Annotated in this window: 32 protein-coding genes (2 of these 32 cut by a window edge); 5 read left to right on the forward strand and 27 right to left on the reverse strand. The window is 44.8% G+C overall.

What is annotated here, in order from left to right; translation table 11 throughout:
* Window positions 1–1,443, reverse strand: the beginning of a protein-coding gene (locus E0496_RS13845; RefSeq protein WP_161601416.1) for an AAA family ATPase. The gene continues 2,922 nt to the left of window position 1, outside the view; 1,443 of the gene's 4,365 nt are visible here — the first part of the coding sequence; the start codon lies at window positions 1,441–1,443; its stop codon lies beyond the left edge, outside the window.
* A 248-nt stretch (window positions 1,444–1,691) separates the two neighbouring features.
* Here E0496_RS13845 and E0496_RS13850 point away from each other — a divergent pair, with 248 nt between their 5' ends.
* The gene (locus E0496_RS13850; protein WP_141502344.1) at window positions 1,692–2,036 is read left to right on the forward strand and encodes a hypothetical protein; all 345 of its coding nucleotides are present in this window, start codon (window positions 1,692–1,694) and stop codon (window positions 2,034–2,036) included.
* Window positions 2,037–2,173: 137 nt separating this feature from the next.
* On the opposite strand, the gene E0496_RS13855 is transcribed toward E0496_RS13850, so the two are convergent.
* Entirely contained in the window at window positions 2,174–3,475 is a 1,302-nt protein-coding gene (locus E0496_RS13855) for an SGNH/GDSL hydrolase family protein (RefSeq protein ID WP_141502346.1), read from the reverse strand.
* A gap of 404 nt (window positions 3,476–3,879) precedes the next feature.
* Here E0496_RS13855 and E0496_RS13860 point away from each other — a divergent pair, with 404 nt between their 5' ends.
* A complete protein-coding gene (locus E0496_RS13860) occupies window positions 3,880–8,322 on the forward strand; it encodes an S-layer homology domain-containing protein (RefSeq protein WP_141502347.1) in 4,443 nt (1,480 codons plus the stop codon).
* Window positions 8,323–8,495: 173 nt separating this feature from the next.
* On the opposite strand, the gene E0496_RS13865 is transcribed toward E0496_RS13860, so the two are convergent.
* The 5 genes from E0496_RS13865 to E0496_RS13885 form a co-directional block, all read right to left on the reverse strand.
* Complete coding sequence (locus E0496_RS13865) at window positions 8,496–10,061, reverse strand: response regulator (protein WP_161601417.1); 1,566 nt, start codon at window positions 10,059–10,061, stop codon at window positions 8,496–8,498.
* 23 nt (window positions 10,062–10,084) lie between these two features.
* A complete protein-coding gene (locus tag E0496_RS13870; RefSeq protein ID WP_241674803.1) occupies window positions 10,085–11,953 on the reverse strand; it encodes a sensor histidine kinase in 1,869 nt (622 codons plus the stop codon).
* A gap of 79 nt (window positions 11,954–12,032) precedes the next feature.
* Window positions 12,033–13,697 carry an extracellular solute-binding protein gene (locus E0496_RS13875; protein WP_141502351.1) on the reverse strand — a complete coding sequence of 555 codons (1,665 nt, stop codon included), beginning with the start codon at window positions 13,695–13,697 and terminating at the stop codon, window positions 12,033–12,035.
* Window positions 13,698–13,764: 67 nt separating this feature from the next.
* Window positions 13,765–14,649, reverse strand: coding sequence for a carbohydrate ABC transporter permease (locus E0496_RS13880; RefSeq protein WP_141502353.1), 885 nt, complete (start codon window positions 14,647–14,649; stop codon window positions 13,765–13,767).
* A gap of 16 nt (window positions 14,650–14,665) precedes the next feature.
* Window positions 14,666–15,640, reverse strand: coding sequence for an ABC transporter permease (locus E0496_RS13885; protein WP_421923867.1), 975 nt, complete (start codon window positions 15,638–15,640; stop codon window positions 14,666–14,668).
* Between the two features lie 203 nt (window positions 15,641–15,843).
* Here E0496_RS13885 and E0496_RS13890 point away from each other — a divergent pair, with 203 nt between their 5' ends.
* Window positions 15,844–17,418 carry an alpha-L-rhamnosidase-related protein gene (locus E0496_RS13890; protein WP_241674804.1) on the forward strand — a complete coding sequence of 525 codons (1,575 nt, stop codon included), beginning with the start codon at window positions 15,844–15,846 and terminating at the stop codon, window positions 17,416–17,418.
* Window positions 17,419–17,473: 55 nt separating this feature from the next.
* Here E0496_RS13890 and E0496_RS13895 read toward each other — a convergent pair whose 3' ends face one another.
* From E0496_RS13895 to E0496_RS13985, 19 genes are all read right to left on the reverse strand, one after another.
* Window positions 17,474–18,694, reverse strand: a complete 1,221-nt coding sequence (locus E0496_RS13895) for an ABC transporter substrate-binding protein (RefSeq protein WP_206669772.1) — start codon at window positions 18,692–18,694, stop codon at window positions 17,474–17,476.
* Between the two features lie 98 nt (window positions 18,695–18,792).
* The gene (locus E0496_RS13900) at window positions 18,793–20,271 is read right to left on the reverse strand and encodes a response regulator transcription factor (RefSeq protein ID WP_141502356.1); all 1,479 of its coding nucleotides are present in this window, start codon (window positions 20,269–20,271) and stop codon (window positions 18,793–18,795) included.
* 3 nt (window positions 20,272–20,274) lie between these two features.
* On the reverse strand, window positions 20,275–22,047 hold the full coding sequence (locus E0496_RS13905) for a sensor histidine kinase (RefSeq protein ID WP_141502358.1): 1,773 nt from the start codon (window positions 22,045–22,047) through the stop codon (window positions 20,275–20,277).
* A 232-nt stretch (window positions 22,048–22,279) separates the two neighbouring features.
* A complete protein-coding gene (locus E0496_RS13910; protein ID WP_141502359.1) occupies window positions 22,280–23,323 on the reverse strand; it encodes an S-layer homology domain-containing protein in 1,044 nt (347 codons plus the stop codon).
* 79 nt (window positions 23,324–23,402) lie between these two features.
* Window positions 23,403–27,671 (reverse strand): glycoside hydrolase family 3 C-terminal domain-containing protein, encoded by a 4,269-nt coding sequence (locus E0496_RS13915; protein ID WP_141502361.1) that lies wholly within the window; start codon window positions 27,669–27,671, stop codon window positions 23,403–23,405.
* Window positions 27,672–28,280: 609 nt separating this feature from the next.
* Window positions 28,281–29,765 (reverse strand): M56 family metallopeptidase, encoded by a 1,485-nt coding sequence (locus tag E0496_RS13920; protein WP_141502363.1) that lies wholly within the window; start codon window positions 29,763–29,765, stop codon window positions 28,281–28,283.
* Complete coding sequence (locus E0496_RS13925) at window positions 29,765–30,154, reverse strand: BlaI/MecI/CopY family transcriptional regulator (protein WP_141502365.1); 390 nt, start codon at window positions 30,152–30,154, stop codon at window positions 29,765–29,767. The genes E0496_RS13920 and E0496_RS13925 overlap by 1 nt, the downstream gene beginning before the upstream one ends.
* Window positions 30,155–30,310: 156 nt before the next feature.
* Window positions 30,311–31,342 carry a DUF4179 domain-containing protein gene (locus E0496_RS13930; protein WP_141502367.1) on the reverse strand — a complete coding sequence of 344 codons (1,032 nt, stop codon included), beginning with the start codon at window positions 31,340–31,342 and terminating at the stop codon, window positions 30,311–30,313.
* A gap of 79 nt (window positions 31,343–31,421) precedes the next feature.
* The gene (locus E0496_RS13935) at window positions 31,422–31,667 is read right to left on the reverse strand and encodes a sigma factor (RefSeq protein ID WP_141502369.1); all 246 of its coding nucleotides are present in this window, start codon (window positions 31,665–31,667) and stop codon (window positions 31,422–31,424) included.
* A 353-nt stretch (window positions 31,668–32,020) separates the two neighbouring features.
* Window positions 32,021–36,322 carry an alpha/beta hydrolase-fold protein gene (locus E0496_RS13940; RefSeq protein WP_141502370.1) on the reverse strand — a complete coding sequence of 1,434 codons (4,302 nt, stop codon included), beginning with the start codon at window positions 36,320–36,322 and terminating at the stop codon, window positions 32,021–32,023.
* Between the two features lie 245 nt (window positions 36,323–36,567).
* Window positions 36,568–39,348, reverse strand: coding sequence for an alpha-L-rhamnosidase (locus E0496_RS13945; RefSeq protein ID WP_141502372.1), 2,781 nt, complete (start codon window positions 39,346–39,348; stop codon window positions 36,568–36,570).
* 26 nt (window positions 39,349–39,374) lie between these two features.
* Window positions 39,375–39,590 (reverse strand): hypothetical protein, encoded by a 216-nt coding sequence (locus E0496_RS13950; protein WP_141502374.1) that lies wholly within the window; start codon window positions 39,588–39,590, stop codon window positions 39,375–39,377.
* A gap of 84 nt (window positions 39,591–39,674) precedes the next feature.
* The gene (locus E0496_RS13955) at window positions 39,675–42,425 is read right to left on the reverse strand and encodes an alpha-L-rhamnosidase (RefSeq protein WP_141502376.1); all 2,751 of its coding nucleotides are present in this window, start codon (window positions 42,423–42,425) and stop codon (window positions 39,675–39,677) included.
* Window positions 42,426–42,608: 183 nt separating this feature from the next.
* Window positions 42,609–44,885: a beta-glucosidase gene (locus E0496_RS13960; protein ID WP_141502377.1), complete on the reverse strand. Its 2,277-nt coding sequence runs from the start codon at window positions 44,883–44,885 to the stop codon at window positions 42,609–42,611.
* 52 nt (window positions 44,886–44,937) lie between these two features.
* Window positions 44,938–46,296 carry an MFS transporter gene (locus E0496_RS13965; RefSeq protein WP_141502378.1) on the reverse strand — a complete coding sequence of 453 codons (1,359 nt, stop codon included), beginning with the start codon at window positions 46,294–46,296 and terminating at the stop codon, window positions 44,938–44,940.
* 194 nt (window positions 46,297–46,490) lie between these two features.
* Window positions 46,491–47,477 carry an alpha/beta hydrolase gene (locus tag E0496_RS13970; protein ID WP_141502380.1) on the reverse strand — a complete coding sequence of 329 codons (987 nt, stop codon included), beginning with the start codon at window positions 47,475–47,477 and terminating at the stop codon, window positions 46,491–46,493.
* Window positions 47,478–47,578: 101 nt separating this feature from the next.
* Complete coding sequence (locus E0496_RS13975; protein WP_141502381.1) at window positions 47,579–49,288, reverse strand: type 2 periplasmic-binding domain-containing protein; 1,710 nt, start codon at window positions 49,286–49,288, stop codon at window positions 47,579–47,581.
* 112 nt (window positions 49,289–49,400) lie between these two features.
* The gene (locus E0496_RS13980; protein ID WP_141502383.1) at window positions 49,401–50,276 is read right to left on the reverse strand and encodes a carbohydrate ABC transporter permease; all 876 of its coding nucleotides are present in this window, start codon (window positions 50,274–50,276) and stop codon (window positions 49,401–49,403) included.
* Window positions 50,277–50,287: 11 nt separating this feature from the next.
* Entirely contained in the window at window positions 50,288–51,214 is a 927-nt protein-coding gene (locus E0496_RS13985) for an ABC transporter permease (RefSeq protein WP_141502385.1), read from the reverse strand.
* Window positions 51,215–51,465: 251 nt separating this feature from the next.
* On the opposite strand from E0496_RS13985, the gene E0496_RS13990 reads away from it, so the two are divergent.
* Both E0496_RS13990 and E0496_RS13995 read left to right on the forward strand, forming a co-directional pair.
* Window positions 51,466–53,145 carry a sensor histidine kinase gene (locus E0496_RS13990; RefSeq protein ID WP_141502387.1) on the forward strand — a complete coding sequence of 560 codons (1,680 nt, stop codon included), beginning with the start codon at window positions 51,466–51,468 and terminating at the stop codon, window positions 53,143–53,145.
* Window positions 53,146–53,174: 29 nt separating this feature from the next.
* Entirely contained in the window at window positions 53,175–54,773 is a 1,599-nt protein-coding gene (locus E0496_RS13995; RefSeq protein WP_141502389.1) for a response regulator, read from the forward strand.
* Window positions 54,774–54,840: 67 nt separating this feature from the next.
* Here the strand turns inward: E0496_RS13995 and E0496_RS14000 are convergent, their stop codons facing one another.
* Window positions 54,841–57,671: the 3' portion of an alpha-L-rhamnosidase gene (locus E0496_RS14000; RefSeq protein WP_141502391.1), read on the reverse strand. The gene runs 7 nt beyond the window's last position; 2,831 of the gene's 2,838 nt are visible here — the last part of the coding sequence; its start codon lies beyond the right edge, outside the window — the gene reads right to left on this strand; its stop codon occupies window positions 54,841–54,843.

The raw sequence follows: 57,671 nt of genomic DNA on the forward strand, positions 1-57,671 counted from the left end.
CCTATATTGGCTGTCTAATAGATGGTGTAAATACAAGGGATTCCCACCTGTTCGATGGTAAAGCGACTCCGCAAGCAATCGAACCCTAGCCGAGTTTTCATTAACAATTTGCGATACAAATAGTCTCACATCAATATAGGTTAGTGGGGATATCGCGATATGATGGAACGCCATCGGAGTATCATCCATTTTTAAGGAAAGGGAGTGTTCCATCCAAAATGCTGCAGCAGTATGAGGCTCTCCGTTGCTTTTCTCTTCTGCCATAGCTTCCTCACGAAAAGCGCCTATGATGAGTAAACCGTGCAGCAGCTTATCATGTTCAACAGTACGGAGAACCTCCACGGTAGCGGGATCCGCCCATTGGAGATCATCTAGAAATAGAACAAGCGGATGTGCCTTGTCTACAAATGCTTTTATAAAAATAGGAAGTAGGCGGCGGAGTCGAATAGTTGCTTCAGCAGGTGGAAGTATTTCTAAAGTAGGAATTACACCAAGAAGCGTTTCTGCCTCTGGCAGGAGTGCTGCAATAACACCGGCTCCTTGCCCTAATACTTTCGCTAATCTAGTCTTCACCATGTCTACTCTCTCTGGTGCTTCGCTCAACGTTTGTTTAATCAACCTTCGAAGTGCCTGAAGAATTGGCGAAAACGGAATATCGCGATTCATCAATTCACATTTCCCCGCAATGAACTGAGCACCTTCCTTTGTAACTTGCACTTGAAATTGTTGGATGAGTGCAGTTTTACCATTCCCCGCCTGGCCGCTAACGAGCACAAACGCAGATTCGCCAGAACGAACCCGTTCGTAAACCTCACGAAGCTTCTCTTCTTCCATCTCACGCCCAAAGAGTGTCCGCGGCAGGCGAAAACGGCTTGCCTCATCTGCATGTGAAATGTCAAAAGATACGATATGACCGTCATCTAGCAATGAAGAAATACATCTCTTCAAATCCATTAGCAGCCCATAAGTGCTTTGATAACGCTCTTCTGGCGACTTCGACAGCAGCTTCATAATGATAGCTTCCAGTGATTCGGAGAGCTCCGGACGCAACTCTCTCAGCGCTGTTGGAACAATTGCTAGATGAGCATGTATCCACTCTTCCGTACTCTCAGCTTGAAACGGTACTTTTCCAGCAAGCAATTCGTAATAAATCATGCCCAGCACATATAAATCGCTTCGCTCATCAGGCGAGCGGTTAAGTCTTCCCGTTTGTTCTGGTGATAGATAGACGTAATCCGTTTCATACTGACCTTCGATTACAGCCAAATGGGTTTCCGAATCGATCACAATATGAGCTGGATTTAAATCACCTAATACAGTCCCACGCTTATGTGCCGTATGAACCTGTTCCGTAATGGATATAGCTATATTTAAAAAGGTCAGAACTTCTATCGGAGTCCCTTTTAGCCATTCCTTTAGCTTAATTCCCTCTGTATACGGCAACTTTCCCAATCCTCCATTGACCTTTCAAACTACTAAAAAATGAACAACTCTATGGTTCATCTTATTCTAACATTAACTATTAAAGTAAAAATACACATTTCGACAAGCAGAGTGAATCTTCTCTATTACTAAAAAATTCACTGTTTAGAGACTACGCTCATACATCATATAGCAATAAAATGGAAACTTATTCCTTGTTCCCACCGTCTATGATTTTGAATGAATTCAAAAAGGCGGGTGAGTTGTAAATGAATAAGATTTATATGCTAATAAGTTTCCTCATTAATTTTATTTTTGGTTTTATTTCGATGTATGCTTTCTTATGGTGGGCAATTACCTTTTATTCCGTTAATTGCTTAATCAATGGTTGTTCAGATATGGTAGGAGAAGAATGGTCCGGAATTATTGTGGGGTTGATTATAGCAGGAACGATAAGTATTGTTCTAGTTCCTCTAACGATTTTTACGAACTTAAAATTGTTACGGGTTATGGGGATACAAAAAAAATATTATCTTCTGTTTATTTTACCTGTATTAATAGTTGGTTGTGCTCTTAGCTATTACATAAGAACGCATAACATTGGTCCGTTTTAAGTGGATATATTTAGATTTCTGTAATGCCAGAACTTTTTAAACGTTCGGTTTGTTTGCGATTAACTGAGAAAAGAAAAACCACATGGAGTTGCTACACTCGCATGTGGTTTCGAACATTTTATTACATATTTTCAAGCTTAAGAATTGACGAATACCGTTCTAAGCTTCTCCAAATAGTGGACATCCAATCCAAATCCCTCTGCTATTGCCGCAAGCGGAACATACGTCTTATGTTCTTTGCCTACTTTATTCAAGAAAGCAGGCGTATCCAGGCTTATCGCTACCCCGTCTAAATAAATTTCGGAAGCGCCGATTTGAACCGTTAGACTGTGCTCACCGTAAGTAATAGCTGCTGTTTTGGACTTTGAATCCCATACGGTAACAGCTCCAAATGCCTGGACAATATCTTGAATAGAGATAAAGCTTCTGTTTTCTTTAAGTACTGGCTGATATGGCGTATTTAATTTCGCACCATTGACAATCACATTAATCGTTTGGCCGCTGGCTGCGGATAACGCTGTATGTGAACCCCAGATCGTTTCGGAAATTACCTTTGCAATGATTTCATAACCGGACTGATTTGGATGAAAATCCCGATCTGCAATCATATGTGTTAGTTGAGCTTCCTTGCCAATGAACTCGGAGGCCACATGTGCAACTTTAATTTTCACACCTTGAGCAGCAAGCGCACTGGCAAGCTTATCTACAGTAGCCGTAAAAGCTTTCGACACCTCTACCAGCTTAGGGTACAAAGCTGCGTCAGCTATTGCCGGCAGAGGCTGATACTGATCTGCAATAATAATTTCAGCATTAGGGTTTATTTTATATAAATTTTGAATGGCTTGGTTTACATTTTCACCGTAGGCAGTCAATAAAGCCGATACGCTTTCTGCAAGTTGTTGATCATTTAAAGTTGAACCGGCAATAAGCAATTGGGAGACATCATTTCCGCCAATAGTTAGAACAATTAGGTTAGAATCTGCAATACTCCCACGAATTTGCTCCGTATTTGCTCCGAGTTTTGCCGCATTAGGATCAATTAGATTAGGCTGTATCGCCTCCGCGTCCACCTTTGTGCCTGACTGAATAGCCTCGACAAAAGATTTTAATCCTCCCGTCTTCAGTCCGGAAATGCCATAGTTGTTGACCGTTGTACGTCCATGAAGAAGTCCTTGCTCATTTAGACGCTCCACATAGCCGTAAGGTAACGCTTTCAAATTAGGCTCATAACCTACTGTAATCGAATCTCCCAATGTGACAATCCGATATTTTGCAGCTACCTGTTTGTTCACCGTACTTTGAGCGGAATCAACAGCTTGGCTTGCAGCTGCTTCTACCTTTGACACAGGCAATCCCGCTGGGGATAGCAAAAAAGCACTTGCTAGCAAGGCGACCGACCATTTTTTTGTGTGCGTTTTCCAATTACCTAAATTTTTCATCGATTACTGACACTCCCTATCTATTCATATTTGCTTAATCAATCATCACCAAATATTGTAATATATTTAAACGGTAAATCCTAGTGCCTAGTGCAATTAATCTTGCATATTTAACATACCATCTATAGTCACGATCAAGATGCTAGCAGGTATAACAAACCGTTCTTAAAAAACAACACTACACCTTAAATATAGTACCTATATCAACAATTTGAAAGCGGATACAATAAAAAAGGTAAAGTCTTCTGCATGTGCTTTTGCAAATTTTCTAATGTTCAGCTCTCTGCTGAACTAGAAGGGAGTGATAGGTCTATTTCTTAAATTTCAGCAGCCCAATTCCGTATCCTGCAGTCGATTGGCAAGACAACATTTTATTGAATGCTAGTGTGAAGGGGGAATTTGTTTTGAAAAAGGGATTAGCATTAACGTTAGTGTTTTGCATGTGCTTATCAATACTGACAAGCATCGGCAGGCTAACAACCGTTTCGGCTGAGACGCAATACGAAGAGATCAATACCGTTACTGGGGATGTCTATTACGGAGATTTCGTCTGGGGTAGCTGGTATTTTGATTGGAACGAAAATATAGCTAAAAAGCTGGTCAATGGGAATTTACAATCTGAAGGCAACCATTCCTCACTTACGACAGGACAAGTGTATACACACGGAGACCTAGTTATGATTGGTCTTGATCAGGAGGTAACCTTTAAGAAAATACAACTAAAATCAACTAATAATGGAGAAATGCCTTATAGATTTAGGCTGGAATATGCCAATACGGCGTTGTCTTCCCCTCCTGATGTTCCTCAATCTAAGACTACGATCGGTGAGTATACAGACTATAGCATTTCAGGCGATACAATTACGATTGAACTAGAAGAATCTATAACCGCGCGCAGCATATGGCTTCAAGCCTTGACGATCGGGGCTGATCAAGAGCCCGGTGCAACACCATGGTCTGTTTCGGAAATACTTTTGTATAAGGAGAATTTTAATATAGTGCCCGATAAACCAATTCATTTAACAACGGCAGATAGTCAAGAACATTCCCTATCGTTCAAATGGTCGGCTCAAAACAATAATTACTCCAGTTTTGATATATACCGATCGGACGAAGAGAACGGTGAATATTTGAAAATAGGTTCGACTATGGATGCCACCCATTTCACAGATCATGAATTAATTCAAGACGTAACCTATTACTACAAAATCAAAGCAGTCAACCATATAGGCGAATCGGAGTTTAGTGACGTACTGACGATGAAAACCAAACTGGCTGTGGGCGACTTGATCATTAACGAAGCCGATGACATCATTACACTTTCATGGTCAGAAGCAGAGAATGCTTCCGGCTATGAGATTTATCGAGCGACAGGAAAATATAGCCATTATACGCTATTAGGGAATTCAGAGACCTCAGCTTTTACGGATTCTGTTGCCGGGGAAAAATATCGTTACTATTACAAGGTTCGCTTTGTCAAAGAAAATGGCGATAGATCGGATTTTTCCGAAGATGTCTCGTTGGAAGGGGAACTTTTTGGAAATTCGATGACCATCTATAGCCAGACAGACGATCATGCAATCATCAATCGCATGACAGCCGAAACAGCCAAGAAGATGAAACCGATGGCTCTGGCTGAATTTAGCACCGATCGATATGCTTACTTATTTAAGCCGGGGAACTACAACATCGATCCCATCGATGTCGGATATTATACGTCTGTTTATGGTCTAGGCGCTACCCCTCTTGAGACCATTGTTCCGAAGATTCAAGTAGCTGCTTCGGAATATAACTCATTGACGAATTTTTGGCGTTCCCTCGAGAACATCGGAATTAATGCTGGGGACCCTGCCAACGAAGTGATGTGGGCGGCATCACAGGCAGCGCCCGCTAGAAGGCTTTATGTGAACGGGAAATTGCAATTTGATGATAACCAAAAGTATGCTAGCGGCGGATTTTTGGCAGACAGCTTTATTACTGGCCAGACGGGCTCTTTTTCCCAGCAGCAATATTTCCTTCGAAACAATACGATGACCGAGAGCTGGTTCGGAGGGGTTTGGAATATGCTTTTTGTAGGCGTAGAAAATGCTCCTACCGAATCAACTGACTGGCATACAACTTCTTATGCGTCTTATACCGTTGAAGAACAAACGCCGATCGTAAGAGAAAAGCCTTTCCTCTACATGAACAGCAGCAGCGGTGAGTACGAAGTTTTCGTCCCAGGCATCCGGCAAAATTCAACTGGCGTATCTTGGTCAGAAGGCAATCCAGGCGTTGGTACATCGATATCCATCGATGATTTTCATGTGTTAAGAGCAGACATCGATACAGCAGATACGATTAACGCAGCGTTATCTCAAGGCAAACACTTGCTTCTAACGCCTGGGATATACAAGATCGATAAACCGTTGAAAGTAAACAAAGCTAATACGGTTGTTTTGGGAATAGGGATGGCGACAATCGTCCCTACAAGTGGAAACGATGCCCTACAGATTGCCGATGTAGATGGCGTTACCGTGGCAGGAATATTAATCGATGCAGGCGAAGCCGGCTCCGAGCATTTGCTTCAAGTTGGGCCAGAAGATGCATCAGCAGACCACAGCGCAAATCCAACGCTATTGGCGGATGTATTTACTCGTATTGGAGGAGCCGTTGACGGCAAAGCGGAGGTTTCCGTTGAAATCAACAGCAGTGACGTAATCGGCGACCACTTCTGGCTGTGGCGTGCCGATCATGGGTTGAATTCAGGCAGCACGGGGTGGACAAAAAATGTTGCAAAAAATGGCGTCATTGTGAACGGGGACGACGTGACGATCTACGGGCTGTTTGTAGAACACTTTCAGGAATACCAGACTCTGTGGAACGGCGAGAATGGAAAAACTTATTTCTATCAAAGCGAAATCCCTTATGATCCGCCATCTCAATTCGATTATATGAGCCATGAAGGCACAGTAAAAGGATATGCATCCTATAAGGTCTCTGACCATGTCAAATCACATTATGCGGTAGCTCTAGGAGTATATGATGTATTCGTAAAGAATCCGGAATGGGTTGAAGTTGAAAATGCGATCGAGGTACCCGATGGTTCAGCAGTGAAACATGCTGCTATTGTTTCTTTGGGAGCTAACGGTGGAACAAATCATATCATTAATGGTTTAGGGGAAGGCGTTCAGAAAGGAGAAGCAAAAAAGTCTGGCTTTAAACTATACTACATGGAACGTATTCCCGTCACCAGTAATGCTTCTTATGATGGTGCAGCAGGAGCATTGAAGCTTTCTGGAAAAAATTACGATGCAACTGAACTAAATTGGAGCAAAATTGCGATACAAGGAACGGATAGCACTCTTATTCTTGACTCCTCCATGCTTGAAGACGTGAGTATTGCATACGATAAGATTACAATTTTTCTCAATGACACAGCAAAGAAGCAATTAGCTCAACTCTTTCATTATGAAAATGGAATCAAACAAAATGGCATAGCTCTTACGGCTGATTATATGGTCGGTGCAACCGACACGAGTCTCGGTTTGGACGTTAGCGGAATAACGCCAGAAGTGCCTGGAAATTCCTCACTGCCCAACACAAATGCTCAGATGAAAGCTGCAACTATCCTCGTTAATGGAAACACGATTAACGCAGGAATTGCGACGACTGAAAATATCAACGGAAAACAAATAACGACAATCGTTTTAAATGAAGAAGTTCTTTCTGAAAGACTTAAGGCCGGAGAAAAAGGCATTACTGTCTCGATACCCGTTATATCTGACAGTGTTGTCATTGCAGGTCAGCTAAGTGCACAGCTCCTTAAACGGATGGAAGAAAAGCAGGTCATTTTAGAAATTAGAACCCCGCTTGCTGCATTGACCCTGCCAACAACGCATATCCGTATTGACGATGTTCTAGCTCGATTCAGCAGAGATACATCACCGCAAGACGTTAAGGTGAGGCTAGAGATCGCTGTTCCTTCAACGGACATGATTCATGTTGTTGAACAAGCAGCAATAGACGGTGCATTTAAGCTGCTTGTTCCTCCACTCGATTTCCATGTGTTCGCTTCGTACGGAGAGCATACAGAGGAAATCACAAAATTTAACCAATTTGTGGAACGATCAATCAACATTCCTGAAAAGACTGATCCAAGCCAAATTTCAACAGGGGTCGTTATTGAAACGAACGGTACGGTTAGTCATATCCCGACTAAGATCGTCTCCATGAACGGAAAGCACGTTGCTATCATGAATAGCTTAACCAATAGTACCTACGCTCTAGTTTCGAAGCCAATCGAGTTTGTTGATGTGGAGAATCACTGGGCAAAAGAATCCGTAAACAATATGGGTGCCCGAATGATTATTAATGGAGAAGGCAGCAGTAGGTATAACCCGAATCATAACATCACACGCGCGGAGTTTGTGGCACTGATGGTACGAGCACTGGGAATGAAGCCATCAAGTGGAGAAACCACCTTTACGGATGTGGACGTATCCGATTGGTTTAGCAGCACCGTTCAAACGGCTTATGAGTATAAATTGATTAACGGGTTTACAGACGGCTCCTTCCGACCGGGTGACCAAATGACTCGTGAACAAGCGATGCTGATGATTCGTAAGGCAATGACCTTAACAGGGCTGAAATCCGAAGCTTCGACTGGAACTTCCAACGATACGCTTCAGCCGTTTGTTGATCTGAATGAGATTTCTGCTTGGGCAATAAGCAGTATTGCTGACTGTTTGGAGTCTGGCATTATTTCGGGAAGAACTCCTATTCTTCTTGCTCCGAAAGGCATAATTACCCGTGCCGAGACGGCAGTTCTGATCGAACGTTTTCTTCAAAGTTCAAAATTGATTTAAGTCGACGGACCAGGCTGCATAGCAAGAACATGTTTACTCCTAACGTACATTATATGATTCATGCAAAAGATCCAATACCTTAAGAGGCATTGGATCTTTTTTTGAATTAAACAAAAATACTTATCAAGTCTTCAAACGCTCAAGTTTAATATTCATTATTTCATGCCTTTAACCTAATTACCCATTAATATTTTCTTCTGGTTTCGGTATTCCATAGGACTAATCCCTTCGATGTCCTTAAACACCCGATTAAAATTTTTAGTATTTTCGAAGCCAACTTTTGCAGCGATTTCATAAATTTTATCATTGGTTGTTTCGAGCAGTTGCTTTGCTTTACCAATCCGATATTTTTTTATGTAATTTACGAAGTTTTCTCCCGTATACTCCCGAAATGCTTGACTAAAATAATAGTAATTAAAAGAAACCATGTTCGATATGATCGTCATGCTAATGTTTTTGTTATAATTTTCATGAATATATTGCAGCGCTTCTTTTATTTCCTTATTATCAATTTTTGCCGATTTGAGTGTTTTGATATACTCATTAACCAACATGAGAAGGCCTTCCACTTCACGATAGTAATCTTGAAAATAGGCAAAATTATATAAATCCCCTACCGCTTTATAACGTTTCAAGATATCAACAGATTCTTTGCCATAAAGATGAAAGACATAATCAAATACAAATTCATTGAGATTTTTGCTAATCTCTTCGAGATAATGGATATCAAAGCTAACAATTTCATTGAGATCCAATACTTCATGCAGCAGCTTTATAAGTTCTTTCTCTCGGCCTGCGCCCAGCATATTTGCGATGATTTTTATTTTGCTGACCGGAACGTCAAAATCGCAATTTCTTTCCTTAATATCTTCAAACAGCTCCATCCCTGGGGTGGATCGAAGGAATGTATATTTCATTGCGCGGGTTGCTTCCTCATAGGCAGGATGAAGGCTTTCTATTCTTAAATGGAAGCTACTCACAGCTAGAACATAATTTAATTCAGATAATGTTATCCTATCCGTCAGGCTCTTAAATGATAGTTCGCCTTCTGTCAGGACGACCGCGCGGCCGCTGCGATCGAAAAAACGGGCCATTTGAAATCCCAGTGAAGGCTTTGCTTTCTCCAATAACCCGTCCACTTGCGCTTTGAATACATTGGTCCCTAGGGCCTGCAAATCTCCCGTATATTTGATAATGATGATCCGATAGCCGGAGTCAAGCCAATCAAGACCAAGTGGATACAGTTTTCCCCTTATTTCCTCCGATTCCAATAAAGGGTTCGTGGAAAAATAAAACAGCTGGCTTTCCTTGTATTCTTCCAATTGCTGCGTCGAAGAAGTTAACGCTACTGTTACTTCTTCCCTGCGCTGCAGCTCTTCTTCTATTCGTTTAATCGTACCGCTAAGTTCTTCCCGTAACACGGGCTTCAATAAATATTCTTTCACATCATAATGAATAGCTGCCTTTGCATATGAAAAATCGTCATAACCGCTAACAATGACGATAATAGGTTTCTTTGGGCATTCCTCGAGCAGCTTAATTAACTGAATTCCATCCATCTCCGGCATGCTGATATCGGTTAGCATAATATCAATCTCCATCGTTTGCACCATTTGAAGCGCTTCAAAGCCATCGGTTGCCAATAAAATCTCGTAACTGTCCTTATACTCTCGTTCAATCATGGCTTTTAAACCAACTCGAATGTTCTTTTCGTCATCAACAATAAGCAGTTTTCTCATGAAACCGTCCTCTCCTCCGTTCATCATAATGGCATCTTGATAATCACTTTGGTATATTTCCCCTGCTCGCTCACGATACGCAATCCATTTTCATATCCGTAATACATTTGAATCCGTTGATGTACATTTCGAAGCCCAATGCCGCTGCTTCCCTGTTCCATCGCCTTATCCTCTCGAATCTGCGCGGTAAATTTCACATCATCTGTGACCAGTCTTTCATGAAGCTTACGGAGTTTATCCTCCGATATCCCGATCCCGTTGTCGGATACTTCCACATAAAACGATTCTTCGAGAACGAATGCACGAATGTGTATGATGAGCATGCCTTTTTTCATAAGTTCCAAATATATGCCGTGCTTTAACGCGTTCTCGACGATGGGCTGCAACGACATTTTCAACAATTCATGATCCATATACGTATCCGGTATTTCCATCTCAAGCTGCAGTTTTCCGTCATAACGGATATTCATGATGGAGATATAATGCTCAATATGTTTAATTTCGTGCCTCATTTGAACACGGTCATTCGTCCATTTCAAGTTGTAGCGCATAATACTTCCAAGCGAGGTTAAGGCGTCGGATATCCTATATTGACTCTCGATCTCCGCGAGCATCTTCAAATTCTCCAGTGTGTTATACAAAAAATGGGCATCAATTTGGTTGCGTAACGACTGTAGCTCCGCTTCTTTTGTAGCAGCACCCCGGTCGACTGCCTCCACAATCAGCTCGTTGATCTTCTTCAGCATTTGTCTGAAATGATGGGCCAACTCACCGACTTCATCCCCGCCTTTGACCTGGATGTCTACATTGAAGTCGCCTTTACGCACCTTTTTCATGGAGTCGCGCAAAATATGAAGCTTCTTCAAAACCATTGACTGCATAAAGAACGTGGTAATCGCCAGAAGAATAAGCAGAACAACGACAACCAGTATGACCGTATTTCTCGTATGATCAATCTTCGAATAGGTCGCTTGCAAGGAAATGACATTAACAATATCAACATTCAGTTTGTCGATATGCCCGATCACATATAAAGAATCCGATTCTTCATTTGAGGATAAAAAGGAAGAGACTCCTTCTTTTTGTTGCGCTCTAACCTTTGCGATCCTATTGCTTTGCTCAAATTCGGATATCGCAGTCGTCATGTTGGTGTATAGGCGGTCTTGCTTGTCCAAAATAAAAAACCAGGATGGCCGGTCAGGAACATTAGTATACGCTCTATTGAAAAAATCCTCGATTTTCATATCTACTTTTACAATCCCCAAATAGCGGTTCGAAGGATAATTGATTTTCCTAATAAAAGAGAAATAGGAGTTTGACTGTTTGCTTTCCACAGGACTGCGATCCAACACGTCTTTTTCGTCAACTAATATTTCCCAAGTCACATCTTCCTGTTCCTCTAACGCAGCTTTGTACCAAGATCGTTCCGTTACCCGCGCCTCTTTATAAATCACAGGCCATATTTCATTGAGGAATTGATTTCTCACAAAAAAATGGATATTAGCAATGTCTGGGTTATTGAACAACACTCGTTGAAGATAAGAATAAGAAGTTGATTCGAACTCCATTAATTCAGGGGAAGGCAGCTCTCTTTGCACACTTGCATATTCGAGTAATTTGTCATCGGATATCGTTAGCTGAGCTGTTCTTTCCATGATATCCATCTTGTTCATAATCTCCTGTTTTTCACTTTCCATCACAAATTGGTTTTCTTTTATAATATCTTTAATCGTATTTTCATAAAATTCGTTAAATAAATAATTGGAGAGAATAATGACTGGAACAAGGATAATAAGGATATATGCTCCAATCAGCTTCATTTGAATGGATAGGCTATCAAATGCATGTTTTAGCCTATCGAATAGGGTAAAAAACCGCCACATGGTTCTCATTCACCTTCCGTCCGTCGAGTCGTTATCATAACATGAAGTAGCCGGAAACCTTTCGGTTTCCGGCACTCCCTGATCACACTTATTGATTCAATTCTTTCATTTTTTCTTTGTTTTTTTCCATTTGGGCATTTTGATAAGCTTCTACTTTAACGTATCCGGCATCCTTTCGGAAATCGATGTACTCAGCAAAGATCTTATCAAATTCAACGTCCGTTTTTGCAAACAGCAGCTTGGGCAGAGCCTTGCCCCACGCTTGGTTAACCTTATTTGCAATGATCCCCTCTTCGGAGGTGCCTGTCGGATTAATACCATCATAAAGGCTGAAGCTTACCGTTTTCCCTTTCGTCCAGTCCTCAACCTGTTTCCCCGGTTCTACAGCCGGCGGATCCCATTGCATTCTCATATTCGTGTCCATCAGCATCCAATATTGATAGCTGACGCCATATTTTTTCCCTGAAGCAGCACCATCTTTATTCATTAGCTCCACAACTTCAGGCTTCAATTGGTCTTTACCGTCAATCGAATCATAGGTTACTCCTTTCTCTCCTAAAGAAGCATCCTTTTGTCCTTCTTCGCTGATCATGTAAGACAAGAATTGCATAGCTCTTTCTTTATCTTTTACCTTTTTAGAAATCATCGTTAGCGTCCAACCGCCGATGCCCGGACCAGAGAGCGTAGGCTGATCCAGATTAAGGTTTGCCGGCCCGTCTACCGCAATATACACACTATTCGGGTCTTGCTGGTACAATGTTGCATTTTGCGCTGACATATCCGTCCGTTGGTAAAGCATCGCAAAATAGCGTCCTTGTGCAATTTTTTCTTCCATTTGGGGGCGTTTATCAATATAAATATCTTTGGACAAAAGGCCCAATTCGTTTGCTTTCCGGAAGGTTTTAAGCCATGTTACGTAATCAGGGTCGCTCGTACGGTCATACACTTTACCGTCTTTCTCTCTTGGCAGCGCCAAGAAGTTCATAAGATGATCACCCAATGCATTGTTTCCGATATCAGTAAACTCTTGGAGTCCCAGTGGAATGAGCGGTTGTCCGTTTACCTCGGGAAACTTCTCCTTTGCTGCTTTCAGCGCGTTCAGGAAGCCTTCCTGCGTTCTCATATCAGGGCTGCCGATTGCTTCATACATGTCTTTTTTGACAAGGAAAGTTTGGGCAGAAGTGAAGTTCTGGCCATATTTCTTGAAGTCTTCAGAAGAAGACGACGCATTCGGATAACCATATAGATTCCCGTCATCATGCTTCAGCCATGCCATCTTGGCTGGATCAGCAACGTTGTAGAAGTACGGATCATATTGATCAGCTAGCTGGTTAAGCGGGAGCACCAACTCTCCTTCAATCATTTTCTTGACTGCATCATTGGACACGTCAATCGTAATGAAGTCAGGCAAATCGCCTGAAGCAATCATCGTATTCAATTTTTCGTTTTCATTGCCTGGAGGCACGATGAAATTAACGCTTACTCCCGTTTTCTTCGTAATATATTGGCTTGTCAGGTCTTCGCCCCATTTAGCCCCGAACCATGAGAAATTAATGTACCAGTCAAACTTAATTGGATCGGTATTCCCTTTCCAACCGGGTTCATTCGGGTCTGCCTTTGAAGGATCCACCTTTCCATTGACGGCATCATTGCTGTTACTGTTGTTCTTGTTGTTGTTGGATGAACAAGCAACGATACTGAAACATAGCAGCAAAGTAAATGCGACGAATAAGTACTTTTGAGCTTTTCTCATCTTTCAATCCCCTTATCATTCGTAATTTATATATTACCATCTTGTCGTTAAACAAGAAATGTAACCGTTATCCTTTCACCGAACCAATCATCATGCCTTGCACAAAGTATTTTTGCAGAAACGGATATGCTGCTACGATGGGCATTGTGGTGATAACCATCGTAGCCAATTTTATAGATTGCGAAGTGACTGTTTTGTTCACAATTCCTGCATCGGCTGCCATTTGATTGGAGCTGGATTGCGCAATGATGCGATAAAGGTAGGTTTGAATAGGTTGCAAATCAGGGTTGTTAATAAAAATCATACCTGCGAAGTAATCGTTCCATTGAAACACACCTTGAAACAACGCAATGGTGGCGAGTACTGGCATCGATACTGGAAGAACAACTCTTATGAAGATGACAAAATCGTTCGCTCCATCAATCTTAGCCGCCTCTTCTAAGGCATCAGGAATTTCTCGAAAAAAAGTCATGAATATGATTAAGTTAAAGAAACTAAACATCGCTGGAATAATATAAACCCAAAAACTGTCGAAGAGGCCCAAGTCTCGGATCAAAAGAAAAGAAGGAATCAGCCCACCGCTGAAAAACAAGGTCATCGTGCCGATTAGCAGATAAACTCGACCGCCAATTAAGTCTCTTTGAGACAAGGCATAGGCAACCATAGCGGTAAATAATACGTGCGTAATCGTACCGAGCAGTGTCTTGGCTATCGTGACTCCCATGGCCGTCATAATACCCGAGTTATCGAATACCGCATGATAGTTGCCGAAGCTAAATATTCTTGGCCACCAGTAAATTCCCCCTCGCATCGCATCGGTCCCCTCATTCAAGGAATTGACCAGTACATACCAGATCGGATAAAGTGTCGCAAAACAAACAAAGAGCATTAGCAAGATATTGATATAATCGAATAGACGTTCACCATAGGTTTTTCGTTTTAATGAAAACATACCGCACTCTCCTGCTCTAGAATAAAGATGTATTGTTCAAGCGTTTGGATACAAAATTTGCTGTCAATAGCAAAATCAATGCATTAATGGATTTAATCAGGCCAACGGCTGTCGAATAGGAATAACGTGCTTGTTGAAGGCCAACTTGGTACACATACACATCGATCACATTGCTGGCAGACTCGTTAAGCTGATTTTTAAGTACCATGATTTGGTCAAAGTTCGAGTTCAGAACTCCACTGACTGCCAATATAAACAGAATGGATATGGTTCCTTTAATGGATGGCAGCGTAAGATAAAACATTTTTTGAAATCTTCCAGCTCCGTCTATCGTTGCCGCTTCATACAGTTCGGGTGAAATCCCAGCAATAGCCGCCAAATAGATAATCGCCGACCATCCCAGCTCCTTCCAAATATCCGAGAGGATGGCAAGGCCCCAAAAGTATGTAGGCTCGGCCAAAAAAACGATAGGCTCCTTAATGATATGAAGCCATATGAGCACATCGTTGATAATTCCCACGTCGGCTAGCCAAGTCGTCATGATGCCGCCTAAGATGACCCATGACAAAAAGTGAGGTAAATATGAAATCGTTTGAATGGATCGCTTGAAGCGTATGGATCGAATTTCATTTAGAAATAAGGCGAACAGTATGGGAAGCGGAAAACCAATCGCAAGTTTGAGGAAACTCATGCCCAATGTGTTCTTGATCACATATTTCAAATTGTCATCTTCCATAAAGGCTTTGAAATGCTCCATCCCGACCCATGGTGCCTCCGAGATCGGCTTAACAATATTGAATTCTTTAAACGCAATGATAATCCCATAAATAGGAATGTAATTGAATATAACCATCCAACCTACGCCAAGCAATGCCATTGCTTGCAAATAACGCTGGTTCACAAGCTTTTTCAGGAATTTGCTTTTTCTCTTTTTAGGAAAAGAGCTTGATACCGGAATACTTGCCTTTGAATCCATGTGCTGCGCCTTCATTGTGTTATTCCTCCAAACGGGTTAACTGAATGTCACTATTGTATTTCATCAACACCAATGACATAAGGCGCTAAATTGCAGCTATAGTTGCAGAATTTTAGATACGCTTTCTTTTCGGATCGGGCTGGTGCTAACATGAAAACAGAAAAACCACTCCTACCTGCATGTTATAGCGAGATCATTTTCTGAGAGGGGAACTATACGTGGCGAACATCCAAGTAATTAAGGATCATACCATTATTAGAAATGAAGATTTTATTGCAAAAGCGGAGCAGTTAAAGCCGGAGCTAATCCGTACGGAAGCACATCCGGTCCATCTTATAGATGTGGTATCTGATGCTTCTGTCGTACATGGATGGAGAGCGAACATCTTGGAGCCCGCCGAAGGGCTCAGCGATAAAAGCTTTGGCAAAGGCGATCAATTTATTCTGGATTTTGGAACACATCTTGTTGGATATTTGGACCACATCCACATCAGCCCAGTGGGAAGTCCGCCGGATGCGCCGCTTCATCTTAAAATCACCTTCGGCGAAATGCCAATAGAGATGGCAGAGCCCTTCGGTTCCTATGAAGGCTGGATTAGCAGCTCCTGGCTCCAAGAAGAAGTGTTCCACATCGATATACTGCCAGGGGTTTTATCCCTGCCTCGACGTTACAGTTTCCGTTATGTGAAGTTCGAAGTGCTCGCTGCTTCTCAGAAATATCGTGTCTCCTTCGACAAGTTCGCATGCCGTACCGTTACTTCCGCGGATATCAGCAAGGTCACGCCATTGGAGCACCCAGACGAGCTTATCAAGAAAATCGATGAGGTTAGCATCAAAACATTGCAGGACTGCATGCAGCTCGTGTTCGAGGATGGCCCTAAGCGCGATCGCCGTCTATGGTTAGGGGATCTTCGCCTCCAAGCCTTGGCTAACTACGAGACCTTCAAAAATTACGATCTAGTCAAACGAAACCTGTATTTGTTCGCCGCCGTTCCTAATGATAAAGGACAGATTACAGCCAATGTATTCACCTTTGCTGATCTGATCGCCGATGATACGTATCTTCTTGACTATTCCATTTTCTTTGTCACTACCTTATATGACTATTATGCAGCCACACAGGACCTGCAAACGTTGACAGAACTATGGCCATTAGCTCTCAGGCAGATCGAGATTGCCTTAGCTCATTTGGATGAGAACCATCTCATTCGCGATGCAAATTCATGGTATTCCTTTATCGATTGGAATCAGGAACTGAACAAGCAGGCACCAACGCAAGGCGTGCTAATTTACGCTCTTAGAAGAGCGATAAAAATAGCCGAAATTGTGAGCAGTGATGCCCTCGACATGCTAGAGCAGCAGCTTAATCACACTGTAATTTCGGCTAGAAAACATTTATGGGATCAGGATGCCGGCTTTTTCGTAAGCGGCGTGGACCTTCAAGTCTCATGGGCAAGCCAAATTTGGATGGTACTCGCCGAAGTATGGGAGCCGCAAAAAAATAAAGAGCTGCTTAATCGTTTATTGGAAAGGAATCCCGATGTCAGAGTAACGACTCCTTACCTGTACCATCATCTCGTTGAAGCTCTTATTCTTGTTGGTGAAACCGCCGTCGCTGTCAATCAAATGAAAGCTTATTGGGGTGAAATGATTAAGGACGGGGCCGATACGTTCTGGGAACTATACGACCCCAATCATAAATCCTTTTCTCCGTATGGTAATCCTATCATCAATAGTTATTGCCATGCATGGAGCTGCACGCCAACGTATTTGATTCGGAAATATAATTTGTAAATCAATTTGCTTGCAAATAAAAAGGACCTCGTGAGGTCCTTTTTCCTTGTTCATCTCATGAATGAGTTAATTCATTTTGCAGGGCTGTCATATAATCAAGCGGAGCGTAATCGTCGTTAGTGATGAGCAGTTGCGCATTGTTCCACGCCATCAGTTGTGCGTTCGTATCAAATCTGGCTTCGAACCACAGTGCCCCTTTTGTAACTTCGCCAATTTTTTGTTGAATCAGCTTCGTTAACAGAGGTAGATCATCAGGTGTAGTACTAACGTTAAATCCTGTCACGATGCCAAGCTCGTTCATCGCACGATTCCCATATCGCTCAAATACGTATCTAATCCATTGTCCGACCTCTGGGGTATACGCTGACTTGGAAAACGACGTCGTAAGCCCGGCATTAATTGGGTACTCATCCAGCGTTCCGATCCCATCACGAACAAGTGGGATGCTGAAAAATCCAATCTGGTCCGATCCGATTTGATTGCGTTCCTCGTCGTTAAAGGCCCGGAGCTGCCAGCTCCCCATATAGAACATTGCCGCTTTTCCTTGTAGAAACAAATCAACTGACGTACCCATATCGATCGTATTAACCCGTGGTCCAAAATACCCGCTTAATCCCATATTTTGAACTGTTCGGGCCGCTTCCACAAAACCAGGGCTCGTCAGCGATATTTCCCCTTTATCGACACGCTCCATAATATCGGTGCCATACATACGGATCGCGTATGCATTGATCAACCGCGTAATTGGCCATTTGTCCTTACCCGCCACAGAGAAAGGCTGTATTCCCTTTTCTTGCAATAAGGAAGCGATCTCCAGCATATCTTCCCATGTTTGCGGTTCGCTCAGTCCATACTCTCTAAAGATCTTCTTGTTATACCAGAAACCCTCGATATTAAACTCCAGAGGGATTGCATAGAGCCCCCCGTCCGCATAGGACTTGAGCAATTCAGTAGCGGCAGGATTCATGTATGACATAAGGCCAAGCTGAGTGAATGTCTCCTCTACATTTAACGCGGCATCACTATGAATCAGATCCTGCAGCGGTTTGCCTGATTGATAACTAAACATCGTCGGCAGATCATTGCTTGCCGCTAGCAGCTGTACACGTTGGTTTAAATCACTCTCCGCAACGTTCTCGAATTTGTAATTAACTTCGGGGTGCTTCTCTTCGTATTCTTGCGCTAGCTCACTGATGATGAGAGCGCTTCCCTCGTTCTCTTTATTAGAGCTTAAATATAGAATCGTCGTTGGCGTGGTTGTGTAACTACTCACCATTCCCACTTCTGATGCAGCCGCCCCTCTACAGCCAAAAAGGACACAGAGTGACATCATTACAATGACTAAGCGCCCACCGAAAAATAAGAGTTCACCCTTCATGTACCTATCCCCATAGAACGAAATTGACCAGGCGTCAGGCCAGTCTGCTTTTTGAATACCTCTGAGAAATGCCGAGCATGATAGTAGCCTACTCGCTCACTGATATCCTGAATCGATAACTCTTCGTTTAACATCGCCTTGGATTTTTCTATTCGAATTTTTGTCAGATGCTTAATGTAGGAAACGCCCATTTCCTCTTTAAACAAAAGGCTGAAGTAGGTCACGTTCATTCCAACATGATCGGCAACCTCCTGCTGAGTCAGATCACGTCCCAAGTGAGCATTCATGTAAATAGCAGCCTTCTCAACCGCCGCGTGCTTGGATCTCGTTCGAACATCGATGATCCAATGCATGATTCGCTCTATTTCCTCACGCAGCCAGAACATCATCTCTTCTAACGTTTGCATGCCAAGGAGCTTGCGCTCGGGCAGGTGCCCCGGAGGGTTTAGCCCTGCCAAGCTCTGTCCTGTTTCCTTCGCGACCTCGAGCGCGTGAAAAACCATTCTCATCAGCTCAATCCCGGCAACTTCAGGATCGGGCTTCATCTTGCGGAATTCATCCAGATAGTTATCCAATTTATGCATCAAAGCCTCTATGTCACCAATACGCATATCGAATAGCACTTCATCCTCGATTTTGGTCAGATGCAGATTAATAGACTCGGCTTCTCCAAGCTCCCCGAATTTAATCCAGCCCTTATCCTCTAGATAAGTTCCATACCGAAGCGCCCTTTGCGCTTCTTTGTAGCTTATAGAAGCAAGGCTTACTGAGGAATAGGTGTTGCCTGACCCAATCGTCGCCTGCGTGTAGTTCTCCAAACTCTCCGTCCAACAGGCGGATTGCAGATCGAAGTGAAAAACAACGACGAGATGCTCACCTCCGTTCTTAATAGGTACAAGCCGGTAATCTGGCCCATTAGGTAAATGCATGTGCTCGTCCGATAGTGCCAGGACAGTTATACCTTTCACTTTGCAAGCCTCGTGTCCAAATTGTTCTTCCCAGCCGCAAATTGCTTCTTCACCGCGGAGGAGAAGCTGAAGCGTGCTATGAATAAGAAGCTGCTGCTTGCTTTCACGTTTAAGCATGGACATCTCCGATTGCTCCTGAATTCTCACTACTGCCTTGCGGATTCCATCCTTAACTTTCTCCAACGTAATTGGCTTCTCCAAGTAGTCAATTACCCCCAGATTAATCGCCTTCTTCACATAATCGAATTCATTATACCCGCTGAAGACAATGCACATGGTATCAGGAGCCTCTGTTCGGATTTTCTCTATCAGCTCCAGTCCATCTAGACCAGGCATGCGTATATCCGTTATGACGATATCCGGCCGATGCTGCCTAAATATGCTTAGGGCTGACAAGCCGTCTTTAGCTGTTCCTACCAGCTCTACCCCGCATTCCAACCAATCGATCAATTTAATCAAGCCCTTCAGGACAATGAACTCGTCATCGAATAAAACGGCTTTCAGCATGAGCTATGCCTCCCTCGGAAAATGTCTTAATGGAAATCGCAGTTGCACCTTGGTTCCCTCTCCAACCCTGCTATCGATCGTAAAGGAACTAGTAGGTCCGTAGAACAAACTTAGTCTTTCCTTCACGTTTTGCATGCCATATCCCTGTTCCGTCTTAAACAAATCATCCATTCCTACACCGTCATCCTCAACGGTAAAGACAAGAAACTCCCCATCCTTACGTCCGGTTAGACGAATCATCCCTTCACCCACCTTAGGCTCCAAGCCGTGGTAAATAGCGTTTTCAACCAAAGGCTGAAGCAGGAGCTTCATAATCTCAAAGCTGTTGATTTCCTCTTCCAGTACCTCTTCGTATTGAAACCGGTTATCGTATCGCATATTTTGGATAATCATGTAGTGCCTGATATGCTGAATCTCTTTAAACACCGGTATGAGCTCTCTCCCTTTATTTAAACTGAGTTTGAAGCTCTCAGAAAGCGAAAGCGCCATCTGCGCGATATCCTCCTTCTCCTCCAGAAGCGCCATGAAATAGATCGAATCCAGCGTATTATAGAGAAAGTGAGGTTTGATTTGTGCTTGGAGCGAACGCAGCTCCGCCTCTCGTTCCTTAAGCTGAGATTGCAGCAAGCTTTCGCTCAACTGCTGATTAACGACCGCAAGTCGCCTGAAGGTCTGGCTTATCACACCCACTTCATCGGCTGAGAATGTTTCCTTCCCTTCGTTCGCTTGATTTCCCTTCGCCCAATCGACGATCATTTTTTTGAGCTGCAGCAATGGCTTTGTAATAGTGCCTGATACAAAATAGGAGACAAGCAGTGCAATACCTGCCATGAAAGCGGCAAGAAGCAGCGTAATGTCGCCGATCCGATCGGATTGTTTGAGCAGCGATTGGGTTTCGACGAAATAGATGAATATCCAGCCGCTCGTCGAATTATTGTAGACGCTGAAGATGTACCCGGCTTCCCTTAACTTGTCCAGCAAGTCTTCGTAACTGCCATCTAGGCCAATGTTTTCGGTTAATTCAGGCCGGTAATTGTAGACGACCTTAGGCTTCATCATCGATGTATCAAGCACGAGAAAACCACTCTCCCCACTTTCATTCAGAGTCTGCTCGAAGATCGATTTCTTAATGTTAATGACAAGGAGTCCAATCTGGCCTCCTGTTAATTGATTGGGATCACGTAATAATTTTACGCTCGAGAAGGAACTGCCTACCTTGTCTTCCAGTACGTTATAACCAAAGAAGACCTCTTTTCCTTTCGCAGATAGCGTCTTGATGTACCAATCCGTCAAAGGAATTTGCCTCCGGGTGTCATCCGTTCCGTACCTCCCTGCTTGCTCGGAGCGTCCGTAGCAGACGGATCGGTAATTGCGGTCAAAAATGCAGATGGATTCAATATAATGCGTATCGAATAGATTAGAGACAACGATGTTTTGCAGCTTGTTTGCCGTCCGTATATCAATGACCGACTGATCGTTACCATTGCTCCCCCCACTCAATACCAGTTCTTTGCGCAGCTCGTCGTTACTTAAAATGATCCGATTCATATTGATAATGTTGCGTAGGAGAAGATCAGCCACCTCGCTTGATGTTTTCAAGTAGCCTCTGTTCGTTTGCATATGATTTTCAATCAGAGTTTCCTTTGCAATATTGAAGGAAACGTAACCCAATACGAACAATGGAGGCAGCGATACTAAGATCATGGCTGCAAAAAACCTTCCTCTGATCCTTGGCTGGCGAAACAACTGCAATAAGTAGTGAATCCGTGATTTCATGATGATCTTCCTTTAACAAAAATAGTAGAATTAGTCCCGTAAACAAAAGATTCCCCGCCTGCGAGAGAAAAACCTCTATCGTCAGATCAGGGAATGAGTCGGCCTGTCAAAGACCACTTATATGAACATTATATCAGGGAGACCCTAGCTGCGCATGGGCGCATTTTCAGGTCAAGTCCGCATATATCAGGTTTTATTCGATCTGTCCCCCCTTGTTGTCCCTTCAATTTGTTTACCCCTTGGCTAAATAATCGACGATTCTCAAGACTAGCGTTACCGCCTCCGCCCGGCTTGTATAAGCAGCAGGAACGAATAAGTTTTTGCCACGTCCATTGACAAGCTCGGCATTAACCGCTGCCCAGACGTATGGCCTCGCCCAAGATGGGATGCTTGCCGCATCGTCAAAAGCAATCGTTCCAGATTCCGTCGTATTCAGCTTCAACAAGCGTGCCGCAATTGTCGTCATTTCTGCTCGGGTAATCGGCTGATTTGGCCGGAACGTATTGTCGTCAAAGCCCTTAATCCATCCCTCAGCAGCCGCTATCGACACAAAAGGTATCGCCCATTTGCCGATCTTATCGCTATCTTTGAAGAGTAGCTCTGAACTCGTAGAGTCCGATGCCACGTTTAAGCCGCGTGCCAGCATCGTTACGAATTCCGCGCGTGTGACATTGCGACTTGGTTTAAAGGTTCCATCTATATAACCTCTAATGATACCAAGTGCTGCTGCTCTCTCGATAGAAGACTTCGCCCAGTGACCTTCAGGTACATCTTTAAAAGCGATAGAGTTTGTATTGGATACGAGAATAGACGCCCGTGCAGTGAGCGCAACTTCACTAGCTGTCTTGTTTTTATCCACAGTCTTGATCCTCGTGAGGTCAATTTCGGACCTTCCCGCTTCAAGTGATTTGAATGTCAAGGTTGCCAGATCTGATGAACCGCTAACCCCCTTCGTAGACGAACCTACTTTCGTAAAAGCAAAAGTGATGACGCTATCCTTGACGATCGGAGGAACAGCGAATCCATCACCAAGCGAGCTGGACGCCTTGACGAATTGCCATTTCACCGGAGAATATGCAAGATTAATTTCATATCCAAACATATCTTGTAAATGGTCGGCATGAATGATGACTGAAATCTCATCTCCGACTTTTGGAAGATAGTTGCTTGCCGTTATTGTAAAAACGGGCTTATCTACAGCAGTTGCAGCTCCAATTGGCATGATTAATAACAAAATAACAATGGATAGCAAGGAATACAGTATTCGTGATGCCATAACGTAACCGCCCTTTCAAAGATAACGGAGAAGAAGACAGCTGCCTGTCTTCCTCCCGTTTCTTATTTTACTTATGAGATCAATGGTTGAGAATTTTTAGCGCAAGCCATACAAGATCCTCGATATCGATTTTGCCGTCAGTATTGTAGTCGTATTGCTTAACGAGATTCCATTCGGCATCGGTTGATTTCACGCCATATGCCTTAGCCACAATAGCCAGATCGCCTACGGAAAGCTTGTTATCTCCGTTGTTGTCCCCAATTACCGCTGTAATTACAGACTGCTTAAAGGCTTGCAGAGCGACATTGAGTGCCGACGCTGCTTGTTGAATTTCGGAAGCGGTCGCCTGGCCGTTGTTGTATACACTCAACGCCAAATCGATCGCAGTTCGCAGGGTCAATTTGGATCCGATCGGATATTGGCCGACCTGAGTGCCTTCTACCGCTGCCGAGTACAGAGTCTCGCTCTCGTGAATCAAGCTATCCAAAGCACTCCGATCAATGACATCAATCTGTACCGTGTACGTGGAACCGCCAATCGTGCTTTCTTGTCCGACTTCATCAGCGACTATTACATTATCAATCGCAAGGTTCGTGAAGCCTGCTTCAGCGTTATTTCTTATCTTAAATTGTAGATTTGCAAGATTACCATTTGGATTGGTTCGGGCATCTCCCAAACGCACCGATATGAAACGAACTTTGCCATTAACCGCATCGGGTTGATCTCCAACGATGAGATATTTGCTCTCGTCCAGGGAGGATACGGAAACAAAGTCCAATTTAGCCGGATCATACACGACTGTTACATCCTCTGCGAGTACGTTCTGCCCGCTAACATTGGACAATCCGTATTTCACATCCAGCGTAGCTCCTGAATTCACCGAAGTTGGTCCGGCCAACACACCGGAGGCACTTAGGTCTGCAGCAGTCACTTGAAGCGAGTCGATTCGCAGATTGGCTGCCTCGAATACCACATAAACAATTTGCTCGCCTGCAGGTGCGCCTTCTACATCCGCCATAACGTCCTGATACCCAAGCTCGTTGACAGTCTGGCTCGCTGTATTAGGCATCTTGTAGGTCGTCTTGCCGGTAACTGGAACGACGATTGTCGCAAAAGGCTTGGCAGATGGCGAACCAGCGCGCAGCGTGATGTTACCACCAGCTCCATCGCTTCCCACTCTGGCCGTAATCTCCTTTGCATTTGAGAAATTAGCTTTAGGGAGCGCAACCCAGGATCCTGCATTTTTAGACATGACAACGTAGTATTCTCCAGCGATTTTGTCAGATTTCAGGCTCTCAGTAGTCCGTGCTTTGGATGCTTCTCTGTATACTACTGCACTTGAATCATAAGAATGGTCGAAGACGTTAAAACGATCGGTCGCATTCAGCGACGCAAGCGACTTGCCAGATATCGTAATGTTCCGTACAGCCCGAATATCCTCGGAGGAACGTCCAATCATGAGCGTATATGAACCATCCTCAACGATATATTCCCCACGGTTGACATCCCAAATCGCGAGGTCCTTCGGATCAAGGGATAACGTCACAATCGAATGTTCGCCTTGCGTCATTGAGACCTTGTCATAGGCAATCAACTTCTTGATCGGAGCCGCTGCGCCATAGGATGAATTATTTTTTCTTGCGTAAAGCTGAATGACTTCAGAGGTTGTGATTGAGCCCTCGTTCGTCAACTCCACGGAAACGTTAAAGGTCTGATCGCTTACTGCCGTCGCCGGAGCGGAGAAATCCTTGTACGTGAACTCTCCGTAAGAGAGACCGTGTCCGAACGGATAAGTGACATTTGCATCCGTATACATGTAAGTCAGCTTTGCTTCTACCGGATCTGCGTTCGACATGTCGGATACGAAGCGCGGATCAAGCTGGCTAAGATTTGTGACCGTCGTGTTGCCTTCCGGGATTGAGTACTTGTCAATGGCAGGCAAAGCCGACATGTCGGCATACCAGGAAGCCGAGAGACGGCCTGTCGGTGCATAGTCGCCGAAGAGTACATCCGTCAAGCCTTGAGCATCGAATTCTCCTGCGTACGGCTGCGTAACGATCGCGGATACGTTAGGATCATTTTGAATTTCTTCCATAATAACAGGCGAGCTAGCGATTAGAACGACAATGGTCTTCTTATTCTTAGCTTTGAAGGCTGCTGCCACGTTCTTGACGATCTTGTAATCGTCATTGCCGAGGTATAGGTCCGCCCGGTCGCTTCCTTCGCCACCACTATTGCTAGGATGAGCCCCGACAAATACGAGAGCGTAGTCCTGGGTGTCTGCCATTTCAGCAATGTCTATTCCCTTGCCAGCTTCCTGAACAACGGTCTTCTCAAACTTGGTGTTCGTCGAACGGGAATTGAAGTTCGCAATCGTACCAATGGCCGCCGAAGCGGTCGTTACTGCGCCGTCGGTGCTGGTCGTAAGCAGCCGACCGCTAAACAAGCCAGTCTGAATCGCGAGTCCGCCAGAAACGATCGAATTCTTGCCATCTCCATCTAACTCAAATCGAAGCTTCGGTGGCACCGTGCTGTTCGTTGCCAGAGAAGTCAGCGTGCTCCAATTCGAATTCGTCAACGTCAAGTTAGCCGAAGCCGTATTGCCCACGGCAGAACTATTCGCAGTCGGCGCTGTCACCCACAGGTTGTTGGACTTCGACTTAAGGCTTGCTGCATTCTGCCCCCAATCGTAATATTCAAACAATTGAGCGGTACTGAACGTATGGTCTGAAGTTGAATAGTTTGCGTTTAATTGTGCTCCTGTACCTGTTCCAGCCGTCAGATATTTGCCGTTTGCTTCCGACTTCAGAGCGATGACCTCGCTGCCCGTCGTAAACTTGGCATGATCAGCACCGATCGTCTTCAGGATCGAGTACAGCGGAGTCTTGCCGGAGTTGTCGATGTTCGGCGTGCTGGCCGCATAGCCGGGACGCATCCGCATATCCGCGTAAACACCAACGATTCCTGCCTTGTTATTCTTGGACAGCGGCAGCGCCTCGTCTGTGTTCTTCAATAAAACGACAGTCTCTCTAGCCGCCTGAAGCGCGATTTCTTTATGCTCTTGCGTGTTAAAATCAGTAAGCGACTTCGAGACATCCTTCGCCTGGGAGGCAAATGGATAATTCGTCGGAATGCCGTTTCCGTCAGGCTCATTAAAGATTCCGAGTCGAACAAGCTGATTCACGAGCGGACGTCCCGCTTCCTGAACATCCTCTAGCCTAATGTCGTACAAGCCTTCTTTGACCGCGTTCGCGAGCGTCACGACATCAGTCTTGTCCGTCCCGCTTGCCCGGACAGATTCCGAATGCGCGAGCACCATCAACGCGAGTGCATGCTTGCGATCAACTGTATACTGTGAATCATATCCGTTGCTGAAGCTAGTGTTAAACAGATGGTTCTCGCCGTTGAAGTCCGGCGAAGAATACATGCCGTACTTTGCTATAGTGTTGCCGAGAATCATATAAGGCGAAATAATGTTAGGCACGCCGTTCGTCCGTCCAAACGAAGTCATTACCCCCGCAACCGAGCCGGACTCAAGTCCCTTAAACGCTGAAGGTATTTGGTATTCGTAAATCGCGCGGGCACTAGCAGCCGTACTGGAAGTCTGCCTAAACCATTCCGAATTGTATAAGGAGAAGTGCTTCGTTCCGACGACCGCCCGCTGCCAGAACCCATCCTCACTTGATTGCTGGTTCGTTCCTGCCAAACCAGCCGCCAAGTTGTCGATTAAAGTAGCTGATAAGTATGGATCCTCGCCGTACCCTTCCGGCGTTCGTCCGTTGAGCGGGTTGACACGCACGTCCGAAATGGCGGTAAAGGCGATTGAACGAGAGGTATTGCTGCCGTTATGAATGTTAGCCGTCCCTTGCTTGACGTTCAACTGACTGATCTTCTCACTACCCATGACTTGTCCAATCTGGGTATTTAGCTCCTTGTTCCACGTTTGGCCCAAGCCGACCGCTGCTGGGAAGTCTGTGGATACGCCCATCACATTATCCGCTGCGGCCAATCCCCCAGGAATCGTCCTGCCCAAATTCCCGTTGTTATCCGCGTTGTTCATAACAAACGTATAGTTGTCTCGGATGCCAGTTGCGTATAGCGCAGCACCTTCTAACCCAATGTAATCGTAATACGCATCAACGAAAGCGTCCAAGTGACTAGGAATGCCATCAAAAATCGGCATTCCGTTAAAAATGCCACCGGTTTGTGCCTTAAACGTAATTCCGCTACCTGTATCGGCGGCAAGAGCCGTCGGAGGCATAACTTGTACTAACAGTCCCACCGACAACACACCAGCCATCAGCGTTGAAATTACTTTTTTCCTTTTTTTGGTGACCGCATAGCTCATTCGCGCACCTGCCATCTCATTAGATTTTGGTTAAGGCCAATTGAAATAAGGCTCCATGCTTTTCAAGACACTTTTGATGCTTTCCCCTCCCTTTTGAAACACTGTCTACCTTGGATGACAAATTAATTGTAAGCGATTCCTTTTCATCTTATAAGTGCGCTATTTATTTGTTTCAGTCCTTATATTTTGGATTTAGATACCGGAGAAAACTCGTGACACAGCTTATCGATTAAGATGATTCGGTCCTTGATCCTTGATTGTTTTGGGTGGAGAATCCGGAGATGTGTTTCAGATTAACATGAAGAAGTAGGCATTTTACGCAAAAACAAATAGACCGCCTTTAAAGGCGGTCTATTACTCGGAGAGTCATGCTGACGCACGGCTCTCTTGGCATTGCACGCTATTTCTCGAACAATTGAAACATAAATTTCAAGGGACTTAAAACATCATATCATCGTTACAACTGCAATATTCTTTCCCGACCAAAGCTTAAAGTTATAGCCGGATTCGAGCAATGCCCAAGGTGCCTCGTCCACTATATAAGCCACATCTGCAGCGCGCTAACGATTTACTTTTCCTCGTCCCTCAAACAGTAACCAAAAAACTTGTTTAGCTTTGCCCTTCTGAGTTCTTAGATTTCCTTCTTAAAATAAGCTCTTGATTCAATTTATACTTTTCTTCATTGAACCTTTCAAGCAGCAATTCACTATTTTCCACTTTGCTCCATTTAGCTTCATCAAATTGAGCGATCAACTTGCCCTTTTGTTCCAGTTCATATAATACCCTTTGAACCGCAGGGTCATTTGAATCTTGTTGGTCTGCGTAATGTGCGGTTTCGATAGCAAACATGTCTTTGTACGCTGCAAAAGCTTCATCAAATTGTTCAAGGGCACTTTTTGGGTTTAATTCTGCTTCCAAATCGGCAGCTTTAGTCGCCAACTCCTTCAACCTCTGCTCATCCTCTGTAGTTGCGCCGGGCGCATCAGCAATTTTCTTCTGTGCTTCATAGCTTTCAATTACATCATGCGAATCAACTTGTTTGCCGTTTAAGCTGGAATAAATCGTACCGGGTTTCAAAACTGCGTCGCTACCGTTGGAGACGGTTGAACAAGCAGCCAACACGCCAAGTATAAGGATAACCGTACAGAAAAGGGGGATGCCGTTTCTTCTTTTCTTCATACTTAGGATAGACGTGAACCTTTGTTTCATCGTATGTTTTCCTCCCAAAAAGCTCGTGGATAGCACCAAAAAGCGAGAGCTCGGCTTCTGTATTGCCGATAAAATAGCTTCGCAATATCGTTTGCGATAAGCCAGGCTTTGTTTGCTGACAACCGTATCGTCACAATACAATTCAATCTCCCGATTTGCTTCCCGTACTAACAGCCATACAAACGGATTAAACCAATGCAAAGCATTCACCGTCAAGAGCAGCAGCTTATACAGCATGTCACGATGCTTATAATGAACTATTTCATGTTTGATAATGAATTCCAGTTCCTCGTCGGAATATTGCTCATGCGGCAAAAACAACATCGGTTTTCTGAAACCAACAAGCATCGGGTTTGGAACTTTTTCGCTGGTGACTACAGCTATAGCCGAAGGTACGTCCATTGCAATCATAATGCTATTAATCCGAGAGGCAACTTGGCTGCTCTCTATGGGCCTGCTCCAACAAAGCGCTTGCTTCCGGAACGAATAGTACCCCGCTGCATGGTAACTGAAAAACAATGCACTCCCAATAAGCCAGATCAAGATTAGGATGAAAAAAAGCAAAGAGGCCTGCGTGACCGGTTCGATGGCTGCCTGAACAGGTAGTGCGGCGATAGGCTGTTCAACTCGTGTGTTTGCTTGCGAGATGCCTTGAATGGCTTTATTCATAACTGAGTTATCGGGTAACTGGACCTTTATCCCTATATTTTCAAATGACAAATTGAATGGCAATAGCAACCGGATAGCCATAATCATCCATATCCAGTAAGTCCATTTTGCCGTATAGTGTTTACGCAGCAAGGGAGTCAAGAGAAGCAAGCTTAAAATGAGCAGACTAGTTGTAACCGAAATCGTCAGATAGTCTATAAATAGGCTTGTAAGCATCACGTTTCCTCCTTTTCCACTTTATCAATTAACTCCCGAAGCTCAGAAAGATCGGTTTTATTAATCGCTTTTCCATTATAAAGGGACATAACCATGTCTTGAACTGAATTGCCGAACAGCTTTATTAATGTAGACTTGCCTTCGCTCTCCTTATATTCGCTTTCCGATACAGCGGAACAATATCTGTTATATCGTCCTTCTTTCTCGCAATAGAGAAAGCCCTTATCAATCAATCGCGCAAGCACGGTCATAAGGCTAGGCAATGACCATTTTCGTTTATCCCGCAGTTGGTCCAAAATGTAGGAAGAACTGACTAATTGGCCATTCCTCCAGATCACCAGCATGATTTCCAATTCTGCATCCGGCAGTCGTTTCAGTCTATTTTCCACCAATCAACCCTCCCTATTATACAGTTGTATAATCAAGACGCTCATGATCCACAAAAGGTTGCGGGGGCGTTGAGAAAAATTGGATAAATCCCCATTTCAACGGCATAAGAAGAAAGCTTCCAGTACGATTTGTAGTCTTTTCGTGGCGCTTCAACTCTACAACTCGACCAGTAACCCATTGATACGAAGCTCTTTTATATTTTCAATTTTAGTTGGCGAAGTCGGGAAGTATTTGATATACGTTTCCCCGTTTGTTTCACCTATTACCGCATGATTGTAAGTTATTTTAGTCCCATCATCCATTGTTGCTTCGATATCAAATCGATCCGAGTCCTTTATATTCCCTCTAATCTCTATCCCTAATGGCTGAATCGTGATTTCATCGAGCTTACTATTGCCCAATTCAACATCCCTGATCACTCTCTTTGATTTATCCACTGCTTCAATCTTAAACGTAGTTGCCCATTTTCCTTCTGTATAGTTATTGTTTTTTACAAAAGAACCATACAAAGAATAGTTTGAAACTTCCTGTGGCTCTATATCATAGATATATTCTAGATATTCTCGGCCATAGGCTGTGCTTCCCTGCTCATCGATTCCAAATGCAACACTACTCGACTCTATTCGATCTCCTCCAGCGTTCAAGAGATATAGAAAACCGTGATCATCCCTCGTGTCATTCCATTTTGTTTGAATATGAAGTCTCCCATCCACATAGCCGATATTCGTTATTTTCACAAAATCAATATTTGGTATTTCAATGCTTTTCTCGTCGACGTTCAAAATATTAATGATGCCCTTCTCTTCTAATTCAGGGAATAAGTCACCACTGCCTCCAGGGATATTTCTCATGTTTAGCGAAATCACTCTAGGAGAATAGTTAATGACATCCGCTAAAACAACTTGTGTTTCCATATCCTTAAAATATTGTTTATCACTTAAAAATGAACTAACGCGAACCGTAACTTTTTTCCCGTTCAACTTATTGCCGCCATTAGCAATCATTCTTATGGTTGCCGTATTTGTGGACTCGTCATAATGAACCAGCTCATGAGTAAACATAGTTGCACCGTTAATCGAATAATTGTACAGATCCATTGTTTTATCGATACGCTCACCCGTTAAGTCCCTCATGGTCAAATAAACAATCAACGTTTTATCATCATTCATTGCTGCAATGACTTCCATTTTAATTCCATTGTCTTCCGAAGTCAGCTCGATTGGCTGTAAAAATTGAAAGATCGGTGTGCCGCTTATGGTTATTAATTTATTGATACTGCTGATAGTTTTTACAAACATTGATCGCTATTTTCATAATCCATGTTTTTTCATTAGCATGGCCTTTGAATTGCGAATAGCTTTTATAAACTTTAATTAACGTATCCTGAACGGCATCTTCTGCTAAGCGAATATCTTTAAGATATAGAAAGCACATGCGAAGCAAAGAGTTTCCATATTCCGCTATAATCCTTTTCATATCTAAATATTCTTCTCCTTCTGAACCCAAAATCATTTACTTCCCTCCTCCTTATATCTATTAGACACATGAAACCCCATTTTTCTTTCATATTTTTTTCATTTCGCATGTGGCTTTTTGCCGCCCTCCGGTGTCTAAGGAAATGTAAGGCCAAGAGGAGGTTCTTACCATGTCAGGAGCTCATGTCAGGAACTCATGACAAACGCCCTGTTTATCCGAATCTTCCAACCTTTCATCAAGCACAGCACTTTAAATATCTTTGAACCATGTGCAATGGGTCGAGTATGTAAAGAACAAATCCTAACCGTTCTAGCTATTAAAAAAAAGGTGCCCCAAGAGCCAATGGCTTTTGGGGCGCCTTTTCATAACTTCCTAATCTTTTGCTTTGCTTAACGTAAGGCTTGAGTCAAATTGTAAACCATCTGAGCCGCCTCTGCGCGAGTCGCTTGGCTGAGCGGGGCCAGCGTTGTATCGCTTGTCCCTTTGATCAGACCAAGTTCAACAACCTCATTCAAGGCTTGGCGTGCCCAGCTATGAATCTGCGACTCATCGCTAAAGCTGCCTAGCTTATCCGTTTGGGACGGTTCATGCTTCGTCTTCCATTGATAAGCACGATAGAGCATCACAGCCATTTCCTCTCGAGTAATCGTGTTATGCGGAGCAAATGACTGCTCGCTCATCCCGCGAACAAGACCGGAATGGAATGCTGCCGCAACCGGTGCATAATACCAGCTGTCCGACGATACGTCCTTGAATGGAAGCTCCGTTCCATTCTCGTCCAAACCAAGAGAACGAACCAGCAGTGCTGCAAATTCCGCACGTGTAATCTGACGATTCGGTGAATATTGCTCATCGCTCGTGCCAACTACTACATGCTGAGCTGACAATACCTCAATGGCCCGATGAGCCCAGTGGTTATCCTGAACATCTTTAAATACTTTTGTGAATGCAAGTACTCCGTATGCGCTGAAATGCTCCAGATCGGCCTGAATCATGCCGCTTGCAGCATCATAAGTGCCGCCAATAAACGCCAGCTTATTATCTGAAGTCAAGTGGTATAAGCCAGTTAGCTCATAATCGGCATTAGCGTCTGCCTTCAGGCTTACTCGTACAGCCTTCGTGAACGGTACGTTTAATGGACGTGCTGTTCCATTCTTCATAACGGCGGTTAGCTGGAAATCCACGAGTTTGCCTGCGGATGCCCATTGTCCATTCCACTGCGATTTGGCCTGCTTCAACCATGCAGACTGATCAGCCTGGGACAACTGGTCAACTTTCCAAGCCAGCTCCTTCAGCTGCTCCAAGCCTACTGATTCGCTTAGCTGCTTCAGCGTTTCATAAGGGATCTCCAGCTTGCTGTTATCCCCAGCTTTTAGCTCAAGCCCCGTTTGCGCTGCCAATGCCTTCTGGATATCGGCAATGCCCACGACGCCAACATTCGACTCATTCGCCGGCGGCGTAACTACGCCTCCGTTGCTAGGGTTTTCGGTAACAGGTCCGCCATCGCCAGAAGAAACGGTATACGTCATTCTGCTAAGCTCGAAGCTGCGATCCAGGACAGCCGATGTCAGAACAGCCTCATATGTCCCTGCTGTCATAGCTTGCGGTACAATAAATGTGCCAGTGAAGCCCTGGGCTCCCTTCGTTGATTCCTCCGTTTGATAGCTATAAAGCTTCTCCCCGCTAGTCTTGTTGTAGAAGTCCACCGTAACCGGAAGCTTCAATACCGGATGCTGATCCTTTACATAGACAGAGGTTGGAATGTCGTTTGCATAAACTGCAAGCGCTTCGGTGCTGAGCAATTCATAGGTCAGCTCCGTTGTTTCTCCAACAGCCTCCACCTTGACTTTGCCGCTCAATACGTCATTGCCCACGTTCGCCGAACGGAAATGAGTGCTATGCTGGGCAAAGGACAGGTCAATCGATTTGGTATAAAATGCGCTGTCATGCGCACCGTCTCGCACCTCAGCGTAATGCGGCACTCCAGCATTCATCAAATATTTATGCAGCGTGTTGACCGGAAGGTCGAAGCTGTACACATCCAGATTGCCTGAGTCAAAATAAATCGAATAGCTCTTCAATGCTTCCACGGGATAATCCGTTACGATTTTTACAGGGAATTGGCCTGTATTCGTCATGCTTAACGCACCCATATGGCTGGCTACACTCGAGAACTGGTCCGGGTACTGGAATCCGATGACGAAAGCGCCGAAACCGCCCATCGAAACTCCCGAAGTCCCTCTGTAACGGGCATCATCAATCGTGCGATATTGGGTATCTACAAGCGGCACCAAATCCTTGGTCACCATATCCTGCCATTTCACGCCATTCGCTCCGGCGCCATTAACCCAGAAGCTGGTACCGCTGGAATCCGGAATGACAACGATCATATCCTTTATCGAACCTTGCTGTATGCCTTTGTCCAAAATTTGATCAATCTTGTCAATTTCAAACGACTCGCTGTCGCTATTGAACTGGTGGAGCAGATATACGGACGGATAACGTTTGCTTGGCTGCTCCAGATAGCTAGGCGGTAAATACACACGGTATTTGACCATGCGATTAGCGCTCTCGGAGAAAAACTCCGTGACATAGAACAGCTTTTGATCGCCGGTTTCCTTCACTGCGCCATTCTCATACTTGTAATACTGTGAGACAACCGATTGTTTAATGGTCACCGTCTCATCCTGAACATTCTTTCCTGTAAGCGTCACGTTTGCGGTGTACAAATATTTGCCGTCAAGCTCAAATACATAGGCCCCTTCAACCTGCGCTTTCACATCTGTATATCCCTTAACAAGCCCGGCCATTTGATCGATGCGCTGCAGCTTGTCATACCCCTTCTCGAAATAGCCAGCCGACAGCGTATTTCGATACGCCTGCATCTCTTGGCTGCTAATGGCATTCAGTTGCTTCACAGCCAGCGCTTTGACGTCGGCAACAACGCTTTCGCTAGGCACTTTAGAAGGAAGCTTATTCACTTTTTGAAGCGCTGCTTTCGTGTAAATGCCAATGGGCCCGGAATACCAGCCGCCGCCTCCGTTCTGATTGTACAAACGAACCGAAATTGTATTGGTCTCGCCTCGTTTCAGGAGGCCTGAAGGTACGCTGTATGATCTGGAGGCTGCCCAGAATGAGCTTGTATACTCTCCATTATCGTTAAAGCCTGTTTTGCCAACTAGCTGGCCATTAATATAGGTTTGGTCAGCGTCGTCAATTTTGCCCGCAAGCAAAGTTAAATCCTGATCCGGGAAATCAGCCGGTACTGTAAACTCCCTGTAATACCAAGCGGCGCCGTAATAATTATTGAGACCGCTGTAGCCTCCGAAGCCATCTGTCCACCAGTCCAAGCCGGGCTGTACCGTGCGCCAGTCTCCGTTCTGAAGATTAGGAGTCAAGCCATTCACCGTGCTGCTAGGGAAGGTGTCCTTCGTGAAGAACCAATCGCCAAGCAGGTCAATTTGAACATCCTCAGCCGCACTCCCCATTGGTGTTACCTGAATAAGAGGTTTGCTTCCAAGCGCATAAGTCATCCCTAGCAAACGTGCGCTAAGTGTGACATTATAGCTTTTATCCTGGCCAAGAGCTGTTACCGGAATCGTAAAGCTTCCCGTAAAGCTGCCCTGCGCAGATCCCGTGATCACATCGCCGAGATCAACAGAGTCACTATACAGCGCCACTCCGCTTACATCGGTGACCTGGACAAGGGTATTCAAATGAAAATTGCTGCTGGTCGTTTGATTCAGTACATAATTTGCGGCGCTAGCTCGGTCCAGATTGACTGTAAAATCAACCTTTACCGTCTGCTGGCCTACGTTAATGGCCTGCGGCGCAGCCGTGAAGCTTCCTTTCACTAGGCTGCTTCCGAAATTGTTGCTGTGCATCATAAACGAACGATCCAAATAATTTAGATAGTAATCTGCCGTATGGCCGCCCGGTCTCATTTGGTACTCATGAGCGACCTTCGCCCCGCGAAAATAGGCATGGATATCATTGGTAGAACCGTCCGCATACGTACTCGGATCTTCCGTTCCGCCATCCAAATAGTATTTATAAGCCTTCTGGTCCGCTGCGCTCATCGCTTTAATCGTCTCTAGCGGCTGCAGTCCCTCTACCTTCCTGTCGAGCGCCCCCATGTGGCTGCCAATCGAGCTGAACAGCTCGGGGTGCTTGAGGCCAAGCACAAAAGCGCCATAGCCGCCCATCGAAACACCGCTGATGCCTCGAAATTTTGCCAGCGGAATCGTTCTGTAAGTGTCGTCGACATGCGAAATGAGATCGCTTACAAGCATATCCTCCCAAGGAGCGTCTGTCCGGTTAACGAACCAGCTGTCTCCGCTTGTATCCGGCATAACGACGATCATTTTCTGCATCAGCCCTTGGGCCATCCACTCATCCAGCTTCTTGTCTACAGCCGCATCGGCGAACTGCTGGCTAGAGCTGTCCTCTTGGTGCAGCAAATAGACAACCGGGTAACGCTGCTCATTATCCGCATACCCCTCCGGCAAATAAATGCGGTAAGTCATTTCCTTATCCATACTTACTGATTGGTACGATTCTACAATAAAACGGGCATTGGCAACCTCTTCTGCTGCCTGAACGGATAATGTGGGCAATCCTGCCATCATGACAAGGACAGCCAGCATCATGGTGTACACCCGCTTGGCAAGCGGCTTATTCCAACTGTTCAATTGTATTTCCTCCCCTGCTTGGTCTATCTTTCCTCACAAACTATAGCACTTGCCAAGCAGCAGGTTAATGGAATAAGTGCGGCATTTTGGTATTATCCGCGCTTTATCGGGACGAATCCCGTTCATGGCATAACAAGAAGACCGTCCCTCACTGGATCATGAAGTGGCGGTCTCATTGCATCATATATCATATTAAAATGTGCCAATCTCCTTCGCAAATAGCCATGAAACGCAAATTGGGGCTCTTACGTTTTTTCGCTAATCTCTTCATAACTACCAACAGCATCATTTTGTAAACAAGCAAACTGATAGTGACCAGACATCACATGAAGGCATACCAAGCCCATTTCCAATTCAACTTTTTCAATCCCAGCTTCTCCGCATAAGATTTTTAATTGATCATCTTGACAAGGCAATATTATTTTGGCTTGCGTATTAGCGGGAACTTCAAAGTAAAATTCAATATGGTCCGCTTTCATGAACCACTCGCTTTTTATAACGCCAAATGCGCTTCGATAGCTTGCTTTTGCATAGTTGAGCCGTTTATTCGGCTTTGGAGCTAGTAGAAATTGATTTTCAGCCTGCCTTCGGTCGAGGAAATTAATTCCTGCTACACATTGAAATAGCCAACCAACCACCGCGCCAAAAGAGTAGTGGTTCAGGGATGCATCTTGGGGAACATTATCTTGACCGATACTTTCCCAATGCTCCCAAATCGTTGTTGCTCCTTTGGTGACTGCATATAACCAACTTGGTGGTGTCGTTTGCAATAGTAATTGATAGGCAATATCGTTATGCCCATATTTGGTTAAGATCCGACATATATATGGTGTGGATAGGAAACCTGTCCCGATATGAAAATCGTTTTCTCGGACCAATTGCGCAAGCTGATCAGCCGCCAATTGTCGTTTATCCTCCGGCAGCAGGCCTAGGGCTAATGGTCGAACCAAATGAGCCTGTCTCTTCGAATGAACTTCGCCATCATTAGTAAAATTATAAACATAGGCTTTGGTTGCAAGGATGGACAGTTCTCGATAATACTTAGCCTCATCATGTTTATCCAGAGCTTCCGCGCATTCTGCCAACAAACGGCTGGAATAGGCGTAATAGGCGGTCGCAACTTCAGGATCAGAAAAAACAAGATTCACAAATAATGCTAGTGATCCCTTTCTATCGGGCTCCGCCCACTCCCCCCAATGAAATTTGGTATCCCATGTATATTCGCGAAAAGGATTTTCATCAAATTCCCTTACCCAATGGGTTTCTTTAGCATTTTCTGCTTGGTAATCCACCCATTTTTTCATTGCATTCCAATTTTCATGTAAAATTCGTTTGTTGCCATACATCTTCCATAATGTCCACGGGACAATGACAATCGCATCTCCCCATCCGGCAGAACCTTCTATGGTCAGATTTTCTTGATTGTTTTCTTCAGCTTTGGGATAAATTCTCGGTGTAATATTGTAAATCATGCCATCTTCTCTTTGTTGTGCAGCTACGTCTTTTAACCATTTAGACATAAAAGGGTATGTCTCCATCAACAAACTTCCTGTATGCATAAAAACTTGAATATCGCCTGTCCAGCCTGCTCTTTCGCGTTGCGGACAGTCTGTAGGGATATCAACGAAGTTTCCTTTTTGACTCCATTTTGTATTGTGAACCAGTTGATTCACTAAATCATTAGAACAATGGAAATCACCTGTTTCCACAAGATCGGAATAAACGGCTATTGCAGTAAAATGGTTGGGATGTACCTCTTCCGGCCAGTTTTGCAATAATACATACTGAAATCCATGAACCGTAAACCGGGGTTTGTACGATTCTCTGCCTTTACCATTTAAGGTATAGCAAATTTTCTGTTCTAAATCTTTATGATCCGGGCGCTGATGACTTAAGTTTTTTAATGTGAAATTCCCGTTTTCGTCCAATGTTTCCCCGTGCAATAGACTTATTTGGTGCCCGTGAGGGCCTTTCACAGAAAATTGAACATAACCAGTCATATTTTGCCCAAAGTCCAACACGGTGTTGCCATCCGGGGTTTTCATCATTTTAGGTGTAAATTGCTCTCTCTCTACAATAGGAACACTATTGGAAGCAACGAGTAACTGGGGTTTCCAATCTCCCAATTTAGGAGAGTGCCAAGAACGATCATCGAATAAAGGCTTGGACCAATCCGTTAATTCTTTTCGAGCATCATAGATTTCTCCATCTTGAAGGTCGTTAAAGAGGATCGGTCCTTCATTTGTCGCTCTCCATGTATCATTTGTAATGATTGTTTTTATTTCACCTGATTCATATTCCATTTCAAGTTGTGCAAATAATTGAAGTTGGCTTCCAAAAACATTGGTGGTCCCTTTAATACCGTTTCTCCCCCGAAACCATCCATCGCCTAAAATAACACCTATGGCATTGTCACCATTCTCAATTACATGTGTCACATCATAAGTTTGGTATTGCAGCCGTTCAGAATAATTAGTTGCTCCTGGAGCAAGTATTTGATTTCCTATTCGCTTTCCGTTAAGCCAACCTTCATAAACACCGCATGCTGTAATGTACAAGCGAGCTTTAGTAAAACCTTGCTCCACAGTGAATATCTTTCGTAAAAAAGATGCAGGGTAGCGTTCATTTTCCTTCGTCTCCAATTCTGGATTAATCCATTCGGCCTGCCAATCCTTCTGCTGGTTTAATAAGCCCATTTCAAAAAACGATGTGTAACTCCAATAACTTTCCATTCCCGTCTGATCCCAAATTTTCACTCTCCAGTAGATTCGTTGACGGCTTTGAAGTTCGGGACCTTGATAAAGATTATGTGCAGATTGATCAGTTACTATTTTATTCGAATCCCAAAATAAACGTCCTGCTTGTAAGTCAATCTCACTTTCCGCCATTTGAATATGAAATGCCGTTTGTTTTTCACCCCAGCAGCTTTCTTTAATATTGAATTGCCAAGAGAAGCATGGATTCGGATCATCTATACCGATTGGATCATCTAAGAAATTACATCGTAATTGTATCGGGTTCATCATTATACTGAGACTCTCCTTTTTCTCACTTATGCCTTGATTGCGGCCAAATCAGCTGCGATGGCTTTAACTTTATCTGGGGACAGATTAGCTTGTTGGAAGCCTTCTAATTCTTTGAGCGTGTAGGCATGAATTAGGAAGACCGCGGGAGTGGCCGAGATGCCCGGCAAATACTTCTCCAATATGGTAGTCGCCGCTGGGTTGTTCAAAAGATGACCCAGTTTACAATTTTCATCAAAAAACACATGTATCGCCTCCAATGATAAAGAATTGACCTGCTTCAGCAGCAGGCCAGAAATAAGATAAGGTCTCGATGTGAACTTTAAACGTTATCGCACCAAATTCCGACTATACGTAAATTTATATTCCCCGCTACCGAGGTATATAGGTTCTGAATGATCTAATAGCAATGTTGCTTTCGTATTTACCGGAATGTGAAGCTTAACTTCTTGCAGCGCTTCATCTTGTTTCCATTCCACGCGAATAGTGCCATGAACGCTCTCATAAGAGCCCATTGCATAATCAAGCCCACATGAAAAATCGGGTTTGATCACGATTTGATCGAAAGTTATGCCCGTCTGCTCTATTCCAAGAACTCTGCGATAAATAAAATCTCCGACGCAACCGAAGGCATAATGATTAAATGAACCTTCTCCCACTTTTCCGTCTTGTCGAATCGCATCCCATGACTCCCACATTGTCGTGGCTCCATTTTCAATTTCATAGAGCCAAGACGGATACCGATTCTGATAAAGAAGTTCGTATGCGACTTCTTTATGACCGTTGTCATACAAAACGTCAAGGAGATATGGAACAGACATGAAACCTGTATCCAAGCAGTTACCATTCAAACGAATAAGCTCGACGAGCCTTGCGGCGAGTAACGGCCTTTGGGCATCTGACACCATTTTCATCTGTAAGGCCAGCACATAGTTCCCTTGATAAGAATTTTTCAACGTTCCGTCTTCCTCAACATATTCCTCTTCATAGGCTTGTCGAATTCTTTTTGCAATACATTGGTATTCATTAGCTTTTTCGGCATAGCCGAGTGTCAAACAGATATAGCTAAAAATTTCCGCACTGTTTGCATAAAGCGATGTACTCACTAAATCTTTCGTCAAATAAGCAGACTTCGGACCGTCCGCAAAACCCGCTTCGTTGACAATGCTTGGCGCTAGCCAATCTCCTAAATGAAATCCAGTATTGATCATGTATTTCTGATTCTCTAACTTTCTCCCCTCCATAGCTGCAGCTTCAGGAGGAAGTTCAGATGCCGTCTTCTCCAAGTGCTTCATCCATTGTTCCATCGCGTCGAAATGCTTGGACAATATTGTGGGATCACCGTAACATTGGTACAAATCCCAGGGCAACGTCACGATGACATCCCCCCACCCGATCGAGCCTGAAAAGTGCATATGCATGTAGCTTCTAAGTTTTGGAACGATATTAAGCACTTGGCCATCTGGTAGCTGATCCGCTTTAAGATTTCGTATCCATGAATCAAAGAAACCAATCAGATTCTGGTTATAGAGAGCTGTTTTAGCGTAAATGAGTACGTCCCCCGTCCACCCCGCCTTCTCTCGGGTTGGGCAATCGGTAGGGATTCCGACCATGTTGGAGCGTTGGCTCCAATATATATTGGACTGAAGCTGGTTTAACTTTTCATTGGAGCAATGAAAGCTGCCAGTAATTTCATTATCGGAGCTAATGGCAATCGCTTGAAATTGATCTTTATTCAGCTCGCCGACATATCCTTTGACTCGGACATATCGAAATCCATGGTAAGTGAATTTCGGTTCAAAAACTTCTGTACCCGTGCTGGAACATATATAAATGTCGGTTTGTTTTCGGTGGTCATCCGGGAACGGATAGAAGAAATTCCCGTTTTCGTCTAACGTTTCCCCGTGTTCAAACGCAACCTCCATTCCCTCGAACCCTGTGATTTTCGCCCTGATATAACCAGCCATATTCTGGCCAAAGTCGATGACCTTGTCTCCATTTGGTGTTGTCAGTATGCTTTTCGCATCAATCACGGCAAACGCTCGAATCGGCGTGTTGGGTTGCGCAAACAATCGCTTTTTATCAAAATCCTTCACCTGAACGTTTGCCCATGCTGAATCATCAAAGCTTGCAATGGAATACCCGTCCTTTTCCAGCCTCGCATCATATTTCACACCGGTAAATAAATCTGCGTACCGATAAGGCCCATCATACGAAAATTTGAAAGTTTCGTCGGTGTTGATTGTTTCAAACGAGCCATCCTCAAAAGTAATTTCCAATTGCAACAACAAACCGAGCGTATCCCCATAATCGTTGCCTCGACCGGTCGCTAATTTACTTTTATACCAACCGTCCGCTATGGTCACGCCTAAAGCATTTTCTCCATGAATGACATGGTTAGTAACATCATACGTTTGGTATTTTAGAAGTTTATCGTAAGAGGTATATTCAGGCGCGAGAAGAGCATCCGTAATGGCTCTGCCATTCACTTGAATGTCGTAAACGCCATGTGTGGTCATATATATTCTTGCTTTTTTTATTTTTTTTGAAATGCCAAACTCTTTTCGAATCATTACGGCTGGATGATAAGGCTGTAGAGGGAGGCTTGCCATAACCACATCTAAATCGACGTAATCGGGTTGTTCACCTCTCACGATCTTGCCTACGAATTCATACCATATTTCTTCTGCAGTGATATAAGGGTTATGCTCTAGTATTTCTAATGGCTCGGGTTCCACGAATGAGGCGGTCCAATCTTCTTCATGAAGAAAAGCAGTTTCAAAAGTATTTTCTTCCGATTCAGCTTGGTTATTAGCATCGTCCCAAATCTGGATTCGGTAACGGTATTCTGTTCTGGAGATAAGGGAATCCCCCTCGTACAGAATCGCAAATGCTCGCCCACTTTCAATCCTTCCGCTATCCCAGATCATCTCAGTCCCTTGATGAACGACAATTTGATAAGCTTTTTGGTAAGTATTATGCCTGTCCGAATAAATTTTCCAACCAAAGATAGGAGTTTTATTATCCATACCAATTGGATTTAATAAATAATCACATTGAACGTCAGTAATATAGAGCATATTTATCCCTCCACATTTGAAAAATCGGCCATTAATCAACAAACTCGCCCAATGAATCTTCCCTTAACACCACTCCTTATCATCCAATAGAATTAAGCCTATATGGAATAAAAAAAATCACCCTTATTTTAGAGTGAAGGGCCCGCTGCGCTTATCAGCAGCGCAGCCGAGCCCTTACGTCCTTCAGATCTCCTGCTTCACTGCAGCGTTGAACTGCTCCAGCAGCTGGCTTAAAGTGTCTTCTGTCATCGCCCCTCCTGTAAATGGAAGCAGAGCACGCAGCGGCATATAACGCATGGCCGCGAGCATCATATCAGAAGATACCGCATCTGAGGGGCCGGACTGAGGCGCCATACTTTGCAAATACTGCAGGATAGGCGCAGTCTTGGGATTAGCCATTAGCTCTCCAAGCGTGGAATTACGATGGTATACCGGCACCCTTTCAAGCGTTGAAACGACATGTACCGAAGCTTCAAGCTGAATATCGCGCGATGATTTACCTACAAGAATACGATAATCTCCGGTTTCTGCTTCCCAATCCCCGAGAGACGGGTTGTAACTGGCAAAGCTTCGCTTATTTAGGGAGAAACAGATCGTCTGCTCTTCGCCTGGCTCAAGCGTAACCTTCGCGAAACCCTTAAGCTCTTTCTCTGGCCGAATCATGCTGGACTCCTCATCCTTAACATACAACTGAACAATTTCCTGACCTCGGCGTTCCCCCGTATTCTTGATCGTTACCGTTACATCAATCATTTCTAGATCAGTAATTTGTGCATGGCTTACATGCAATCCAGAGTAGTCAAAGGTTGTATAGCTAAGTCCGTAACCAAATGGGAACAATGGTTTAATATCTTTGGCATCATAATAACGGTATCCAACAAACAATCCCTCTCGGTATTCCACACGATCGCCCTCACCGGGAAAATTGAGGTATGAAGGGTTATGTCTGAGGCTGGCAGGGAACGTTTCAGCCAGCTTGCCGCTCGGATTGGCTTCGCCAAACAAGAGATCAGCTATGGCTCCGCCCGCCGCTTGTCCGCCCAAATAGCCCTCAAGCACCGCTTTGGCCTGTGGCAGCCACGGCATGACAACAGGCGCACCGTTGCTAAGCACAACGACAATATTGGGCTGAACCTGAGCAATCTCCGCAATCAATCGCTGTTGATTAAGCGGCAAGTCTAGATGACTGCGGTCATAGCCCTCCGATTCATATCGGTCAGGCAAGCCTACGAATAACAATGCGATAGTAGAGGAAGCCGCTTGACGTTTTGCTTCATCAATCAATTCTTCATTAATGTCATCCAATTCCAGATCATAGCCTTGAGCATAGACAACAGTGGCCGCATCGCCTGCAAGCTTAACGATTTCCTGATAAGCATGATCTAAGCGTGTTGGCTTAATATGTGAGCTTCCGCCGCCTTGATAGCGTACCTTATCAGCCATTGCTCCAATTACAGCTATTTTTTCATTTTTTTCCAAAGGCAGAATTGCATCCTCATTTTTCAGCAAAACCATCGTTTCTCTGGCCGTTTCCCGCGCCAGCGTGTGATGTGCCGCTTGATCATATTCAGCGCCGAATTGACGATTGTCTGCTGCCTTGAATATAACCGTAAGCAAGCGTTCAACCGATTCGTCCAACACAGTGACATTAAGCTTTCCGGAAAGGACAGCATCAACAATTTTTTGCTGTCCGACACCGTGGCTAGCCGGCATCTCCAGCTCCATGCCAGCGGCAACGCTAGCGACCGCTTCGTTGACAGCTCCCCAATCGGATACTACAATGCCGAGATGTCCCCATTCCTCTTTCAAAATAGATGTCAGCAAGCTCGCGTTTTCCGAACAATATTCACCGTTGAGCCGATTATAAGCAGACATGACGGTCCATGGCTGCGACTTCTTGACTGCAATCTCAAAACCAGTCAAATAAATCTCGCGAAGCGTCCGTTCATCGACAACAGCATCAGTCGTCATACGGCGATGTTCTTGATTGTTGACGGCAAAATGTTTCAACGAAGTGCCTACTCCTTGGCTTTGTACACCTGCGATATGTGCAGCTGCCATTTCTCCAGTCAAATAGGGATCTTCGGAAAAATATTCAAAATTACGGCCGCAAAGCGGTGAACGTTTGATATTGGCTCCAGGTCCTAGCAAAATAGCTACATCCTCGGCCTGGCTTTCTTTGCCCAGCGCTTCCCCAACGCGCTGCACAAGCTCGCGGTTCCATGAGCTTGCCAGTCCAGCAGCAGACGGAAAGCAGGTTGCAGGAACGCTTTCATTCAATCCAAGATGATCAGATGGCCCCTTCTGCTTGCGTACGCCATGCGGACCGTCTGTCAATGTAATAGAGGGAATCGACAGCCTGTCTATGCCTTTTGTTGTCCAGAAGGAATCTCCTGAGCATAATCCGGCCTTTTCTTCCAGCGTTAGTTGCTCCACCAATTGCTTAATGTCTCGTTTCACGAATAAATCTCTCCTTTAATTTAAAGTCCGCTTCAGGTTCGACTAATAGATCTTACAACTTATGATTTCTTCGATTCTCCAAATCGTTTAAAATCTGGACATATTGCTTCTCTAAAGAGAAATTAAATAGTAGAAACGCTATGAGAATGTAGACGATAATAGGAATATAGATATTAAAGCCAATTATCATCTGCATAGCCGCCTCTCCCTGTTCAGCAGCACCTTCCTTGTAATTCCCCCATGCCAGCATCCAGCCGATTAACGCGGTGCCGATTGCTGTACCAATCTTCTGTCCAAAGCTGCTGACGCTATTGGTAAGCCCTACAATTCGCTGTCCATGTTTCCATTCCCCATACTCAATGGTATCTGTCAACAGCGGCATAATCACAATCATGAGTGGAATCATACCGAAGGATTGCAGAATTGAACCAACAAGACCCAGAGATATGCTCTCTACATCCAGCAGGCGAAGCAGTGCTCCCGCAATACCAATAACGAGCCCGATTATTGCCGTATTTCGTTTGCCAATTCGTTTCATGACTGGTCCTGAGCCTAGGAAGATAACAACAACTGGAATAAATCCGATCGCCCCCATGATGCTTACTAGATTTACGTTGCCCCAAATGTATTTGGCATAGTACATACCGGACGTTGTGGAAGAGGCGAATAAGATATTAGCGAGTAAGCCTACGGCTACAACGATTACCCAATACTTGTTCGTCACAAGCAGCCTTAGCCCTGACCAAAGCGAATATGATTTTTTGATTTCACCGAGTTCTTTCAAATGGCTTGTATTGTATTTTTCCTTGGTGGAACGGAAGGCGATGTAGATACCCACGGCGGCCATCAGTCCATAAATGGAAGCAAGAAGCGTCCACTGCAGACGCCCTCCTCCCATAGCATTTACAATCGGAACAAAGCCAATCGCCACAGCCATACCTGCCAGATAACCAAAGCCCGCCCGGTAAACCCCCATCAACGCCCGATCCTGCTGGCTGCGTGTGGTTAAAGCCATAAGGCTGTTGTACGGAATAGAGGTCGGAGTATACACACAAATAAAAAAGAGCAAGTTTGTGATTACGGCATAAGTTACCTTTACCCCGGAGCTTAAATCAGGCACACTAAAGAGCAGAAAGATTGAAGCAAGCATCGGTAGGATCATCCACAACAGCCACGGCTTCGCCTGGCCATGCCTTGACTTCGTGCGATCAATCAATATGCCCATTCCAACATCTGCGAATGCATCCAGAAGCTTGGTAAACATCAGAATCGTTCCAACAATTGCGGCCGAAACGCCGACAATATCCGTATAGTAATACATCATCATACCCACAAGTCCCGTGCTGATGTTTAAGGAAAATTGCCCCATCGCGTCTCCTGCAAGACTACGGTTCGTTCGTTCTCTTGACACTTCTCTTCCTCCTATAAAACGATCTCGTTGTTATAAGATAAGTGTAAGACTAGAGCGGGTTTGCCGATATAACGCGTTTTGAACTTTACATATCGCGATGTAAAGATTACAAGGCAGACAATCAGATGAAAGAGAATGCCTGACATTGCGTCTTTACTTCTGTTTATTCAAAAATTAAAAATCGCATTACAATGCTAATCTAGCGGAATTGCCTTGAGATCAAAATTCAATTGTTCCATTACCTCTTGCGAAGCAATTTCCCCGCCCCATTCGTTGATTTGTCGAATAGAGACCTGTAAAGCATCCTGCAATTGCGGGCTATTTTCCAGCATCGGAAGTGCCTGATAGATTAATGTTTTGCAAGCTGGATTTTTTAATAGAACGCCCAGTTGAACATCTATATCATATTCGCTGATATTTTCATCCAACAGAATATCCTGATCTGATGCAAATTCACCGAACACCTTTTTTAGCCATGAGATACACAGATCAAACCATTTTGCCGCGTCGCCATCCACCATTGAACGCAACCCTCCTGATGTAACCGGAGCTGCAAGTGATAGGCCATGTACACCGTTCCGAAATATATGCAAGTCGAATGGTACCTTGAACTGCTCCAAAGCGGAAGCCAAAGCCAAAGCATTGTTTACCGGTACCAGCGTATCCTCGAAGGTATGAAATATAAAAGCCGTCGGCGTTGCCGCGTCTACGGCCGTGTCTATACCCGGCAATGGCGAGGGAAATATGCTGCTCGTTGTCGCCAGGATTTGAGGATATCCCAATATCATGGCATCCGGACGAATGCGTCCCATCGTGCCTAATGCCGAAGCCAAATGCCCGCCTGCCGAGAAGCCGCATACTGCCACCTTAGTTGGGTCAACACCCCATTGCTGGCTATTGTCGCGAATAAGCTCAAGCGCTTCTTCCGCATCATTCAAAGGCTTTGGGAAACAGGCATTGTGATTCAATGAGTACCTCAGTACAAACGCTTGGTATCCCTCAGCCAAAAATGCCATTGCCACCGGCTCAGCCTCTCGATCTGAACATCCACGGTAAGCGCCGCCTGGAAAAATCAGAATCGCGGGCCGATTGTGGGTATTCCGCATTTCGTTCGACTGGTCGAGCAGATAAGCGGTCAAAGTAACATTTTCATTTGTTAAAGAGCGAGTTATTAGTCTCATAGAATCCTTCCATTCGTTATAAGATTTGTATCTTTCGCTGAACGGTCCCATTAAATGACAGAAAGGCTATGGTTTGAACCCAGAGCCTTCCTGTCGCATTGCTATTTCTTAACGGTAGCGTACCACTCATTAACTTCCTTGGTGATGTCATCCCCGCCAGACGATTTCCATTTCTGAACGAACGTATCAAATTCCTCAACTGGCTTTTTGCCATAAATAATCTCGATATACGTATCCATTTGCATTTTAGTAAGTAGTTCTTTTCTTGATAGCATTGTCTTCGTAGACGGTCCTTGGAAGTATTCCGGTACGTCGGTATCGGTCTGCTCGGTCCCAACCAGAATCGCTTTGGTTGTGAAATGTTCAAGTGGATTGGTATCGTCAATGCCTAAAATGCCTGTCGGAGCGAGCGCGGCAAGATCTGCGTTCGTCAAAGCTTCGCCTTTTGCCATTTTAAGGTTGGCCTCTAGCCTTTTGGAAGGATAAACAGCATCTGCGCCTGCAATCGTGTATTTCATCGTTGGGGTTTTTCCACCTGGAATCTGCTTTTCGTCCATGTTCGCTTTCCCATCCTGAATGATATAATCGTAGCCATCCTGAAACCCTTTGAAAATGAAGGGATCATCTGAAATGTACGAATCATACAGAGCGTTCTGATAATGGAAGAACGCTTGCAAAGCTTCTTCAGAGATATCCTTGCTGATTAGTATCGCGCTGGAATACGGATTCCCTACCGTACGCATATTTTCACTGTTGACTCCTTTAGGCAGCGGGTATGAATTATAAATCGCCGTAGGATTGGAAGCCAGCAGCATGGAGCCCGGGTACACCATCATCCAGCTCTCGCCACCCAGCATACCCACTTTTCCTGCCGTTACGTTCTCGGCCACCTTATTGAAATCATGGAGCGCTATATCGCTCGCGATAAAACCCTTGTTCTTCCACTCGTTTAATTTCCCGAGAGCCGTCTTGACCCCTGGCTGAATGGAGCCATATTGTAGATTGCCGTCAGCGCTTGGATACCATCTCTCCGGTATGGCACCAAATAGGCCAAAAATCCATGAGGAGTCTCCCATCGGAGCCCCCAGCATTTGATCTTTCATCGCTATCTCCAACCCTACCGTATCTTTCTTTCCGTTACCGTCTGGGTCTTGGTTAACGAAGGCATCCATCAGTGCCTCCATCTCCTCCAATGTATTCGGTGCCTTCATATTGAGCTTATCCAACCAATCCTGACGAATCCAGAGAGTCGATTGGGTTCCCATGGTCGGCCTAAGCACAGGAATTGCAAATTTCTTTCCATCCTTCATAAACGGATACCATGCTGTGGGATCGTCATTAACAGCAGCCTTCCACGTATCCGAAGCATACTTGTCGAACGCTTCCGTTACATCCAGCAACTTGCCTGAATCGATAAACGTATTAATTGTATTCGCCTGATTGGCAACGAACAGGTCTGGCATTTTGTCCCCGGAGGAAAGCATCAGCTTCAGCTTGGTATCGTAGGAACCGTCTCCGGAAGCCGAGGTCCATAAGGTCTTCAACTCCACGCCCAGTGTCTCCTTCGCCCAACGGGTATGAACATTATCCATGTAGTTTTCGCCATTTTTGAATTTGACAGTCGGGTCCTCACCTCTCACCATCGTGATCGTTACGGCAGGTTCGATTTTGCCATCAACGATTTTCAGCTCTGCCGACTTTTCTGGCTGTTTCGTATTTCCCGGCTCATTGCCGTTGCTGCATGCGATTACAGAGCTGAAGCTAAGAGCCAAAACGAGACTGGTGAAAATGATTTTTTTCTTATTTCGCATTTTGTATACCCCCAATTTATAAATAGCTGCTTGCCTTTTTATTGTAATAGCGCTTTCAAGTCGTGAATATAACGATAATGAAAGATGCGATAGCGGTATCTTAACTTGCCCTTTATTCTTTAACTGCTCCAATAACGATGCCCGCTGTGAAAAACTTTTGCAGAACAGGATAAATAAATAAGATCGGCAGTGCCCCAATCAACACCTGGGCAGCCCGAATGGAACGGTTATTGATCTTGGCGATTTCATTCACATTGCCGGCATCGACAATGGGAACCGCAATCAGCGATTTCAACAGTGTACTAAGCGGAACGTTGTCCCCTCTCATATAAATCGATCCCATAAACCATTCATTCCAATCATTTACGACCATGAACAGACCAACGGTAGCCAGAACAGGCAGCGACAGCGGCAGAAACATTCTAAAGAACACCTGCCAGTGATTGGCCCCATCTATAAAGGCTGACTCTTCGATTTCTTTAGGCAGCGCTTTGAAAAAATTCATAATCAGGATCAGATAAAAAACATTAACGACTCCAGGAAGGATAAGTGCCCAGATTGAATTATACAATCCGATTTTGGTAACGAGCAGATACGTAGGGATCAGCCCGCCGTTAAAAAGCATCGCGACAATGAACAGTCCGACAAAGCCCTTGTAGCCAGCGATGCCGTCCCTTCCTCCCCCCTTGGACAATACATAAGCTGCCATACAATTAATGATTAAAGAAAGAGCCAAACTCAAAGCCGTTCGCTGCACGGAAAGCCATATGGAAGGCAGAAATACAGGATTTTCCAGCGCTTTTGAATAGGAATTAAAGTTTAACTCAATCGGAAGAAAGGTAACCTTGTTTGCCATAACTGCCGTGCTTGAGCTTAATGATATCGCAATGACATGAAGCAATGGAACAATACAGATGAGCGCCAGCAAAACCATCAGAACATTGTTGAAGCTCTGGAACCAGCGTTGAGGCTTTGAAGTAACTTGCATGAGAATCCCCCTTAGAAAATTTTGTAATCTGCTACCTTGTAGGCTACCCTATATGCTCCCATAATAAGGATTAGGCTGACGATGGATTTGAATAAGCCTACGGCTGTAGAGAAGCTATAATTACCGTCAATTAAACCAACTCGGTAAACGAATGTATCAATAATATCGCCTTTCTCATAGACGAGAGGATTATACAAATTGAAAATTTGATCAAAGCCTGCATTCAGCACCTGGCTTAACGAAAGCGTAAGCACGACGGCCATCGTGGGAATCATCGAAGGCAGCGTAATATGCAGCACCTGCTTCCATTTTCCGGCCCCGTCCAGCTGTGCCGCTTCATAAAGTGCTGGATTAATGCCAGCCATTGCTGCCAGAAAGATGATCGAACCGTATCCAAATTCCTTCCATACCTCGCTCGAGACGACCGTAAAGAGGAACCAGTTGTTATCTCCTAGAAAAAAGATTGGCTTAATGCCCATCCCCTGCAGCACCTGATTGACCAGACCAGTGTCCGGGTTAAGCAACTCCACGAAAATACCGCCAAGCACGACCCATGAAAGAAAGTGAGGCAGGAACACGAACGTTTGAACGGTGCTTCTCAGCGCCTTGCGCCGGACCTCATTAATAAGCAGAGCAAAGCCCAGAGTAGATACAAAACCAAAAAACATCTTTAGTACCGCAATTCGCAGCGTATTCCAGATCACCTGAACACTGTCAGGATACTCAAATAAAAATTTGAACTGATCCAAGCCCACCCAATCTGAATTCAGAATGCCATGATATGGCTTATAGTCTTGAAAAGCCATGACCAATCCACCCATCGGCATATAAACAAAGATTAGGACAAGCAGGACAGCGGGTATAAGCATCAGATAAAGCTGCCAGCTGTCCTTCCTTCGTACTATTTTTCCCCTGTGTTTCTTAGCTGCCATTTCCATGAAAATCCTCCTACACAATAAAATTTTATCGATGGCTTTAGTGTAAGGGCAGAATCATTTCCTGGATATAATGCAATGCAAAGGGTTGATACCGTTTTCTTAACTTGTCTAGACTTGAGGATATCGTTTTACAAACATTCGTTATTCATTCTTAAGATTCCGGTCTGAAGAGGCGACGGAGCGTTGTAAACAGCCACGCTTATGCCTACAATAAGGGTAAGCTACAGAAACATCAAAAAGGAATCGGTGCCATGTTCAAACCCTATCCGCCATTGCTTAGGCAATACCCGACATTCATTAAAATATCACTGTTAATTCTCTCAACCACTATTATCGTCATGCTCATGTACAGCTACAGCATTCAATCCAGCTTGAATACGGTTCGTGAAGATATACAAGCCAACAATCTGAATCGCATCCGATTTGCTGTGAGCAGTCTGGATTATAATGTAGAGCAGCTGTCCATGCTGGCAGCCGCGCTGGAGACTGATTCCAAGGTCGCTCTTCTGCCTTCCGTTGATTTGCTGGATAGCTTTGAGCAGATCGTTCTGATTAAAGACTTGACGGAAAAGATGAATCTTCAAAGCTTCTCAGAGGGCTGGAATAATCGGGTAGCCATCTATTCTACTGTCCTGAACACGTGGATCGGCACGTCCCCTACCTGGGCAGCACCGATCCTTGGCGAAAACAGCAATGATTGGGTGATGGATTCCTCGCTTCAAACCTTCGCCTTATACCGTTATCATGATGGATTTACCATCCAGGTGGCATTCCCTCAAACGAATATAACGGATATGCTTAACCGGGCGATTATTGACAGTAATGATGCTTTTTTCTTCAAGGAAGGTAGCCCGATTCTCCTAAATGATCATTCTGATGAACCGAAAGTACAAAAGCTGCTTCATCTTCTTGCCCCGAGACTGCATCAGTCTGAAGGCACAGAAACCTTGTCCATTGGCAATATCTCCTATATGGTCAATTACTTGCGTTCCGAGACGCTTGGCTGGTATATGATTGACTATGTACCGCTTGATGAGGCGCTGCAGCCCATTATCAAAACGCAAAATACGTTCTATCTCGCCTGTATCATCCTGCTGCTGGCCAGCATTCTGACGATTTTGTTTCTTTATCGCAAGGTGCAATTGCCCATCGTCACATTGCTGAAGGGGGTGCGCTTGCTTAAACACGGAGATTTTTCCTATAGAATCAAACGGTCCAGTCAAAATGAATTTGATATCCTGTACGGGAGCTTCAATGACATGGCCAGCCAGATCGAAGATTTGATCGAAAAGGTGTACAAAGAAAAAATAGTATCGCGGGAGGCCATGGTCAAACAACTTCAAGCGCAAATTAATCCTCATTTTCTGTATAACTGCCTGTTCTTTATCAATAATATGACACGGCTCGGCAATGAGGAGGCGGTCACCGCGATGACACAAAATCTCGCTGAATATTTTCGATATACAACCCGGCTGAACGAACCGGTCACTACATTGGAGAAGGAAATAGCCGTTGTCGAGAACTACATGAGTATTCAAAGTCTCCGGATAGAGCGGCTGCAATATAACATTTCCATACCAGAATCGATGAGAACGCTCCGTATCCCCAAGCTTCTCATTCAACCGCTCGTGGAGAACAGTGTTGTACACGGCATCGAGAACAAGCGGAGTGCAGGCATTGTCAGCGTGATAGGTTTCGAGACTGAAACACAATACCGAATCAGCATCGAAGATGACGGCAAGGGACTGAGTCGCGAAGAAATCGGCGCCCTAGCCGTTCGCATAAAGCTTCCGCTTGACGATTCTATGGGTTGTGCGCTGTGGAATATTCAGCAGCGAATGATCATTCACTTCGAGTCGCCATCTGGTATTGAATTTGCCTGCAACGCAAGCGGTGGACTAACGGTCACGTTGTTTTGGCCTAAACCATAAAGTTACTTAGATAAAAAGGAGGAATCTCCATGTACCAGCTATTAATTGTAGATGATGAGCACTCCGTCGTGGACAGCCTCGCCTTTACCATTCCGTGGAGCGATTATGGCATTGAAACAGTCTATCCTGCCTATTCGGCAGAAGAAGCACTGCACATTGCAGCCAATCATACGATCGATATCATGATTACCGATATTCGCATGCCAGAAATGGACGGACTTGAGCTCATCTATCAGCTCCGCCGCTTGTCCAAAAAAATCCGCTGCATCATCCTCTCTGGGCATGACGAGTTTGAATATGCTCAGAGAGCAATCAGCTATGGCACTGAAAGTTATCTGCTCAAACCGGTAGACATCGGACAATTAATTAAATCAGTGCAAGCAATCGTTTCCTCCATTGAACAGGAATGGATAGAACTCAGCTCTCATCAGCGTCTTAAGCACGCCATGCACACTAACCTTCCACTGCTACAGGATCGATTGCTGAACGAGCTCATTCAGCAGAAGCCGATTAGCGAGGATGCGCTTCAGGAAAGGCTATCACTGCTTAACCTCTCCTTCCAAATGGGTGATCCGTTTGTTATGATGCTCGTTAGACTGGATGAACAGTTTGCAGAATACGACTTCGATTCTCTTTCACTTCTGGAATATGCGGTTACGAATATTGCACAGGAAGTATTTCAGGATTTGTTTGAGCTTTGGCATTGCACAACGGATGCTGGCTATCTGGTCTTTCTGATTAGAAGCAGAGAGCAAGAAGCTTTAACTTTAATCGATTCGTCAGCAGTCAAGCTGCAAAATCATGTACAGCGTTTTCTAAAGGGCTCGCTCACAATCTGCATTAGCGGAACAAAATCATTTCCCGATCATATCCAGGGCACTTATCACAAAAGCGTAATCTCCATCCAACGCAACGCAGGGGGACACAAAAGTTACTTCCTGAGGACAGATGAAGCTGCCATTGAACCTGAAGAGTATAAGCTCCCTCCCTTATATGATCTCCCTCTTCTGCCTAATTTACTGGAATCAGGAAAATGGGATAAAGCGCTAGGCATTCTTAACCGGGCACTTGGCATGAATACGGAGTACGAACCTACACACGACCAGTTACTGGCTATCGTGTTGCTGGTTTCATCATCGCTGGCTATGACCTTTTCGATGCAAAACGGTTCATTGGAGGAGCAATTAGGAGAAGAGTTCAACCTGCTGCTTCGCAAGAAAAGCCATTTGTCGCGACAGCGGGTTTGGGAGTGGGCAGAGAAAATCGTTATCGGGCTAAGGGACCAATCGGCTACACAGTTAGAGGATTCGCACCAACGGATTGCCTCTAAGGTACAAAGCTTTATCGATGAGCATTTGGCTGAAGGCATCTCTCTGCAAACCGTGGCGGATTATATCGGCCTGCATCCTGTCTACCTCTCCAAAGTATATAAAACCGTAACCGGCGAGACCATTGGTGATTATCTTTATACCGTTCGCATGGAACGCGCTGCCTACCTCTTAAAACATTCAGATTTGAAAATTGGCGATGTCAGCAGTCAAATCGGTTTCCTTGCAGCTCCGCATTTTATTAAAATATTTAAAAAGCATTACGGCGCTACTCCGCAAGAGTACCGAAATAAAACATAAAAAAGGAGCCTGCTATCCGTAACGCTATTGGATAGCAGGCTCTTTCATTAATATGATCATCGTTTCATTAACTAATCGCTATTTCTCCTAAAGCCTTGTCCATGTCATTTAATTGCTCTTCGGTTGCTTCGTAGCCCGGATAGGTCGCTAAATCTCTAATTGAAGCCGCACCCATCGGTCCGGCCATACCAGGTGTCATGGAGACGGCCACAGGTAAGAATTCGACAAGAATTGCTTTGGCTTCCTGAACGCCCAGAAGCTCGTCAATGCTGGTTCGAGTACTGAAAGTTTTCTTATAGGGCTTGCTTGGTAGGTATGACACTTCATAGCTTCCACTCGCAAGCAGAAGGCTGACCTCATCCCCGGCCTGTTTCCCCTCTATTCCGCTCTCCTCCAGCTTTATGCCGTTGATTAACACATTCGAGACCACGCCATCAGGCAATAAGACGGTTGCGGTTGCATGGAAAGGAATCGTGAAATGAAAGGCAAGCTTGCCAACTTCGTCAATGGACCACTCGCTTCGGTACAATCCTGCAGCTGTATTCACACTCGCTTTGGCCCAATGAAGTCGCTGATCCGGCTGTGGTGCGATTACGGCGTGTCTGAAGCCAGGCTTTTCTTCCGTCGGATTAAGTCCGGCTACGTGTCGGTACATCCACTCCACGACCGCTCCGTAAGCGTAGTGATTAAGTGAATTCATGCCGGTGCTGCTAATAGAGCCATCTGGAAGAATAGAATTCCATCGCTCCCATATCGTCGTAGCGCCAAGCTCGACAGCGTAGAGCCAGCTTGGATAATCATTATTGAGCAGCAGCGTATACGCAATATCATTGCTGCCTTCTGCAGACAAAACACGATTCAAATAGGGGGTGCCTACGAAGCCGGTCCGCAGATGATGGTTATCCGCGCGCATGCGCATACGCAAATCGCCAGCTATGCGGGCGTGAAACTCCTCTGGAACTAGGTTCATAAATAAAGCGACCGCATATCCGGTTTGGGTATCGACTGCAAATCGTCCATTCGTGGTAAAAAACTCGTCTTTGATCGCCGCCCGGATTTCCGTAGCGAGCTGCTCATACCGTTCGGCAACCTTCACACTCTCCAATACCCTTGCAGCCTTTGCGACCAACTCGGTCGAATAGCAGTAATACGCGCTTGCGATCAGATGCGTATCCGTGCCGCCCATAGGAGTGTCTGGATTCGACCCATCAAGCGCAAGCCAATCCCCGAAATGAAAACCGGTTGTCCACAACCGTTTACCGCCTGATTCCTCATCTGTTCTTTGGATATAATCCACCCAACTGCGCATGCTTTCGAATTGTTGCTCGAGAATCGCTTTATCACCGGAATGCAAATAAACATTCCATGGTATGATCGTAGCGGCATCGCCCCAGGCGCTGGAGCCGCCCCCAGGGACTATGCCAGCCGGTACCACCATCGGCACCATGCCGTCCCGGTCCTTCTGCTCCTGGTACAAATCATAGCCGAATTTGCTGAAGAATGCGTATGAATCCATATTAAAACAAGCTGTACCCGAGAACACCTGAGCATCTCCGGTCCAGCCCATCCGCTCGTCACGCTGTGGACAATCCGTCGGTGTGTCGAGAAAATTACCTTTTTGTCCCCAAAGCGCATTCAGAAACAACCGGTTGACTTGCGGGTTGTTCGTCTCGAAATGGCCTGTCTGCTCCATATCCGAATAAACGACACAGCCTGTAAAGTCCTTCACGTCAAGCTCTCCATACCATCCTTCCACTTTTACGTAACGGAACCCATAGAAGGTAAAGTAAGGGCGCACAATTGCTTCCTCGCCATTTGCAGTGTACACATATTCTGCCTCGGCTGTACGAAGGTTATCTCGATAGAAATTCCCGTTTTGCAGCACTTCGCCATACTGAAGGCGAATCATAGTTCCTGCTGGAGCGTTCGTCCGGAACTGCAGCCAGCCGACCATATTCTGACCCAAATCGATAACCATTTCACCCGCTGGAGTAGTCAGAATCTGAGTCGGCTCAATCTGTTCCTTTACCACCACTGGTAAGCTGAGACGTGCCATAAGTCGATCATAGCCCAAATCAGTTTCCTTCACATGATACACACTTGAATCTACAAATGTAGCGTCATACTTCTCACCATCATAAATGTTGCTTTCAAGAACCTTGCTTTTACGTGCAGACCAGCTTTGATCGGTTCCAATCACTTGCGTGGACCCGTCCTTGAAAGACACTACAATTTCCGCAAGCAGCACAAATTCGTCCCCATAAATATTCTCTGCTCCTCCATCGAAACCGAAGCGTCCCTTGTACCAGCCGTTTCCAAGGCTTACTTCAATCTTGTTCTCTCCGCCTTGTAGCAGTGTTGTCACGTCATAAGTCTGATATTGCAGCCATTTATGATAAGCATTGTACAAAGGGGTTAAGTACTCTTCGCCGGCTTTGATGCCATTCAGTTCCATTTCGTACAATCCCAATCCGCATACGTATGCGCGTGCTGATGAGATATCTCCAACTAGATTAAATGTATGGAAAAGAACAGGATGTATCTGCTTGTCCAATTCGGGCGATATCCACTTGGCCGTCCAAGCCTCATCCAGCTTGGCAGTTTCGAACCAGGCCGGCTCGCTTGTTGCCGTCTCCCCGTTATCCGCCCACACAGTAACCCGCCAAAAGTAGCGAGTACGAGGCAGCAGCTCTGCATTCCATTCATAGGAGAGACTATCAATATCGGTTGATTGACCGCTGTCGAAGATAACTGCCGAAAATTCTTCATCCAGAGCGACCTGAATTTGTGCAGCTGTCTGCTTCTTGGCAGAAGTATCTGTTACAACGTAGGAGAAACGTGGTTTGTCAAAAGTAAAACCTAACGGATTGACGATACGGTTCGTTTTTAAATTTATAA

Source organism: Paenibacillus luteus (assembly GCF_006542765.1).
Lineage (GTDB): Bacteria > Bacillota > Bacilli > Paenibacillales > Paenibacillaceae > Pristimantibacillus > Pristimantibacillus luteus.

Excerpts from the sequence above, each read along its gene's own strand:
- E0496_RS13895 (WP_206669772.1), bottom strand. The coding sequence starts at position 18,694 with ATGGTGAGTAGTTACACAACCACGCCAACGACGATTCTATATTTAAGC.
- E0496_RS13975 (WP_141502381.1), bottom strand. The coding sequence starts at position 49,288 with ATGCGAAATAAGAAAAAAATCATTTTCACCAGTCTCGTTTTGGCTCTT.
- E0496_RS13915 (WP_141502361.1), bottom strand. The coding sequence starts at position 27,671 with ATGAGCTATGCGGTCACCAAAAAAAGGAAAAAAGTAATTTCAACGCTG.
- E0496_RS13945 (WP_141502372.1), bottom strand. The coding sequence starts at position 39,348 with ATGATGAACCCGATACAATTACGATGTAATTTCTTAGATGATCCAATC.
- E0496_RS13900 (WP_141502356.1), bottom strand. The coding sequence starts at position 20,271 with ATGCTGAAAGCCGTTTTATTCGATGACGAGTTCATTGTCCTGAAGGGC.
- E0496_RS13985 (WP_141502385.1), bottom strand. The coding sequence starts at position 51,214 with ATGGAAATGGCAGCTAAGAAACACAGGGGAAAAATAGTACGAAGGAAG.
- E0496_RS13880 (WP_141502353.1), bottom strand. The coding sequence starts at position 14,649 with ATGTTTTCATTAAAACGAAAAACCTATGGTGAACGTCTATTCGATTAT.
- E0496_RS13955 (WP_141502376.1), bottom strand. The coding sequence starts at position 42,425 with ATGCTCTATATTACTGACGTTCAATGTGATTATTTATTAAATCCAATT.
- E0496_RS13935 (WP_141502369.1), bottom strand. The coding sequence starts at position 31,667 with ATGATTTTGGGTTCAGAAGGAGAAGAATATTTAGATATGAAAAGGATT.
- E0496_RS13995 (WP_141502389.1), top strand. The coding sequence starts at position 53,175 with ATGTACCAGCTATTAATTGTAGATGATGAGCACTCCGTCGTGGACAGC.
- E0496_RS13980 (WP_141502383.1), bottom strand. The coding sequence starts at position 50,276 with ATGCAAGTTACTTCAAAGCCTCAACGCTGGTTCCAGAGCTTCAACAAT.
- E0496_RS13870 (WP_241674803.1), bottom strand. The coding sequence starts at position 11,953 with ATGAGAACCATGTGGCGGTTTTTTACCCTATTCGATAGGCTAAAACAT.
- E0496_RS13875 (WP_141502351.1), bottom strand. The coding sequence starts at position 13,697 with ATGAGAAAAGCTCAAAAGTACTTATTCGTCGCATTTACTTTGCTGCTA.
- E0496_RS13990 (WP_141502387.1), top strand. The coding sequence starts at position 51,466 with ATGTTCAAACCCTATCCGCCATTGCTTAGGCAATACCCGACATTCATT.
- E0496_RS13855 (WP_141502346.1), bottom strand. The coding sequence starts at position 3,475 with ATGAAAAATTTAGGTAATTGGAAAACGCACACAAAAAAATGGTCGGTC.
- E0496_RS13885 (WP_421923867.1), bottom strand. The coding sequence starts at position 15,640 with ATGAAGGCGCAGCACATGGATTCAAAGGCAAGTATTCCGGTATCAAGC.
- E0496_RS13970 (WP_141502380.1), bottom strand. The coding sequence starts at position 47,477 with ATGAGACTAATAACTCGCTCTTTAACAAATGAAAATGTTACTTTGACC.
- E0496_RS13865 (WP_161601417.1), bottom strand. The coding sequence starts at position 10,061 with ATGAGAAAACTGCTTATTGTTGATGACGAAAAGAACATTCGAGTTGGT.
- E0496_RS13905 (WP_141502358.1), bottom strand. The coding sequence starts at position 22,047 with ATGAAATCACGGATTCACTACTTATTGCAGTTGTTTCGCCAGCCAAGG.
- E0496_RS13920 (WP_141502363.1), bottom strand. The coding sequence starts at position 29,765 with ATGCTTACAAGCCTATTTATAGACTATCTGACGATTTCGGTTACAACT.
- E0496_RS13930 (WP_141502367.1), bottom strand. The coding sequence starts at position 31,342 with ATGGAAGTCATTGCAGCAATGAATGATGATAAAACGTTGATTGTTTAT.
- E0496_RS13910 (WP_141502359.1), bottom strand. The coding sequence starts at position 23,323 with ATGGCATCACGAATACTGTATTCCTTGCTATCCATTGTTATTTTGTTA.
- E0496_RS13850 (WP_141502344.1), top strand. The coding sequence starts at position 1,692 with ATGAATAAGATTTATATGCTAATAAGTTTCCTCATTAATTTTATTTTT.